46 protein-coding genes, 1 tRNA gene and 1 pseudogene (1 of these 48 running past the window's edge) are annotated in these 57,671 nt (G+C 62.9%); 27 read left to right on the top strand and 21 right to left on the bottom strand.

Going from position 1 to position 57,671, the window contains the following annotated elements; all coding sequences use genetic code 11:
• From CCR96_RS13475 to CCR96_RS13450, 6 genes are all read right to left on the bottom strand, one after another.
• Positions 1–828, bottom strand: partial view of a glycosyltransferase family 4 protein gene (locus tag CCR96_RS13475; RefSeq protein WP_201220639.1) — the 5' portion only. 519 nt of this gene lie to the left of the window's left edge; only the first 828 of its 1,347 coding nucleotides appear in the window; the start codon lies at positions 826–828; the stop codon falls past the left edge of the window.
• Positions 829–916: 88 nt separating this feature from the next.
• Complete coding sequence (locus tag CCR96_RS13470; protein WP_201220638.1) at positions 917–1,459, bottom strand: cellulose synthase operon protein YhjQ/BcsQ; 543 nt, start codon at positions 1,457–1,459, stop codon at positions 917–919.
• 223 nt (positions 1,460–1,682) lie between these two features.
• Entirely contained in the window at positions 1,683–3,296 is a 1,614-nt protein-coding gene (locus CCR96_RS13465) for an ArnT family glycosyltransferase (RefSeq protein ID WP_201220637.1), read from the bottom strand.
• Positions 3,297–3,679: 383 nt separating this feature from the next.
• A complete protein-coding gene (locus tag CCR96_RS13460; protein ID WP_201220636.1) occupies positions 3,680–4,696 on the bottom strand; it encodes a polysaccharide deacetylase family protein in 1,017 nt (338 codons plus the stop codon).
• Between the two features lie 7 nt (positions 4,697–4,703).
• Positions 4,704–6,098 (bottom strand): right-handed parallel beta-helix repeat-containing protein, encoded by a 1,395-nt coding sequence (locus CCR96_RS13455; RefSeq protein WP_201220635.1) that lies wholly within the window; start codon positions 6,096–6,098, stop codon positions 4,704–4,706.
• A 180-nt stretch (positions 6,099–6,278) separates the two neighbouring features.
• Positions 6,279–10,331: a CheR family methyltransferase gene (locus CCR96_RS13450; RefSeq protein ID WP_201220634.1), complete on the bottom strand. Its 4,053-nt coding sequence runs from the start codon at positions 10,329–10,331 to the stop codon at positions 6,279–6,281.
• 570 nt (positions 10,332–10,901) lie between these two features.
• Here CCR96_RS13450 and CCR96_RS13445 point away from each other — a divergent pair.
• From CCR96_RS13445 to CCR96_RS13435, 3 genes are all read left to right on the top strand, one after another.
• On the top strand, positions 10,902–11,534 hold the full coding sequence (locus CCR96_RS13445) for a response regulator transcription factor (RefSeq protein WP_242519080.1): 633 nt from the start codon (positions 10,902–10,904) through the stop codon (positions 11,532–11,534).
• Positions 11,535–11,737: 203 nt separating this feature from the next.
• On the top strand, positions 11,738–12,772 hold the full coding sequence (locus tag CCR96_RS13440; protein WP_201220632.1) for a PAS domain-containing sensor histidine kinase: 1,035 nt from the start codon (positions 11,738–11,740) through the stop codon (positions 12,770–12,772).
• Between the two features lie 142 nt (positions 12,773–12,914).
• Positions 12,915–15,443 carry a PAS domain-containing protein gene (locus CCR96_RS13435; RefSeq protein WP_201220631.1) on the top strand — a complete coding sequence of 843 codons (2,529 nt, stop codon included), beginning with the start codon at positions 12,915–12,917 and terminating at the stop codon, positions 15,441–15,443.
• Between the two features lie 30 nt (positions 15,444–15,473).
• Here CCR96_RS13435 and CCR96_RS13430 read toward each other — a convergent pair whose 3' ends face one another.
• Complete coding sequence (locus CCR96_RS13430) at positions 15,474–15,644, bottom strand: hypothetical protein (protein ID WP_201220630.1); 171 nt, start codon at positions 15,642–15,644, stop codon at positions 15,474–15,476.
• A 354-nt stretch (positions 15,645–15,998) separates the two neighbouring features.
• Here CCR96_RS13430 and CCR96_RS13425 point away from each other — a divergent pair, with 354 nt between their 5' ends.
• On the top strand, positions 15,999–17,801 hold the full coding sequence (locus CCR96_RS13425) for an OmpA family protein (RefSeq protein WP_201220629.1): 1,803 nt from the start codon (positions 15,999–16,001) through the stop codon (positions 17,799–17,801).
• A gap of 119 nt (positions 17,802–17,920) precedes the next feature.
• On the opposite strand, the gene CCR96_RS13420 is transcribed toward CCR96_RS13425, so the two are convergent.
• Positions 17,921–19,789 carry an Hsp70 family protein gene (locus CCR96_RS13420; RefSeq protein WP_201220628.1) on the bottom strand — a complete coding sequence of 623 codons (1,869 nt, stop codon included), beginning with the start codon at positions 19,787–19,789 and terminating at the stop codon, positions 17,921–17,923.
• Positions 19,786–20,487, bottom strand: coding sequence for a DUF2760 domain-containing protein (locus CCR96_RS13415; protein ID WP_242519079.1), 702 nt, complete (start codon positions 20,485–20,487; stop codon positions 19,786–19,788). Before CCR96_RS13415 ends, CCR96_RS13420 begins: the two co-directional genes overlap by 4 nt.
• 169 nt (positions 20,488–20,656) lie before the next feature.
• Here CCR96_RS13415 and CCR96_RS13410 point away from each other — a divergent pair, with 169 nt between their 5' ends.
• The 5 genes from CCR96_RS13410 (at position 20,657) to CCR96_RS13390 (ending at position 24,763) form a co-directional block, all read left to right on the top strand.
• Positions 20,657–20,917 carry a DUF2934 domain-containing protein gene (locus CCR96_RS13410; protein ID WP_201220627.1) on the top strand — a complete coding sequence of 87 codons (261 nt, stop codon included), beginning with the start codon at positions 20,657–20,659 and terminating at the stop codon, positions 20,915–20,917.
• A gap of 232 nt (positions 20,918–21,149) precedes the next feature.
• The gene (locus CCR96_RS13405; RefSeq protein ID WP_201220626.1) at positions 21,150–21,722 is read left to right on the top strand and encodes a NapC/NirT family cytochrome c; all 573 of its coding nucleotides are present in this window, start codon (positions 21,150–21,152) and stop codon (positions 21,720–21,722) included.
• A gap of 50 nt (positions 21,723–21,772) precedes the next feature.
• Positions 21,773–22,717 (top strand): ankyrin repeat domain-containing protein, encoded by a 945-nt coding sequence (locus CCR96_RS13400; protein ID WP_201220625.1) that lies wholly within the window; start codon positions 21,773–21,775, stop codon positions 22,715–22,717.
• A 123-nt stretch (positions 22,718–22,840) separates the two neighbouring features.
• Positions 22,841–23,461: a c-type cytochrome gene (locus CCR96_RS13395; protein WP_201220624.1), complete on the top strand. Its 621-nt coding sequence runs from the start codon at positions 22,841–22,843 to the stop codon at positions 23,459–23,461.
• 6 nt (positions 23,462–23,467) lie between these two features.
• A complete protein-coding gene (locus CCR96_RS13390; protein ID WP_201220623.1) occupies positions 23,468–24,763 on the top strand; it encodes an FCSD flavin-binding domain-containing protein in 1,296 nt (431 codons plus the stop codon).
• A gap of 123 nt (positions 24,764–24,886) precedes the next feature.
• Here the strand turns inward: CCR96_RS13390 and CCR96_RS13385 are convergent, their stop codons facing one another.
• Complete coding sequence (locus CCR96_RS13385; protein WP_201220622.1) at positions 24,887–25,999, bottom strand: DUF2333 family protein; 1,113 nt, start codon at positions 25,997–25,999, stop codon at positions 24,887–24,889.
• 196 nt (positions 26,000–26,195) lie between these two features.
• On the opposite strand from CCR96_RS13385, the gene CCR96_RS13380 reads away from it, so the two are divergent.
• The 12 genes from CCR96_RS13380 (at position 26,196) to CCR96_RS13320 (ending at position 40,725) form a co-directional block, all read left to right on the top strand.
• Complete coding sequence (locus CCR96_RS13380; RefSeq protein ID WP_201220621.1) at positions 26,196–26,726, top strand: Na+/H+ antiporter subunit E; 531 nt, start codon at positions 26,196–26,198, stop codon at positions 26,724–26,726.
• Positions 26,723–26,992: an MrpF/PhaF family protein gene (locus tag CCR96_RS13375; protein WP_338035881.1), complete on the top strand. Its 270-nt coding sequence runs from the start codon at positions 26,723–26,725 to the stop codon at positions 26,990–26,992. The genes CCR96_RS13380 and CCR96_RS13375 overlap by 4 nt, the downstream gene beginning before the upstream one ends.
• 7 nt (positions 26,993–26,999) lie before the next feature.
• Positions 27,000–27,311, top strand: a complete 312-nt coding sequence (locus CCR96_RS13370; RefSeq protein ID WP_201220620.1) for a monovalent cation/H(+) antiporter subunit G — start codon at positions 27,000–27,002, stop codon at positions 27,309–27,311.
• Positions 27,312–27,313: 2 nt separating this feature from the next.
• Positions 27,314–27,631, top strand: a complete 318-nt coding sequence (locus CCR96_RS13365) for a DUF4040 domain-containing protein (RefSeq protein WP_201220619.1) — start codon at positions 27,314–27,316, stop codon at positions 27,629–27,631.
• Positions 27,628–28,323, top strand: coding sequence for a Na(+)/H(+) antiporter subunit B (locus CCR96_RS13360; RefSeq protein WP_201220618.1), 696 nt, complete (start codon positions 27,628–27,630; stop codon positions 28,321–28,323). The genes CCR96_RS13365 and CCR96_RS13360 overlap by 4 nt, the downstream gene beginning before the upstream one ends.
• A complete protein-coding gene (locus CCR96_RS13355; RefSeq protein WP_201220617.1) occupies positions 28,320–28,715 on the top strand; it encodes a cation:proton antiporter subunit C in 396 nt (131 codons plus the stop codon). Before CCR96_RS13360 ends, CCR96_RS13355 begins: the two co-directional genes overlap by 4 nt.
• The gene (locus CCR96_RS13350; protein ID WP_201220646.1) at positions 28,715–30,163 is read left to right on the top strand and encodes a complex I subunit 5 family protein; all 1,449 of its coding nucleotides are present in this window, start codon (positions 28,715–28,717) and stop codon (positions 30,161–30,163) included. The genes CCR96_RS13355 and CCR96_RS13350 overlap by 1 nt, the downstream gene beginning before the upstream one ends.
• Positions 30,160–31,671 (top strand): complex I subunit 5 family protein, encoded by a 1,512-nt coding sequence (locus CCR96_RS13345; protein WP_242519078.1) that lies wholly within the window; start codon positions 30,160–30,162, stop codon positions 31,669–31,671. The genes CCR96_RS13350 and CCR96_RS13345 overlap by 4 nt, the downstream gene beginning before the upstream one ends.
• Before the next feature lie 9 nt (positions 31,672–31,680).
• Positions 31,681–33,465, top strand: a complete 1,785-nt coding sequence (locus tag CCR96_RS13340; RefSeq protein ID WP_201220616.1) for a complex I subunit 5 family protein — start codon at positions 31,681–31,683, stop codon at positions 33,463–33,465.
• Positions 33,466–33,591: 126 nt separating this feature from the next.
• Positions 33,592–35,448 (top strand): complex I subunit 5 family protein, encoded by a 1,857-nt coding sequence (locus tag CCR96_RS13335; protein ID WP_201220615.1) that lies wholly within the window; start codon positions 33,592–33,594, stop codon positions 35,446–35,448.
• Between the two features lie 263 nt (positions 35,449–35,711).
• Positions 35,712–37,718 (top strand): AMP-dependent synthetase/ligase, encoded by a 2,007-nt coding sequence (locus tag CCR96_RS13330; RefSeq protein ID WP_420827271.1) that lies wholly within the window; start codon positions 35,712–35,714, stop codon positions 37,716–37,718.
• A complete protein-coding gene (locus CCR96_RS13320; protein WP_242519077.1) occupies positions 37,696–40,725 on the top strand; it encodes an AMP-binding protein in 3,030 nt (1,009 codons plus the stop codon). The genes CCR96_RS13330 and CCR96_RS13320 overlap by 23 nt, the downstream gene beginning before the upstream one ends.
• 50 nt (positions 40,726–40,775) lie before the next feature.
• On the opposite strand, the gene rlmB is transcribed toward CCR96_RS13320, so the two are convergent.
• Both rlmB and rnr read right to left on the bottom strand, forming a co-directional pair.
• Positions 40,776–41,531, bottom strand: a complete 756-nt coding sequence (rlmB, locus tag CCR96_RS13315; RefSeq protein WP_201220614.1) for a 23S rRNA (guanosine(2251)-2'-O)-methyltransferase RlmB — start codon at positions 41,529–41,531, stop codon at positions 40,776–40,778.
• A 37-nt stretch (positions 41,532–41,568) separates the two neighbouring features.
• On the bottom strand, positions 41,569–43,821 hold the full coding sequence (gene rnr, locus CCR96_RS13310) for a ribonuclease R (RefSeq protein ID WP_201220613.1): 2,253 nt from the start codon (positions 43,819–43,821) through the stop codon (positions 41,569–41,571).
• 109 nt (positions 43,822–43,930) lie between these two features.
• Here rnr and CCR96_RS13305 point away from each other — a divergent pair.
• A tRNA-Leu gene (locus tag CCR96_RS13305) sits at positions 43,931–44,017 on the top strand.
• 170 nt (positions 44,018–44,187) lie between these two features.
• Here CCR96_RS13305 and CCR96_RS13300 read toward each other — a convergent pair.
• The 4 genes from CCR96_RS13300 to CCR96_RS13285 all read right to left on the bottom strand — a co-directional run bounded on the left by CCR96_RS13300 (position 44,188) and on the right by CCR96_RS13285 (position 47,630).
• Entirely contained in the window at positions 44,188–44,856 is a 669-nt protein-coding gene (locus CCR96_RS13300) for a phosphoribosyltransferase (RefSeq protein WP_201220612.1), read from the bottom strand.
• Positions 44,857–45,027: 171 nt separating this feature from the next.
• The gene (locus CCR96_RS13295) at positions 45,028–45,687 is read right to left on the bottom strand and encodes a dienelactone hydrolase family protein (protein ID WP_201220611.1); all 660 of its coding nucleotides are present in this window, start codon (positions 45,685–45,687) and stop codon (positions 45,028–45,030) included.
• Positions 45,688–45,806: 119 nt separating this feature from the next.
• Positions 45,807–46,055 carry a host attachment protein gene (locus tag CCR96_RS13290; RefSeq protein WP_201220610.1) on the bottom strand — a complete coding sequence of 83 codons (249 nt, stop codon included), beginning with the start codon at positions 46,053–46,055 and terminating at the stop codon, positions 45,807–45,809.
• Between the two features lie 12 nt (positions 46,056–46,067).
• Complete coding sequence (locus CCR96_RS13285; protein ID WP_201220609.1) at positions 46,068–47,630, bottom strand: ATP-binding protein; 1,563 nt, start codon at positions 47,628–47,630, stop codon at positions 46,068–46,070.
• A 353-nt stretch (positions 47,631–47,983) separates the two neighbouring features.
• Here CCR96_RS13285 and CCR96_RS13280 point away from each other — a divergent pair, with 353 nt between their 5' ends.
• Entirely contained in the window at positions 47,984–49,060 is a 1,077-nt protein-coding gene (locus CCR96_RS13280) for an endonuclease/exonuclease/phosphatase family protein (protein ID WP_201220608.1), read from the top strand.
• On the opposite strand, the gene CCR96_RS13275 is transcribed toward CCR96_RS13280, so the two are convergent.
• From CCR96_RS13275 to CCR96_RS13270, 3 genes and pseudogenes are all read right to left on the bottom strand, one after another.
• A complete protein-coding gene (locus CCR96_RS13275) occupies positions 48,997–49,170 on the bottom strand; it encodes a helix-turn-helix domain-containing protein (protein ID WP_338035880.1) in 174 nt (57 codons plus the stop codon). The genes CCR96_RS13280 and CCR96_RS13275 overlap by 64 nt on opposite strands.
• Positions 49,151–49,255 (bottom strand): annotated as a pseudogene (locus tag CCR96_RS25740) (hypothetical protein); the annotation flags it as partial. The pseudogene CCR96_RS25740 and the gene CCR96_RS13275, both read right to left, overlap by 20 nt.
• A 219-nt stretch (positions 49,256–49,474) precedes the next feature.
• Positions 49,475–50,203 (bottom strand): histidine kinase, encoded by a 729-nt coding sequence (locus tag CCR96_RS13270; RefSeq protein ID WP_201220607.1) that lies wholly within the window; start codon positions 50,201–50,203, stop codon positions 49,475–49,477.
• Between the two features lie 511 nt (positions 50,204–50,714).
• Here CCR96_RS13270 and CCR96_RS13265 point away from each other — a divergent pair.
• The 4 genes from CCR96_RS13265 to CCR96_RS13250 are packed head-to-tail and all read left to right on the top strand — an operon-like array spanning position 50,715 to position 55,128.
• Positions 50,715–51,989, top strand: a complete 1,275-nt coding sequence (locus CCR96_RS13265; RefSeq protein WP_201220606.1) for an ABC transporter substrate-binding protein — start codon at positions 50,715–50,717, stop codon at positions 51,987–51,989.
• Positions 51,986–52,978, top strand: coding sequence for a carbohydrate ABC transporter permease (locus tag CCR96_RS13260; protein WP_201220605.1), 993 nt, complete (start codon positions 51,986–51,988; stop codon positions 52,976–52,978). The genes CCR96_RS13265 and CCR96_RS13260 overlap by 4 nt, the downstream gene beginning before the upstream one ends.
• A 2-nt stretch (positions 52,979–52,980) precedes the next feature.
• Positions 52,981–53,817 (top strand): carbohydrate ABC transporter permease, encoded by an 837-nt coding sequence (locus tag CCR96_RS13255; RefSeq protein WP_201220604.1) that lies wholly within the window; start codon positions 52,981–52,983, stop codon positions 53,815–53,817.
• A 27-nt stretch (positions 53,818–53,844) separates the two neighbouring features.
• Positions 53,845–55,128 carry an ABC transporter ATP-binding protein gene (locus tag CCR96_RS13250; protein ID WP_201220603.1) on the top strand — a complete coding sequence of 428 codons (1,284 nt, stop codon included), beginning with the start codon at positions 53,845–53,847 and terminating at the stop codon, positions 55,126–55,128.
• Positions 55,129–55,229: 101 nt separating this feature from the next.
• On the opposite strand, the gene mgtE is transcribed toward CCR96_RS13250, so the two are convergent.
• Both mgtE and CCR96_RS13240 read right to left on the bottom strand, forming a co-directional pair.
• Complete coding sequence (gene mgtE, locus CCR96_RS13245) at positions 55,230–56,672, bottom strand: magnesium transporter (protein WP_201220602.1); 1,443 nt, start codon at positions 56,670–56,672, stop codon at positions 55,230–55,232.
• 174 nt (positions 56,673–56,846) lie between these two features.
• A complete protein-coding gene (locus CCR96_RS13240; RefSeq protein WP_201220601.1) occupies positions 56,847–57,578 on the bottom strand; it encodes a hypothetical protein in 732 nt (243 codons plus the stop codon).
• Between the last annotated feature and the right edge of the window lie 93 nt (positions 57,579–57,671).

Here is a 57,671-nt window from a genome sequence, read left to right as displayed (position 1 = left end):
CTGAGCAGAGAGTCCAAAGTCGCTGATGATCGATTCCAGGCGCCGCAGATAGCTCGGATCGGCCTTGCCATAGAGATGGAGCTTGACGCCAGGATGACTGGCCCGAATCCGCGGCAACGCCTCCAGTAGCCGGTGCAGGCCAAAGCGCTCGGCGATGGTGCCGTGGTAGATCAAGTGCAGATCCTCGCCGATTGGCAAGAACTGGCGCTCCCGGTCGAGCCAGAACAACATCGGATCAGCCGCATTGAAGACCAGACTGATCTTCGTCTCCGGATGGCCGCGCTGCAGCAGCCGCTCATGGAACCCCCAAGAGGTCGTGATCAGGTGATCGGCGAAACGGCAGGCGAGGCGCTCCTGTAGCGCAACCAATCTGAGAAGACGCCGCTTGGCGCCGTTGAGCTTGGCCGCGAACAGCTCGACCGAGAGGTCGTGCAGGTCAAGGATGATGGGCTTACGCTGCCATTTCGCGATCACACAGGCGAACACCAGAAAGTCCGGCATCGTGTGTGCTTGATAGAGTGCATAGCGCCCTGAACGCGCCTTGGCGCTGATCGCAAACAGTGCCCGTAGCGTGAAGCGCAGCGTGTGCAGGAGATAACGAGCCAGCGTCTCCTTGCTGCGCGGGGCATCCAAGATCCGATAGACAGTGACGCCCTCGCACTCTTCAGTCCGACGCTCCCCCGGCTGTCGCAGGCAGTAGACGTCCACCTCGATACCGCAGCGCTGCAAGGCCGCGGCCTCGCGACGCACCCGAGGATCACTCGGATAGCCACTGAATACCACCATACACATCCGCCACCTGGTATCCGGCTCCCTTGCGTTGCTCATGATTCGACTCCTCGCGCCAGCGACTGTTGATCCGCCAAGTTGATCCGCCAAGTTGATCCGCCACCTCTGGGAAGCCCCGAGAAGCGGCCTAAAGGATGTGGTAGAGCCAATCCGGTATGTGATGGCGGCGCCGATTGAGCACCGAACCCAGCACCCGGCCACCGCCGCGCAACAGGGCGCGCTGCGCCTGCGCCACCACATCGGCCCGCGTCCACTCGGCCTGCACCACCAGGATCACCCCGTCGGCGATGCGTCCAATCGCGCCTGCGTCCGGATACACACCCACCGGCGGCATATCCAACAATACCCACCGGTAACGCTGACGCAGTTGCTGTACACAGCGTTGCAGCGCACCAGAGGCGAGCATCGCCGAGGCATTAGGCGTGCCGCTGCCCGATGGCATCAGGTGCAACTGTCTGGGCACATCGACGTCGATCACCGAATCAAAGGGTGCGTCATTGAGCAGTACTTCAGTCAATCCTGGACGTCTGCCAGGTGAGGACACCGGCAGCCCCCAACCCGCGCGCAGATTGGTATCGACGACGATCGCATCGCCAAGCTGCCCACAGAGCCCCTGACCAAGACGACGCGTCACCGTGCTCACGCCTTCGCCATGCGTGGCAGAGGTCACTGCTAGGACTCGGCCGCCCTCGAGCGACGCGCTGTTGCCAGCGGGTGCGTCGTCTGTCAGCGTTGGCTGCGCCATCATAAGATTCGATTCAGCGTCGTATTTCACGGTCCACCTTAATGTCCACTTTAATCATCGAGAAGGATCGACTCGCCACCCGAGAGCCTGGGGCTCAGCAGCGCAGGAGACTCAGCAACGCAGGACTCAGCAGCGCGAGACCAATCGATTACAGCTCCGGGCTCGCTACCTCGGCACCGGCCCGCTGTCTCGCCTCTGACAGCGAGACGATGGCCGCGGAGCGATCGGCCTTGACCGGCTCCTCGGTCGCTGCAGCAAGGTCGCTCGACTTCGCCTCGCTCAGTAACAACAGCTTTGCCCCCTGGTCTTCACCAACCAGGGCCCACTCAAAGGCACCCGTCAGTGACCCGATCACATGATCTTGAGAGGCGATCACCAGTGAACCGGATCTCGGCGCAAGCCAGTCGCCAAGCGTTACGTCGTGCCCCCGGTCGGCGAGCACCTGGGCGTAGAAGGCTTGATGCGCCGCGTAGCCGTCGTACAGCACCTCGGCTCCGCGCAGATCACGCTCACCGTCCACCGCCTCCTTGAGCAACAGGCTAATCGCGTAATAGTTGTCTTCTTCACCGCTATAGATGCGCGATTCCGGAAACAGGGTTTTGTGCAAGATCATCCCGTAGGGCATTGCAATCATCGCGGTAATCACCGCAGTGGGAAGAGTGGAACGTACGAGCTGAGGCGCAGCCTCCAGACGCCGTTCAAGGACTTGCAAGCAGCCATAGAGGAACATCGCGACCAATAACGCCATAAACGGATAAGCCGGAGCGCTATACCAGGGCAGCTTGGTGCCCGCGGTCGAAATCAATAGAAAGAGCGATGCCAGCATCAACAGCGAGAACAGCGTCAAGCGCCGAATGCGTGGATCATTGGCGACAAGACCGAAGAGCGTGGCCAGTGGCAGGAAACCAAGCCAGTAGGTGTAATCGACCTTGATCATCCGTTTCAGGTAGGTCAGAAGGTCGCCTTGATGCGTCTCGATCACCTCGAAATAGCGGCCGAATAGCTCGTTCTCCAACACGGCGTCGAGATAGCCCGGATGATGCATCTCACGCGCGAGATAATAGGATGAGACCACAGCGATGAAGCCCAGCATGCCAAGATAAAGGCTGGGGCGAAGCAGCAGTGTCAAGACCTGCTTTCGCAGCAGCGCATACAGGGCCAGACCGGGCACCAGAAACAGACCTGAAACGCTTTTGGTCATGACCGCCAGCGTCAGGGCAATGAAAAACGCCAGTAGATAACGGTCACGACCAGTCTCGCAGAAGGCAAAGAACGCTAGCGCACTCGCCGTGGTAAAGAGCACCAAGAGCGCGTCATAGTCACCGGTACGCGTCACATGGATATCGACATAGCCCCAGGTCGTGACCAAGACCATCATTGCGATCAGGCTCGGCGTTAGCTGGCCGAGATAACGCATACAGAAGATCAGCAGCAGCGCCGCCGTCGCCGTGCCAGCGATGGCCGATGGCAGACGAACCGCCCATTCGCTCGGCCCGATCAGGTGCATGAACGCGGCTTGCAGCCAGATCAGCATTGGCGGCTTCGTATTCCAGAGGTCCGGCGCGCCCGCGAACGAGGTCACAAGCCAATCACCGTTGCTGTACATCTCATAGGCATTGATTGCCAACCGCGACTCATCCCAGACCTGAATCGGAATCGCGCCGAGATTAATAAACAAGGGAACCAGGGCCAGCAAGAACAAAGACGCGATCAGCAGCCGCTCGCGGTGATTCGAGATCGCAGTGAAAAAACGCTCATGCATCTAACCAGCCCCTCCAAAAAAGACCGACACCCGAGAGAACCAGAATCGCGCTTAACGATGCGCCAAAGTTCACAGCCAATCGGCGCATCTGATGGCGAAGGCTGTTGTCTGGCGTCAATTGTAGGCTCGAAAGACGGTCTGACAACCAGACCCAGGGCGTAATCAGTGTTTCCCCGAGAGGCTGGTCATAGAATGCGGAAATGCGGAATGCGGAATGCGGAAAGGCCGACAAAAAAGACCGTTGCGCAAACGCGAACGGCTAACCAAACGGATTCAGCCAAAGGGATTCAGCCAAAGGGATTCAGCTAAGCGGATTCAGCCGCAGGGATTCAGCATCAATACGGCGCGATGGATGTGATCGCGACCGCAAACACCATCACCCGCTAACGCCGCTCGGCGCGATTGGCGAGCGCGGACAGTTCGCTCATGGTGATGCTCCGCAGCCGGCCCGCGGCAATCTGTTCCGCGGCAAGGCCAAGCAGGTAATCCAGCTTGTCTTCATCCGCCGGCGTGCGCAGCTCCCAAGGATGCGCCCACAGATGCACAATGCCGCCACTGCGAGCGGCATGATCGATCGCCTTGGCGATACCGCGCAGCCGCAAACGCTGCAGTCCAACGCGGTCTAGACGCCGTTCCAGACCGCGCGGAAAGTCGAACAGGTGGGCGCTCGACGGCACACGCATGAGCCCCTGCTCGCGGCGCAGCTCATCAGGTCGATAGACGCGAGGCGTGCTGAGCGCGAGCAGATCATCGGCCGACTTGAGCGCCGACCCAAAGCGGCGCAGATGCCAACGCGGGGTTTGGTCAGGGGCGCGAAAGCAGCGAAAACCCGCATCCGCAAACACCGGCAAATGACCGACGCGGTTGCGCGGAAAGACAATGCTTTCGGGCTTGACGCCGAATCGCCCCGCAACCGCAAGCCAGGCCTGCACCTCGCTTTGGGCGGCATCAGCATCCATCTGATGGAAAGGACGGTGGCTAAAGCCATGGAACGCAAGCTCGTGGCGATCACTCGCAGCGAGCAGGAGATCGCGAACATCCGGCGCGTACCACTGAGGATGGGCGGCTTTCGGACGCGGACGCGGACGCGCAGCGTCGCCAGGGTCGTAAACCTCGCGAAAGCCGCGGTGGTCGTCTCGCCAGGCCGCTACCGGACAGGGCGAACAGCCTTCACATTGAGAAAAGAACAAATGGCCGACCATCGCCCAAGTGGCGCGGATACCCCGATCGTCACAAAGAGCAAGCATCCGTTCGATCGAACGCCGCTCGCGGCTGCCGTCTGCTGAAAACAGCCGCTCACGCGCGTCATCATCGTCGTAGTAGCCCCAGACCAGCTCGGTATCCAGCGAGAGAACCAGATAGCCATGTCCGCGCATCTGCTTCAAGGAGACGTTAGACACTCCAGGATCACCTCCAGAACAGCCGCTTGTTGAGACTCGACTGGAGCTCAATCTGCAGGTCACTCGGCGTTTCCGGTGGCTCCTCGGCTGAAGCCGCCTCGATCGCCCCCCGATCCGGCGCACTCCCGCGCGGCACCGGCTCGCCTTCCAGATCGCGCTCGAAGCCGAGACGGGTCCCAGAATCGATGGCCGGCGAGCCCGCCGCCAGACTCATGTCGCCACGCCCCGCATCGACGAAGCGCGGATCAGCAAACAGGCCATTGGCCTCATTACCCGTCGCACTGCGGTAGTCATCTAAACCACGATACTCGCGGCCCCGCCAGACGAAGATCGGCGAATCCGTGCGATTGGAAAAGAACAGGTTGTAGTCGACATTCTGGCCGCCGGTGTTCTCCATGTGCTGAAACGCGGAGCCACGGCTGGCGTTATGGACACAGATATTGTTGACGAAGGCGCTGAAATCCGGCGTGCCCTGCGACGACTCATTCGAGAAACAGGTCGACCAGCCATCACCGCTGGTGACGATCGTATTGTTGGCAAAGACACCACCGATCGATCCGCGACTGCAGCCGGCATCGGCACCGTCGCAGCCGTTGTAGATGCCTGGCATCGCCCCGTAGAACAGGTTGTGATGCGCCAGCAAGCCGTCTGTGCCGATATTGTTCAACCCACCATAGCCGCAGTCGTGCAGACGGTTGTAGCGCAAGGTGACGTTCGTCAGTCGATTCTTGCCGTTGGAATTGAACTGCACGCACATGTCCCGATTACCGTAGATGTCGTTTTCTTCGATCACGACATCATTGATACCCAAGGTTCCGTCCAAATAGATCCCGTGCTGCTGCTCGGCATTGCGGATGGTATTGCCACGAATACGCAGACCGTCAATCCCCGTCAGATAGATATTCCAGGTCTGCGCATTCTCGAGCAGCGAGTCCTCGAGCAGGATGTCGCGCGAGTCCGCCGCCTCATTCCAAACCGCGAGTGCGCCACGCGTGCCGCCGCTCGGTTGACCACAATCCTTCAGGTGCAGGTTCCGAAACACCAGGTGGCTGCGTGTCGTTGACCATTCGATACAATGATCATTCGGCGCGCCGCTGATGATCGGCCGCGCACCGCCGCCGAAGTCAGCGTAAGTGATGGGATTGCCAGGCGCCCCAGACGCGTTTGGGTGCAGCGTCTCCGGCCAACGGTCGCCGCGCCGGAACAACACCCGATCGCCAGGCTCCAACGCGGCCTGATTCACCTTGGCGATGCTGCGCCAAGGTGCCTCCAGGCTGCCCGGATTGTCGTCAGACCCGGCCGAGGAAACAAAATAATCGGCCGCACTCAGCGGCATTGCCAGCAGCAAAGCCAAGCCACCGGAAACGGGGCTCAACGAGCGAAGATAGCGCTGATGCTTCATGGGCTTCGGCCTCTCAGTTCTCAGGAGTGGCGCTCGCCGCAAACACTCAGGTGGCGAGCAGAGTAAGGTCGTTCCGCCAGACCAAACCGCGCAAGCGGAAGACCGCGAGTCGTAAACCGCGAGTCGTAAACCGCGAGTCGTAAACCGCGAACCGAGCAGCCGCCAGCGCATGGCATCGCACTAGTCGCTCTTGGGTTTGCGCCCCTCGGGCAACGGGATCTCGCAACGCATCAGCGTTCCGCCCGTATCGAGTGGGCGAACACTGAGGCGGCCGCCCAAGATTCCGGCACGGTAGCCCATGATGTGGAGGCCCAAGCCGCCCAAGCCGCCGGTACCGCGCTTGTGTGCGCCGCTCCAAGTGCCGTCATCGCGCACCGAGAGCAGGATCTTCCTGTCGCGGACCTCGAGCCTGAGGTCGATCCGTTTCGGCTTGCCATGCCGCGAGGCATTGTTGACGGCCTCTTGGGCGATGCGATAGACATGCGAGGCGATCACAGCGTCTTCGATCGCCTCCGCGCCCTCGCAGTGCAGCCTGCACTTGATGCCGCTGCTGTGCTGAACCTGCCGCGCCAGTGTGCTCAAGGCGTCGACCAGATCCTCCGGCGACACGCCCACCGGAGCCAGCCCCTGGGTCAGGGCCCTAGACTCCGACAAGGTGCGCTCGAGTTGCTGCGCCAGCCCGCGCGCCTCGACCCCTTCCCTGCGGCCGGCCGTTTCCAGCTTGCCCGCCAAGGCCGCCGCCAGCAGCGTCACCGCGGTCAGCTGTTGGCCAAGACTGTCGTGGATCTCCCGACCGATGCGCTCCTGCTCGCGCGTGCTGATCTCGATCACCTGCTTCTCGAGCTCGCGACGCCGACTGACATCGCGCACCAGGATCACGAAGAGATCGAGATGATCGACCTGCCCGACACTCAGCTCAGCAGGAAACAGCGTGCCATCCTCACACACACCGTCGCAGAGCGATGGCCCTTGAGCATCGGCATGCGCGGCCTCGCGCACGACTTGCATGATGTCATCCAGATGCTGGCCGGCCGGACCCGGTAGTAACACCGACGCCAGCGGCTCACCGATCAGCGTCTCGTGCGAGCGGCCGAAGAGCCGTTCGGCCGCCAGGTTGACCTGATTGATGCGCCCGTCGGCATCCACCCCAATGAGCCCGTCGACAACCGTATGCAGGATCGCCGACAGGCGCCTCTCGCGATCAGCCAGTGCCAGCTCGATCCGCTTTCGCGCCGTGATGTCGATCACCGCCATCAACACCCGGTCAAGATGCTCCAAATGCCCGGGCAGAGGCACCGCGTGAGCGAGCACGGGGATGCGCCCGCCGGAACCGGTTCGCACTTCCAGCTCGAAGGCGGCAGCGCGGCCCATCAACAACTCGCCGAGCAAGGCCAAATAGCCCTCAGCCGGCTCCAACGGGAAGAACTGCTCAGCCATCGGCAAATCAACCGCACTCGGGTCGGAGACCCCCGCCAGTTGCCGGGCCGAGGCATTCGCGGCGCTGACCCGCAGTTTGCCCCGGCAGGCAAGCGCCTGCTCTGGATGCGCACAGACCCAATCCGCCAGCGCGTCCCCAGTCGCCCCCCCACTGCAGGACAACAGACAATCACGCACCTGAGACCAGTCCTGCTCCAGCAAACACATCGGCGAGCGCTCGAACAGCAGCCGAAAGCGCGCCTCACTAGCGCGCAAGGCCTGCTCAGCTTGAGCGCGCGCGCTAATGTCGACGAAGGTCAGCACAACCCCCGCGATGCGGTTGTCCTGCGTCCGGTAGGGCTGGATACGACGCAGGTAGCGGCTATGGTCGTTCGCGACGACATCGCGCTCGATCGGCACCAAGCGCTCGAGCACAAGCTGCGCGTCCGGCAGCAGTTCGTCATCCGAGACGTTCGACGAGAGGTCGCCCAACGGCCGTCCAATATCGATCGGCCGCAGATTGAGCAACCTGGCGGCACGCGGCGTGAACCGCTTCACCTGCATCTCGGCATCGAGGAACACGGTTGCGATCTCGGTGCTCGAGAGCAGGTTACTGATGTCATTGTTGCTCTGCTCAAGCTCGTGCACCTTGTCCTCGAGCTGGCTATTGACCGTGCTCAGCTCCTCGTTCAGAGACTGCAGCTCTTCCTTCGAGACCTCCAGCTCCTCGTTCGCCGTCTGCAGCTCCTCGTTCATCGACATGGCCTCCTCATTGGAGGCCTTGAGCTCCTCGTTCGCGCTTTCCATCTCCTCAACCGTGGTCTGCAGGTCTTCCCGCGTCGCCCGCAGCTCATTCTCGAGCTGCTCGATCAAGGCCGGCGCCTGGCTCGAGTCCGGGCTCTGGACCTGCTCGGCGAGTGCCAGGGGTGCAACCGCCGTCCCTGCCTCAGCGCTCACGGCGTCGACAAAGCTGAGCAGCAGCAGGGTCTCTGTCTGCCCGGGGTCATGCAAAGGTGTCACCCGCACCCGTACCGGCACATAGCGACCAGAGCGTTGGACCTGAGCGTCATCGACCAGCACCGTTGTCTGCGCTTCGAACGCCTTATGGCAGGCCGCGCGCACTCGCGTCCGGAGCCCGCGGCGCAGCATCGAGGTCAGCTTGAGCGCCGGGCGGCCAACCGGAAGCTCCATGTAGTTGGTGGTCGGACCGAACAGATGCAGGATGTCGTAGCGACGATTCACCAGCACCGCGGCCGGACCATACTCTTCCAGCAGCACCCGCTGTGCGACCCCAACCATGTCCACATGCACGCGGGGCATTGCCGTGGTGAGCGATGACATCAACGGCTGCAAACGCACCATCGACGGCAGCCGCGACAGGTCCGGACGCGTCCCGCTGCTGCGCTGAAAGAGTCGCCACCGCTTAGAGGTCGTCTCATACAGCTCGGCCCGCAGCCCAACACTTTCCGATGGCCCGAGCAGCAGGTAGCCACCCGGATTGAGCGCAAAGTGGAACAGACTCACGATGCGCTCCTGCACCTCCTGCTCGAGATAGATCAGCAGATTGCGGCAGCTGATCAGATCCAGCTTCGAGAACGGCGCATCGGTGATCAGGTTCTGTGGAGCAAACACGACCGCGTCGCGCAACGGCTCGCAGACCCGGTAGCGATCATCGCCATCCTTGACGAAAAAGCGACGTAAGCGCTGCTCAGAGACGTCCGCAGCGATACTCAGCGGATAGGCGCCGTAACGCGCGAAGTCGAGTGCCTTATCATCGATATCGGTTGCAAACACCTGCAGGTTTGGCGGTTGCTCATGTCGAGAAAAGAGTTCGAACAACAGCATCGCGATGCTATAAGGCTCCTCTCCGGTGGCGCAGCCAGGCACCCAAACACGAACCGGCTGGTCTGCCTTGGCGCCGCCCGTCGAGTGTTCCTGCACCAAGGGCTCCAAGACCCGCTGCACCAACACCTCAAACGCCTGCGGATCGCGGAAGAAGCTGGTCACACCGATGAGCAGATCCTTGAACAATTCACTGAGTTCGTCGGGCTCTTTGCGCAAGCGCGCCAAATACTCAGGCACGCTATCGAGATTGCACAGGCTCATGCGCCGTTTCACGCGACGCAATAGCATGTTCTTGCGATAGAAACGAAAGTCATAGCGGGTGCGGGCCCGCAACAGCGCCAGCACACCGGAAAGCTGCTGCACTTCGCCGCCCTGATCCGGCTCGCGCGAGATCACCAAGGGGGTGTTCGAGACGCGCCGTGCCCAAGCGGCAACCTGGTCTGCTAGCGCCCGCGGCGACAGCACCCGATCGGCGACGCCAGCGGCGATCGCGCTGCGCGGCATGGAGTCGTATTGAGCCGTCGCCGGCTCCTGCACCAAGGCCAATCCGCCCTGGTCTTTGATGTCGCGCAGTCCGAGCGTGCCCTGTGTCCCCGTGCCGGAGAGCACGATCCCGATCGCACGATGCTGCTGGTCTGCGGCCAGCGCGCGCAGAAACAGATCGAGCGTCGCCTCGCGATCCAGAGCGCGCCCGTCCGGGTGCGCCAGGTGCAACACCCCGCCCCTGAGCGTCAACTGAAAACCGGGCGGTATCAGATAGACCTGATTCGCCCGCGGACGCATGCCATCCTCGATCTCGTGCACCGGCATCTTGGTGTGCTCCGCCAAGAGCTGGCCCATCAGGCTGCGGTGGCTCGGATCGAGATGAGGAACGATGACGAAGGCCAGACCCGTGTTCGGCGGCACGCGATCGAGAAAGGCTTGCAATGGCGCGAGACCGCCCGCCGAAGCCACCATACCAACGATACCCATGCGATTATCGTCATTGGCTTCCGACTCAGGCCTCGATGCCTGATGATCCCGAGCCTGATCAGCAGCATCTACAGACTGCTCAGCGCCCTGCCCCGATGGCGTCTGCACTGCATCAGTCGCATCATCCGACACCGCGCCGGATTTAGGGTCTTCAGTCGGTTGTCTTGAAGTCACGGATGGGTTCCCGGCCGCAGCAGTGATCGGATCGGATCGGATCGGATCGGATCGGGTCGGCTCGGGCTGAGTCCAACCTCGAGCAACAGCCTAGCATGCCGCAACGGGACGACTGCTGCTGTCAAGAATCGCGTCACTCATGCGTACTCCGCTGGTTGCAGACACCGAAAAAATGCAGATGAGACGACGACCTGCGAAAAACAGTATTCCACGAGACCGCTCAGCGAATAGATCAGGAAATCCCTGATGGCATCGTCCGCAGTCCGCAGACACACTCTATAAGCACAACTACTGTGTGTCCGATCGGGCCTCGGCCCGAAAACCAGGGGAAACCGTCATCTGTTTTGCCAGATGCGATCCAGGAGGTGGCAGCTGAACGCCAGAAAACGAACCGTCTTGATCGTTGATGATCACCCACTCGTGCGCGAGGGGCTCAAAGGCGTGATCAGCGAGGCAGCTGATCTCACCGTCTGCGGCGAAACCGGGAAGATTCGTGAAGCCCAGGATCTCGCCCGCGAACTCAACCCAGACATCGCCATCATCGATCTGTCACTCGAAGACGGAAACGGTCTCGAGCTGATTCGTCGGCTCAAGAGCCGGTATCCGGAACTGCGCATGCTGGTCTGCTCGATGCGCGATGAATCGCTGTTTGCCGAGCGCGCCATCAACTCCGGCGCCCACGGCTACATCAATAAGCACGAGGTGGCCGGCCATGTCATCGACGCCTTGCGCCAGGTGCTGGCCGGCAAGATCTATCTCAGCCCCGATGTCGTCGAGCGCATCATCACCGGCTTTGCGCACCAGAAACAACCAACGGCTGGCTCATCGATCGACGAGCTCAGCAACCGGGAACTCGAGGTCTTCTGGCTCATCGGCCAAGGCCGCTCCACCACCGAGATCGCCAAGCAACTCAGTCTGAGCGTGAAGACGGTCGAGACACACCGCGAGAAGATTAAGCGAAAACTCGGCCTCACCTCGGCCGGCCAGTTGATGCGGCACGCGGTGCAGTGGGATCTCGAGCAACGCTAGGCTGCAAGCACCCTACGGCGCGGCAGTCGCCCGCCGTCAGGTCGCTCAGCACGCCCAAAGGTCCTGATCCGCGATACGCGCTATATCAAGCGCCAACCACAAACGCTGAGCAACAACGGACGGAAGCTTCGGCGATCAAGCAGAGATGCCAACCATCAATATCGCTCAACGCGCGCGCCGCACCCGGCGCGCGATCTCCATCGATGACCGCTAAGCGCACGCTTGAGCGCGAACAGCTGCGCGCGATCATCAATGCAGTCGCTGATGCCCTGATTACGGTCGATGGCGCCGGTCGCATCCTCGACTTCAATCCCGCCGCAGAGGTCCTGTTTGCATGCTGCAGCACAGCCGTCATCGGACAACCGCTGGAGTTGCTCTTCTCGACCCTCTCTACACAATTGCTACAGGATCATCTCTGCGCTGAGGCGGCGGACACAGCCCTCGGCGAGCAGGATCTATTGATCGAAGGACGCCGCCCAGACGATGACATCTTCTTGGCTGAGGTCGCGGTTCGCCCGGCGGCCGACCAGGATCTGTTCGTATTCGTCGTCCGCGACCTCAGCGAGCGCCGGCGCCTCGAGCACCAGCTCATCGAACTCAACACGCGCCAGCAGCAGCAGGTCAGCCGCGAGATTCACGACGACATCGCGCAACAGCTCAGCGCTATCCTGATGCTCGCCTCCACGATCGAGCGAAAGCTAGCGCTCTCAGTCAAAGACTCGAAGCTCGAGCAAGACTTCGAACAGCTGCAGGGCCACATCAAACGAACCCTCAACAGCGCCCGTCAGTTATCCAAGCGGCTCGCCCCAGCCGACCTCGCAAGCGATAGCCTCCCGGCCGCGCTGCGTGAACTGGCGGCACGCGTGCAACACAACTTCGGACTCGACTGCCGCTTCCACGACAAGAGTGGACTAAGCATCAGCGACCATACCCAGACCTTGCACCTGTTTCGGATCGCGCAGGAGGCCGTCAACAACGCCATCCACCTCGGGCAGGCGACCTGCATCGAGATCCACCTGCAAAACACTGATGACCGGATTCGCCTGAGCATCCGTGACAATGGTCGCAGCCTCAGGGGAGCAGCCGACGCAGACAGCGGTCTTGGCCTGCGCCTGATGCGCAGCCGCGCCAACATCCTTGGAGGGCAGTGTCGGTTCATCTCCCCGCCGGACGGCGGCACCCTACTGCAATGCGATATTCCAGACTGGTCATCAGCAACCAGCGCCAACCCCGAATGACTCAGGAGGCTCAGGATGAGGATGATTCAGGACGGCTCAGGACGGCTCAGGACGGCTCAGGACGGCTCAGGACGGCTCAGGACGAGGCTAGCTGGATTCGGCGAAGACTGCCAACAACAATCGCCAAGGGAGTCGTGAACCGATGTTGACCATGAAACTCGACGAGCTGAACACAGGGCTCATCCTGCTTGCTGCTGTCTGCGGCTGCCTGAGCCTCCTGCTGGTGGCGATGCTCATCCTGGGCCGTCACTGGCGGCATACTCTGCAGCAACGGCTCGGCGTCTATACCTCGATGATGGACAGCTCGCCCGATGCGTTAGCGCTGATCGGGCCAGACTACCGCTACCAAATCATCAACCAGGCGTTCGCGCAGCGCGCCGGTCGACCGCGCGAGGCGGTCATCGGGCGATTGGTTCCCGAGGTGATCGGCAAACAGGTCTTCAACGACCTGATCAAACCGAAGCTCGACCAGGCCCTTGACGGCAATCTCGTGCGCTACAACGCCTGGTTCGATTGGCCCGCTGAAGGCCGACGCTTTGTGCTGGTGACCTATGCCCCCTATCGTCAGCCCCCGGGCCGAGCTGATGTCGATGGTATCTTGCTGTGCGCCCATGACATCACCGATCACGAGCGGATCGAGCAAGCACAGTTCACCACCAAGTACGCCCTGCAGGCCATGCTCGACAACAGCCCGATGATGGCCTGCGTCAAAGACCCTGAGCTGCGCATTCTGAGCTTGAACAAGCGCGGCGAGGAGCTACTCGGCGTCTGCGCGGACGAGGTCATCGGTCAGCGCACTGAGGATGTCTTTCCAGCTCCGGCCGCAGCCAAGATCGCCGAGCATGATCGGCGAATACTGCAGACGAAAGCGCCTCAGACCACCGAGGATCGGTTGCCGACGCCCAACGGCGAGCGCCTGATGATGTCCACGCGCTTTCCATGGCTCGACAGCAATCACGACATCAGCGCCCTCTGCACCCTCTCGCTCGACGTGACCGAGCTAGAGGCTGGCCGCGAGGCCCAACGACAAGCGACAGCGCTGCGCGAAAGCGAGCGGCGTTTTCGCGTGATGGCCGATAGCTTGCCGACGATGACCTGGCTGGTCGATGCCGAGGGCCAAATTGAGTACGTCAACCGTGCTTTCACCGAGTATTTCGGCGTCACCACGGCTCAGATGGCCACCACCGGCTGCTGTGCGCTGGTGCATCCGGGGGATTTTTCACGTGTGCAGGCGCGCATGGCGAGCGCACTCAAAGATCGGCAAGCCTTCCATCTCGAGCTTCGTGCACGGCGTGCCGATCAGCGCTGGCGTTGGCTCTCATGCTCAGCACGGCCACTGTTCGAAGACGATGGCCGCTTCGTCGGCTTCGTTGGCTCCGGGCGCGACATCGAACGGCGCAAACAGGCCGACAAGGCCTTGCACCGGTCGCGCAAGCAGCTCAAGGAACACGCCTACCAGCTCAGCCTGCTCGCACAGGAACTCACACGCGCTGAGCAACGCGAACGCATGCGCCTAGCGCAGGTGCTGCACGACCATCTGCAACAGCTGCTGGTCGGCGCAACAATGGCCACTGCGCGCCTCGATTGGCACTTGCAGGACAGCTGCGCACAGGAGTTGGCCAAGCTCAAGATGCTACTCAATGAGGCGATTGGGATCTCGCGAAACCTGACGTCTGATCTCTGGCCACAGGTCCTCCACAACAGCAGTTTTTCTGATGCCCTGAATTGGCTCGCGCAAAGCATGCGGAAACGCTACGAGCTTGAGGTCAGCCTCGCTCTAGAGCCGTCGCTATCACCCGAGGATGACATGCTGCGAGGACTGCTGTTCGACTGTGTGCGCGAGGCCCTCTTCAACGTGATCAAGCACGCGGGGGTGATGGAGGCACGGATCGAGCTGCGCAAGCGGGGCGAGCGCGCCTTGCGGATCATGATCAGCGACCGCGGCAAGGGCCTCGCCGCTAGCGAAGGCGAGCACTCCCCGAGCAGTGGCTGCCATCTTGGGCTGACCTCAATGCGCGAGCGCATGCGGTTGCTGGGCGGCTCGGCAACAGTGACCGACAATCCAGACGGCGGCACCCTGGTCATCTTGGACGCACCCTTGGAGACTCCGCAGCAGCCGCAGCAAGTTCGATCCGCGCCAGCGGTGTTCGAGCTGGTTGAATCGGCGCCCATAACCCCGGCCTGCCGCTTACTCCAAGCTCCGCGACCCATAAAGCCGGTGACCGTACTGCTCGTCGACGACCATGTCGTCCTGCGCGATGCCCTCTCATCACTGCTGAGCGAAGAGAGACACTGGCTGCTGGTGATCGGCGAGGCCTCGAACGGCCGCGAGGCGATCGAGAAGGTCAGGCAACTGCAGCCAGACATGGTGTTGATGGACTTTGCCATGCCCGAGATGAACGGCCTCGAGGCCACTCGCATCATCCATCACCGCTGGCCATCGATTCGCGTGATTGGCCTCTCGCTGCATCAAGAAACCGACCGCGCCGGGGCGATGATCGAAGCCGGCGCGGTCGACTATATCAGCAAGACCAGCGTCACCTATGAACTGATCGACAAGCTCCGCCTGCACGCCGGCATCGACTCGAACCCGCCTCTCGTGCAGCCAAGCGGCGGCATCGACTCGAGTCCGTTCGACCAGCACAAGATGCCAAGCTCGATGAAGCATTGATCAAGCTGATCGCAGGGCGCGGATGGACTGTTAACCCGCGTCAACGTCCTTGCTCGAGGGCAAGGCGGCAGGGTATCCATCGGGCGGCTGCAAGACGACAGAACCCACTTCGATCTGCTCCTCCCGAAAGGCCACGGGGATGCGCACCCAATCGACGATCTGGACCAGGATCGGCAGATCGCTGTGCTCAATCTCGAACAATGCAATATCACTGCTACACCAATTGATGAAATACGAACTTACTAAATTAAAAAACATGCCAAACAGCGAAACTCACATGAAACATGCAAGCAACTTATAACAAATACTTGACTCGGATCAAAATAAGGCTATATTACATCCCTGTGACGGGCCGGCGGTCGAAAACCCCATTAGAAAAAAAACCGCTTTCCGCCCTCACTCGCGAGACGGACCCAGCGCGACTGAACGATGACGGCATTCGCGATCACCCGAATTCGCCTGAATCCTGTATCACATTCGAATAACGGTTATCCAGACCGAAGAGGCTTGCAGCGCGATGCGCCGCGACAGAGGAGATGAGCTGCGCCATAGTCAATGGTGGCGATCACAGTCACCATCCAGCAAAATCAAGATGAGAGCGCGACTGCGCAGGCACCTGAGTCTGAGTCTGAGTCCGTCGACGAGTCCGTACCTGCACAGCTCACAGAATCCGCCCCTGGAACGGCAACTGCGCAAGCACTCGAGTCCGTCGCTGAACCAGCGACTGATTCGCAAACGGCTGCGAGCAACCTTGGGCGCGGTAGCGATGCGGATCATCGGGCCGCAGTGGCCGCCGCCACCGCCGCAGTGGCAGCGGCCAATGCGCGACTCGACCAGGAGCGCACCGCGCTGCAACAACAGCTCGAGGTCGTGCGTGAGCAGCGACGCCAAGCGCAGGCAATCGCTGAGTCCAGGATCGATGCCAAGCAGCATCGGGCTAAGCTCGATGCCGCCGAGACACGTATCCGTGCTGCGCGTGCCAAGCTCGAGCAGCAACGCCATGCACTGCAGCAGCAGTTAGCCTTGGTCCGGAATCAGCGCGATATGGCACAGGCCCAGGCCGAAGGACGCATCCAGGAGCTGCATGCGCTGCATGAGAAAGCACTCGCCGAACAGGGTCAGCAGGTCAGCGCACTCGAGACCCGATTGGAACAAAACCTCGTCGCCCTGAATCAGCAGCTCGAGGTCGTCCGTTCGCAGCGCGATGGCGCCACCGAGATCGCCATGGCGCGGGTCGACGAGATCACTGATGAGCACGAAGACAGGCTCACCGCCAAGCGGCAGCGGATCGCGGCCCTACAGGTTCGGCTGGATCAAAATCGCCACGCCCTCGAACAACAGCTCGCCGTGGTGCGCACACAGCGGGATGCAGCGGTAGCACAAGCCGAGCAGCAGATCGCGGCCTTGATGGACGAGAATGAAGACCTGCTCGAGTTGAAACAACAGCGACTCGGCGCAATGCAGGCGCGATTGGATCAAAACCGTCATGCCCTCAATCAGCAGCTTGAAGTCGCGCGCAGCCGTGGCGCTGAGGAGGACGCGAGCGCACGCCTGATCGAACTCGAGGAGGCCTACGAACAGCAGCTCACCGAGCTGAAGCAGCAGATCGAACAGACCGAGCAGCGCGTCGCCGACGCACATGATCCCCTGCAAAGGCAGCTGGCGATCGCTCTCGAAGAGCGTGATGCCCTGGTCTTAGAGACCGAAGCCAAGATCGGCAAGCTCAATGAGGCCTTGGCCGCTGAGCGAGCATCCTTAGCACAGATGCGCGATCAGCAAGATGCCGAGGTCGCGGCCCTGAGGCAGCAGCTCGCGCAAGCCGATGACGAACTCGAGCAATTACGCTCACAACTCGCCCAAGAGACGACGGATCATGCCGAGGCGTTGGCCGAGGCCAAGGGCTCGGTCACGCGGATACGGCTGCAGCCACAAGACGCTGAAGAGATCGGCGGGCGCCTCACCGACGACGGCATCCTGGTCAATCTCGGCAGCGATGAGCTGCGCTTTGCCAGCGGCAGCGCGACACTACCGACACAGCAGCTGCCGACGCTCGATCGCACGGCCGCGCTGCTTGCCGCCCGGCCAGAGCTATCAGCCCGGATCGAGGGCCATACCGATAGCGTTGGTAGCGCTGCGATCAACCAGGCACTCTCGCAGCAGCGGGCCGAGGCCGTGCGCCAGGCGCTGATCGAACGTGGAATCGACCCGCAGCGGCTCGCTGCCCGCGGTGCCGGTCCAGACCAACCGATTGCCGACAACACCACGCCGGAAGGCCGCCGACAGAATCGGCGGGTCGAGATCTTCGTGACCGCCGAGAGCGACCCGTCGACGGCCGACGACTCGAGTGACTCTGGTTAACCTAAATCTCACGCGATGCCTGTTCCAGGGCGCCGCTGCGCCCTGAAGCCTTAGGCGCGCGCACTGGCGCTCCGCAATGCGCGCATGCCATCAAGCCTGTGGCGCCGCGCCCTGAAGCCTTAGGCGCCCTCAACCTCGCTGCTAGAACCCCGCGTATTGAAGGAGACCTTCCAGTCCGACGCCCCGACGTCGGACTTGGCCTGGGTCGGGATGGCGGTCAGCTCCAAGGTCCCGACCTCAGACACCGCGGCCCGCAGCCGCACCGGAACCACCTCACTGCGCTTGAGCTTGTCGGCAGGCAGGTTGGTCTGGATCTCTTCCATCTCCTCCAACTCATCGTCCGACCATTCCTCGAGCAGATCGCCGACCTGATCTTCGCGGCGGACGCTCGAGCCGAAGAACCGAAACCGGACCGGCTCACCCACCACCAGCCCAAACTCCTGCGGCGGCATCACCGGCTCGCTACCCTCTTCCAATCCGAAAGGCACCACGCAGAGCGCATGCAGCTCCGGCTCCATGCCGGGGATGGCGGGCATGCTGCGCTCGATACCCACATAGTAGGAGTGTGAGGTGCCACCCCGGATACGCACGCCGCCATGATTGCGCGCGTAGGCATAGAAGGCCGCACCACGCGCCACCGCCAGATCCATATCGTGCGCCTCCAGCAGCCGCGCCGGTGGCGCGTCCTCGGCCGCTAGCCACTGATTGAGCACCTGCAGCACGCGATCGCGCAAGACTTGGGCGTTGAAGACACCACCATTGAATAGCACCGCGGTGGGATGCAGAAAGCTCGCCCAGTGCGGATGCTCGACAAAGCCCTCGAGGTCTTCGGTCGCGCCCGCCTGCTTGCTCAAGAAGGCGGCCAGATGTCGCGTTACGGCTGGGTCTTGGGCGAATGGCAATCCGACCTTGGTCAAGGCACCACGCGCCCGCTGGGCGGGCCGCTCATCGACCGAGACCTCGGGGAAGAAGCCGTTGATCAGAGTCGTCGCGACCTCGTCTCGGGTCAATTCGGTGCGAATCGAGCCACCGATCAGCTTTGCACCGCGACTGGGCACCACGATCGGCACCGAGGCCAGCTCGGCATCGGCCAGCAGGGCCTCCTTGGCCACGCGGCAGCCGTGGGTCAGGGCCTGCAGCTGCCAGCGGTCGAGCTCGACCCCGCTCTGCTTGAGCTTCTGCCTGACGACATGGGCCAGGGTGAGGTCCATGTTGTCGCCGCCGAGCAGGATATGCTCGCCGACCGCAACGCGAGTCAGCTCCAGCGCCCCATCCTGCTCGGTCACCGCGATCAGCGAGAAGTCCGAGGTACCGCCACCGAGATCCATCACGAGGATGATATCGCCGACCTTCACGTCGTGGCGCCAACGCCCGACGCTATCGTTGACCCAGCTATACAGCGCAGCCTGTGGCTCTTCAAGCAGCACCAGGTTCTCGATACCGACCGCCTTGGCGGCCTCGGCGGTGAGTTCGCGTGCTGCGGGGTCGAACGAGGCCGGTACGGTCACGGTGACATCTTGCTCGTTGAGCGGATCATAGGGATGCACCCCGTTCCAGGCCTCGCGCAGATGGCTCAGATAGAGCACGCTCGCCTCGAACGGCGAGATCTGGGGCACATCGGCCGGGACTTCGGGCGGCAAGATCGCCGCCTTGCGATCGACGTCCGGATGACAGAGCCAACTCTTGGCGCTAGACACCAGCCGGATCGGCGTCGTCAGCCCTTGGCGGCGCGCGTGTTCACCGATCAACCGGGTCGGATCGCCTCCCCAGGGTAAGGTCAGGTCGCCAGGCTTGTGCTCGTCCGGATGCGGCAGGTAGAGGAAAGACGGCAGCAGCGGGCGGTCTTCGACCGAGCCAGCCGCGGTCAGCTGCGGGATTCTGAGGATGCTCTGATCGACCTCCTCACCCTCGCATTTCGCCGTCTCGACATAGGACAGCGCCGAGTGGGTGGTCCCGAGATCGATCCCGATGGCATAGCGTGCACTCACAGCTCCACCTCCGCAGGTGCCAGGATTCTCACGTCATGACTACTTGCTACCTGCGGCAGACGCACCTCAACGGCACGCCAGCCGCGATGGACCAAGGCACCGGTGAACGGCGGCTCGCCAATCACCTGGCCCGTCGGCCGCTCGGCAGCAGGATCAAAACCCTTGTTCAGAGTCACCGTGCTGCCCTCGGCCTCAGGACGCACCGGGGCGATGCTAAGGTGATCGTTGAGGACGCGTTGGCACCCTTCGTGCACTACCCGCGCCGCAGCGCCCACCTCGTGATCCCCGTAGCTCGAGACCTCCTCTTGCAGGAAGTCGAGGAACCGACCCTCCTTCTGCAACAGCGAAAGCAGCACCAGCGCTGAATCCGGGCCCGCCTCCTGCAACACGGCCGCCGGCAGTGGCGCGGGCGTCGGCTGCTTCGCGGCGGCAGCAGCGGGAAGGCTCGATGCACGATCGATGTACAGATCGGTGAGTCGCTGTGCGTAATTGGCATCGGCCATGGCCCGAGCAAAGCTGTAGGACGCAATCGGCAACCGCTTCAGCACAATCCAGGTCTCGCGCGCGGCAATACCAAACCAGTGGCGCGCCAAGGCCCAGCCCTTTATAGACAATCGCTTGGCTTGCTGCATCAGCGGTTTTAGCCGCTGCGACAGTGGTTGCAGCCGCTGCAACAGCGACGGCTTCTGATCGGTCATCTGAACGGTCCTCTTCTCGGGCGATTAAGATCAATCATCGTCAAAACGCCATAGTACCGCGCCAGCTTGATGTACATCATCCGTGATTGCCCGATGCGGCTCTTTAGACTGGCATAATCCGGCCTCAAACTCCCATCTTCCGCAGCTGTACCTGGGAGCGCAGCGCCAGATGATCGACCACAGACAAGATCAGGTGCCGATGGTCGCAACCGCCGACGAGCGCAGCGAGATGGTCGCGGTCGCCGCCTACTATCTCGCCGAACATCGCGGATTCGTGGCTGGCAACGCAACCGACGATTGGCTCAAGGCCGAACAGCAGATCGACCACATGCTCGAGACGGTTCGACGTCAAGGTATCTCGCGCTCACAGTTTGAGCGTACCGGACTGCGCAACGCGCTCAGACTCTGGCATTCGCCACAATCAAAATAGACCGATGCGTGAGCCATGACGCTCCGGAGCCAGGAAGGAAGGCCCGATCGAGGCTGACGCAACCACTTGGCAATACTCGGGGCGTTACCGTAGTATCCGCCTTCAGAAAAGCAACGATAACGGACTCGGCTCTTCACGAGACCGGCTCCACGGGCCTAAACACGCTAGCTGATCCGGGCTGACTCAGCCTGGCTCTTCAGGCCATACGATTACCATTGTCGCGAGGGTTGTCATGCCTACCTCCAAAGGGCAGAACGCTGAAAGCCCCCCAAAGCGCGGTCAGCGCGTGGGAATTCTGCTCGTCAGCGTCCTCTTTATTGCCGGCATCGGCTTTGCTGGACTGTTCAATGCCGGCATCGCCTATACCAACGAAACGGAGTTTTGCGTCTCCTGCCACTCCCTGCAGATCCCCTACGAAGAATATAAAGAGAGTCTGCACTTCAAGAATCAATCGGGCGTCCAGACCAGCTGCGCCGACTGCCACGTGCCGAAACCCTTCGTGCCGAAGATGATCGCGAAGGTTGTCGCGATGAAGGATGTCTATCACGAACTCGCCGGCACCATCGATACCCCGGAAAAGTACGAAGCACATCGCTGGGACATGGCCTCTCGAGTCTGGGCGAAGATGGAGCGAACGGACTCCCGCGAGTGCCGCAGCTGCCATGACTACGAGGACATGGACCTCTCTGAACAAGGTCGCTCGGCGCGCAGCCGCCATGCGAGCGCCGAGGAGCGTGGCAAGACGTGCATCGATTGCCACAAAGGCATCGCCCACTACGAGCCACTACCACCCCGGGATGACTGATCCATGGACAGTCATCGAGTGCACGGTCATCCGCAGCGAGGCATCCGACGATGAACACTCAGCGCTCGTTTCTACTGGCCTTCGTTAGCCTGTTGATCCTGGCCGCGCCAGCCTTGGCCGGCGCTGCCGATCTCGATCGCGAGATGCGGCTGGCCGCGATGATCGGCGATACCGAATCCGTAGCCGCACTCCTCGACCAGGGTGCCGATGTCAACTCCAGTAGTACCTTCGGCAAGACCGCACTGATGGATGCGGTCGAGGGTGGCAACCTGGAGACCGTCGCGCTGCTGCTATCGCGCGGCGCTGATGTCAATGCCCGCACGGTCGCCGGCTGCAGCGCGCTCACCTTCGCCGCCGAGAATGGCCATTATGGCATCAGCGCCTTGCTCATCGAGCGTGGCGCCCATGTCCACGATCGCACCCGCGCTGGCTGGGATGCGCTGATGATCAGCGCCCGCTATGGCCTGCGCGAGATCGTCGAGCAACTGCTGTTTCGCGGCGCCGACCCCAAGGCCGCCGACAAGGACGGGCGCACCGCGTTGATGCAAGCCGCCGCCAAGGGCTACCCCGAGGTCGTCGCCCTGCTGGCGCAGCATGGCGCCGCGATCGATGCGCGTGACCATGAGGGCGCGACGGCGCTGATCATCGCCGCCGACAACGGCCATCCCGAGGTGGTGAAGACGCTGATCGGGCTCGGTGCCGATCTGAACGCCCGCGACGAGTTGGGCGCCACCGCCCTGATGTGGTCGGTCAGCCACGGCTTCAGCGAGATCACCAACACGCTGTTGGCGCAGGGCGCCGATCCAAATCTGCAAGACAACGACGGCACTTCGGCGCTGATGGAGGCCGTCAGCAGCCATCACAACGCGATGATTCGCCCGCTGCTCGAGCATCAGGCCAACCCAGCGCTGACCAATGCGCAGGGTCACACCGCCGCCGACCTCGCGCGTGCCAGCGACAACACAGAGGCAATCGATTTCATGAGGCAGCCATGACCGCACAACCGGCTCGCCTCGAACCCCATGCGCATGACGCGGCGACCAGGGGCCGCGTTTGTGCATACCGGGACGGGGGACCTTGCTCCGTACCCAAGCTCGCAAATCCCCATAGGAGGAAGCATGGCCAAGAAATCACTCAAGCTGGCTCTTGCAGGCGGGGCGCTTGCCCTCGGCCTGTCGTCCGGTGCCTTTGCCGCAGAGATCGCCAGTGGCAAGATGCTGGTCGACACTTGCGCTGGCTGCCACGGCACCAACGGCAATAGCGTCGGCCCCGCCTCGCCCAGTATCGCCGGCATGGACCCACTGGTGTTCGTCGACATGATGCTCGCATTCCAGAGCGGCGACACCTACTCGACCATCATGGGCCGGATCGCGCGCGGCTACACCGAAGACGAGTTCATCGAGATGGGCGAGTATCTCAAGGAACAGCCATTTGTACCCGTTAAGCAAGACTTTGACGAAGCCCTCGTCGCCGACGGCGAGGCCTACCACGAGAAGTTCTGCTCTAACTGCCACGAAGAAGGCGGCAAGGCGCTCGCCGATGTCGAGGATTACATCATCCTGGCCGGCCAATGGACCCCCTACCTCCAGTACGCGATGGAAGACTTCATGGAAGAGCGCCGGATGCTGCCGAAGAAGATGGGCCGCAAGCTTGAGCAGATGATCGAAGAGCAGGGTGACAAGTCACTGGATGCCCTCTACGCCTACTACGCCAGCCAGCAAGACTATAAGCAGGAGTGAGTGCAGATGACCATGAATAGACGAGATTTCGTCAAGACCACTGGCGCTGTCGCGGCGGTCAGTGCGTTCGGATTTCCGCATATCGCCCGTGCTCAGGGGAAGAAGGTGGTCATCGTTGGTGGTGGCACCGGTGGCGCCACCGCAGCCCGTTACCTCAAGCTGGCCGACGAGAGCATCGAGGTCACCATCGTCGAGCCGAACGAAACCTATTACACCTGCTACATGAGCAACGAGGTCATCAGCGGCGCGCGCAAGATCGAGTCGATCCAGGTCGGCTACGATGCCATCAAAGCGCTCGGCATCAATGTCGTCTTCGACAAGGCGACTGCCATCGATCCCGAAAAGAAGGTGGTCAAGACCGCAGGTGGCCAGGAGCTTGCCTACGACCGCGCAATCGTTGCCCCTGGCGTTTCGATGCTCTACGACAAGATCGAGGGCTACAGCGCCGAGGTCGCCGAGAAGCTGCCGCACGCCTGGAAGGCCGGCGAGCAGACCCGCATCCTGCGCAGCCAGCTCGAGGCCATGGACGATGGCGGCGTGGTGCTCATCTCAGCACCCGCGAACCCCTTCCGCTGCCCGCCAGGCCCATATGAGCGCGCGAGTCAGATCGCGATGTACCTGAAGGAGAACAAGCCGAAGTCGAAGGTCATGATCCTCGACACCAAACAGGTCTTTTCAAAGCAGGGCCTGTTCACCCAGGGTTGGGAGAAACTCTATGGCTATGGCACCGAGAACGCGATGATCGAATGGCTGGCCGGCCCCGACTCTGCCGTGGTCGCCGTCGATGCCGACGCGATGACGGTTGAAACCAGCTTCGGCGACGAGATCGAAGGCGCGGTCATCAATATCATTCCCCCTCAGGCTGCAGGCCAGATCGCACTCGATGCCGGCCTAGCGGATGACAGCGGCTGGTGCCCGGTCGACATGAAGACCTTCGAGTCGACCCTGCACGAGGGCATCCATGTGATCGGTGATGCCTGCATCGCGACCAAGATGCCAAAATCGGGTTACTCCGCGAACAGCCAAGCCAAGGTTGCCGCGGCCGCGGTGATCGCACTGCTCAACGACAAGGAGCCCGGCATCCCGGCCTACGTCAACACCTGCTACTCGATCATCGGCAAGGACTATGGCATCTCGGTGGCCGCCGTCTATCGGCTCAGCGAGGATGGCTCGGTCATCGATAGTGTCGAGGGTTCCGGTGGTCTGACACCTTCGGATGCGCCTGATTTCGCCCTCAAGCGCGAGGTCCAGTACGCCTACAGCTGGTACAACAACATCGTCGCCGATTCATTCGGGACCTGAACGCGGCGCGAAAGGATTCGGCTGAGCCAATCCATCCCTGACACTCACTGAAGACGCAAACAAGGGGCCAGAGGCCCCTTGTTTGCTCAGGCCACCCTCGACCCTGTGGGTTTCGAGGATGGATCAGCCGCGCTCCAGGAGCGTCCGCAGATCAATGATTGCCGCATTGGCACGCCCCATATAGGACGCCAGAATGAGTGAGTGATTGGCGAGCACGCCAAAGCCGTGGCCGTTCAGTACCATGGGGCTGTATTTGCGCACCGTCGCTTTCTCGAGCTCACGAATGATCTGTTGCATCGAGACCTCGGCATTCTTGTCTTCCAATACCTTGCGGAACTCGATCTCGATCGCTTGCATCATGTGCAGCAAAGCCCAGCTATAACCGCGTGCCTGGTAGAAGACATCGTCGATCTGGGTCCAGGGTGTGCGGTCGAGCACGACCGGTGCCACAACGCCACTCTGGGGTGCGTTCATGTTACCGGCCATTTCAGCTTCCTTGCCCTCGAGGGTTGAGGCCAGCGCGGGATCGGCAACGCTCGCCGCCAACTGTTGGCCAAAGCTACCAAGCCGTTTCTCGATAACCATCAGGTAAGCACGCAGATTGTCGGCGCGCGCGAAGAAGCCCGCGTTGCTATCTTTTTTCATGAGGGCGGCGAGATAGCCCTCCAGCTGCTTGGCGCCATCACGATACATCTCCTCGGAGGAGGGCAAGATCCAGGCATTGGAGCTGAAGGCGAAGTCAGAGTCTGCGTTCTTTAGATAGTCGCTCTCGATCGACTGGCTCTGCGAGCGGCTGAAATCATTGCGCAACGCGCGGACGGTGTCCCGCAGTTCGGTCAACACGCCATACTCCCAGTTAGGCATGTTGTCCATCAAGATCCCTGGGGGCAGCACATCGTTCCTGGTAAAGCCGCCTGGCTTTTTCAGAAGGGTCTCAGCCACCCTAATCGCGGTCGACACATAGACGTCACCCGAAAGCTTGGCGAGGGCTTCGCGGCCGCTGCCGGTGACCGCATCCTCACCCGCGCGCTCCTTGGCGTTCGCAATCACGTCAAAGGGTTTCGGCTGCACCGACCAGTACATGCCAAGCCCGGTGATGACGAGCAGGATAACGACACCCCCAACGAGTAGGAGATGAATGGGACTGCGCCCAGATTTCGACGCCGACGCAGCCGGCGCCTCCCGTGCGGTTGAGGACGCCGAATCAGGCGTCTCGGAAGTCTTGTTGCTATTCATACGTAGAAGTACCTAGACCTGAGGGGTGTGAAAAGAAACGGGGACTGTGCTCATGTCTTACCGAAGACCAAGATTGAAAACGAGCACGAAAATGCTTACTGTTCCCCGTAGCAATGCCCTTGAAAAACCCAACCCGGTAGACCAACCTTGCAAGCACAGTGGATAGGGTACCATCGAGTAGTGGGAAGAAACCAAGATGAGTAGGCACCTCGCGTGGCTGCGGCCGATCCGCATCTTCCTCACGCTCGCGGTGCTGTGGCTGGTCATCGCGGGTCCTGAGCTAAGCAGCTGGATCATCGGGGTGCCGGCACTGCTGTTCGCGACTTGGAGCACGATGACCCTGACGGGCGATCGCCATGCTGCTGACCGCACCCCGTATCGATCGCGTCTCAGGCTGGGCGGATTGCTCCGTTTTCTCCCCTTCTTCGCGATCGAGTCGGTTCGTGGAGGCCTTGATGTGGCCTCCCGTGTGATGCGGCCTCGGCTGCGCATTGATCCAGGGTTCCAATCTTACCAGATGCACCTGTCCAATCCGATTGCCCGTGTCGTCTTCCTCGACAGCATCAGCCTGCTTCCTGGAACCCTGAGCGCCGATCTCGTCAATGACCAGATCGAAGTCCATGCGCTGGACGCCAGCCACGATCTGTCGCCGAGCCTGCAACGTCTCGAGCGGGTGGTCGCTCAGCTCTTCGTTGAGGCTGAGCCAGGGAAGCTGACGGCCTCATGAACATGTCGGCAGTCTTCCTCGGCCTCGCACTGCTGCTGCTAGTGACCATGGCGGCAGGTCTGCTGCGGATCATCATTGGCCCGAGCCCGGCCGATCGCATGATGGCCGCTCAGCTCCTCGGTACCTCTGGTATCGGCGTGCTGGTCCTGCTGTCGTCGGCGCTCGATATGCCAGCGCTGATCGATGTCGGCCTGATCTTCGCTTTGTTGGCAGCCGTTTCGGTCACCGCTTTTACGCGGCGTCGGATCGATCAAGACCCCTCCTGAGCCCAAGATGGATAGCCTAACCCTTGATCTGGTGATCTCCGTCTATTCGATCCTGTTTGGGTTTGCGGGGGCCTTTTTCTTTATCGCGGGGACTGTCGGCGTACTACGACTGCCCGATATCTTCACCCGCCTGCACGCGCTCACCAAGGCTGATAACCTTGGCCTTGGCCTGATCTTGCTCGCGCTGCTACCGCATGCCCCAAACCTCTTCTACGGTATCAAGCTCTTGCTACTCTGGTGGCTGGTGCTGCTCGCGGGCGCGACGGGCGCTCATCTTATCGCGCAGTGTGCCCTGCGTGGTAACAGCCAGGACAGGTGATCATGTCCCTCCTACTCTTCGTCTTTGATAGCATCCTGCTGTTGACCTTACTGGGCCTTGCAACCGCGGCCGTGCTCAGCCCAGAGCCGCGTAATGCGGTGATGCTCTTCATCGCCTTTGGTCTTTGGCTCTCGTTGGTCTGGGCGCGCCTGGGCGCGCCTGATGTGGCCCTGGCCGAAGCCGCCATCGGCGCTGGGATTGGCGGCGCCCTGATGCTCGCAGCCGCGCGTCGGAGCGCGCGTCGCGATAACCGTCGCGATAACCGTCGCGATAACCGTCGCGATAACCGTCGCGATGTCAGTTGTCAGGATGCGCAATGAACCGTGATCTCTCCCTGCTCATCGGCATCCTGGTGTCGCTGTTAGCACTGCTGTTGATCTGGATCTTCTACACAACCTTAGCGGCTGATCCAGGCCCTAGGCTGGCGCCCCTGGCCCTTGAGCAGTTACCCAATAGCGGTGTCAGTCACCCTGTTACCGCCGTGCTGCTGAACTACCGCGCTTACGACACCCTGCTTGAGCTGGCTGTTTTGTTGGCCGCGATTCTCGGCATCTGGTCACTGGGCCCGGCCCCCTCGGGCTTCCAGCCTGCGGGTCCGGCATTGACGGTCTTGGCCAACTGGATCGTGCCCCTAGCGATCATCACCGGTGGTTACCTGCTCTGGGTCGGCGGCCATGCCCCCGGTGGCGCCTTTCAAGCCGGAGCCTTGCTTGGCTCAGCGGGCGTCATCTTGCGCCTCGCCGGCCATGAGCGCGCCGGCTTGCCGAACGAGGCGGCCCAGCGCTGGCTTGTCGTCGCAGGGGTTGGCCTGTTCCTGTTGGTGGGACTGCTCTTGGCCGTCTTCGGAGCGGGGTTCCTGACCTATCCCAAGGCAAGCGCTAAGTGGCTAATCCTGCTGATTGAGACGGCTGCAACCATCGCCATTGGTAGCACCCTTGCCGCGGCCTATGTTGGCGGTCGCCCGCCCTTGGCGCAGTCAACCTCTGCCGCTTCCAAGGACTTAGGCGCATGACGGCAGCCTTTCTCTACGGGGCCGCGGGCCTGCTGTTATTTGCACTCGGCCTCTGGTCATTGCTAGTGCATGAGCCTTTGCTGCGCAAGCTGATCGCGTTCAACATCATGGGCAGCGGCGTCTTCCATCTGTTCATTGCCGTCGCCCACCGCAGCGATGGCTCATCGCCTGATCCGGTGCCGCATGCCTTGGTGCTGACCGGGATCGTCGTCGCTGTCAGCGCAACCGCCCTCGCCTTGGCGCTGAATAGCCGCCTTGAAGAGGCGGACGCTAAGGCGTCTTCCAGCAAGACGACACCATCCGGCGCGCCTGAGCCCAACACGACAGCGCGAACCGGCCTGCCTAAACCCTCATCCAACGGCGCCAACCGCCTGCGCTGGCCAAGCCGATGATCAGCAACAGTCTCGTCCTGCCGATCGCCCTGCCCCTGTTGGGTGCACTCCTGGTCGTCGCGCTGCCACGCAAGATGCCGATTCTGGGCGCGCTTGCTGCCCTCGCCACCACCGGCAGTGGACTTTGGGTAACCGCGCAGACCTGGCTGCAGGCTGACCTCGGCGTCGTCCTTGGTGGCTGGGGTCTTCCGCTCGGCATCGGTCTCGCCGCCGACGGCCTCTCAGCCGCCTTCCTGGCCATGAGCAGCCTGGTCGGGCTCGGCACCAGCATCTATGCCATCGGCTATTTCGCCGGCAGTGAGCGGTGCAACCATTTCTGGCCGTTGTGGTTCCTCCTCTGGGCCTCGCTGAACGGTGTCTTCCTGGCCGCAGACCTCTTCAATCTCTACGTGATGTTGGAGCTGCTCGGCCTCAGCGCGGCGGCCCTCGGCGCGCTCACCGGCAGTCGCGCGGCGGTGGAAGCAAATCTGCGTTATCTCCTGGTCGGCCTGCTCGGCTCGATCACCTACCTGCTCGGGGTCGCGCTGCTCTACGCCGGTTATGGCACGCTCGATATCGGCCTGCTCAGCGAACGCATCCAGCCCTCACCGCTGGCCGCAGGCGCCTTGGTGCTGATGGTCGTAGGGCTGGCGCTCAAGGCGGCGCTGTTTCCGATGCACTTCTGGCTGCCACCGGCCCATGCCAACGCCCCGGCCCCGGTCAGCGCCGTGCTCTCGGCATTGGTGGTGAAGACCGCCTTCTATCTGATCCTCCGGCTTTGGCTGGATCTCTTTCCCGCCGAGCTCAGCAATGCCGCCGCCGCCTTTGTGCTGGGTGTCCTCGGTGCCGGCGCTGTGCTTTGGGGCTCTTGGCGGGCGCTGCGCGCTGAGCGCCTCAAGTTGCTCGCCGCCTATTCCACGGTTGCCCAGATCGGCTACCTATTCCTGTTTTTCCCGCTGATTCAGGCGACCCCAGCGGGAATCGCGCGCGATGATCTCATCGCCGCCTGCGTGTTGATGGCGCTGACGCACGGCTTCGCCAAGGCCGGGTTCTTCCTCGCCGCCGGCCTGGTGCAGCAGAAGGCCGGACATGACCGCATCGACGCGCTTGGCGGGACAGCACAAAGCATGCCCGCCACCACCTTCAGCATCGCGCTCGCCGGATCGGCCCTGATCGGCTTGCCACCAAGCGGTAGCTTCATCGCCAAATGGGTGATGATGCGCGGCGCCTTCGAGGCTGGCCAATGGTGGTGGCTGATCATCATCAGCACCGGCACCTTGCTTGCGGCCGCTTATATCTTTCGCGTCCTGAGCCGTGCCTTCGGCCAAGAGCCGACACCACAGTGTTTCTTGACCGATGCCCGCGCCGAGATCCCCGCGCTGCTGCTGGCCTTCGCCTCGGTCGCCCTGCTCGGGCTCGCCGCGGGTCCCGTCTGGTCGCTGCTCGGCTTCCAAGGAGCGCCAGCATGAGTCAATTACTGAGTTGGACCGCCTTGCTGCCCGGCGCCATCCTCTTGAGTTCTCTGATTCCCGGCGCGCTGATCTTCTTGCTCAAGGAAGAAAGCCACATCCTGCGCAGCCTGCTCAACATGGCCGGCGCCATCATCAAGCTGATCTTGGTGGCGGTGCTGATCTGGGGTGTCTACCTCGGCGGCGTCTTTGAGACGCGCATCACCATCGCGCCAGGGCTGGATCTGGTGCTCCACGCCGATGCGCTCTCGGTGCTCTTCGTCACCCTCTCCACGGTGCTCTGGCTGGTGACGACCATCTACGCCATCGGCTATCTGGAGCATTCACCGAACCGCAGCCGGTTCTTCGGCTTCTTCAGCCTCTGCGTCTCCGCGACCGTCGGTATTGCGCTAGCCGGGAACCTGCTGACCTTCGTCATCTTCTACGAGATCCTCACCTTGGCGACCTATCCGCTGGTGGCGCATCGCGGCACGCCCGATGCGACGCGTGGCGCCAAGATCTATCTCGCCTATACCATGGCCGGCGGGGTTGCGTTGCTGATCGGCGCCGTCTGGCTGCGCTCGCTGACCGGGCCCGTTGACTTTGTCGAACGCGGCGTATTGAGCGCGATGCCCGCATCACTGCATCCGCAATTGATCGCGATCTTCCTGTTTCTGCTGGTGGGCCTAGGAGTCAAGGCGGCACTCTTTCCATTGCACGGATGGCTGCCACAGTCGATGGTGGCACCGGCACCGGTGAGTTCATTGCTGCATGCGGTCGCGGTGGTCAAGGCCGGCGCCTTTGGCATCGTGCGCGTCGTCTATGACGTCTACGGGGTCGAATTTGCCTCCGAGCTTGGGCTCTTGACCATCCTCGGTGTCATGGCCTCGATTACCATTGTCTATGGCTCGGTGATGGCGCTGACCCAGGATGGCCTCAAGAAACGGCTCGCCTACTCGACCGTCAGCCAGGTCTCGTACATCGCCCTCGGCGCCTCGATCCTCGGCCCCATCGCCACCATCGGTGGCATGGTGCACCTGGTCCACCAAGGCATCATGAAGATCACGCTGTTCTTCTGCGCCGGTAACTATGCCGAGACCCTTGGCGTGCACAAGGTCAGCCAGATGGATGGCGTCGGCCGGCGGATGCCCTGGACCACCATGGCCTTCACCGTCGGCGCGCTCGGCATGATCGGCATCCCGCCCATCGCGGGCTTTGTCAGCAAGTGGTATCTCGGACTCGGCGCCGTAGACGCCGGGCAATACTGGGTGTTGGTGATCCTGGCCGCGAGCACGCTGCTCAATGCGGGCTATTTTCTCCCCATTCTGTACAAGGCCTGGTTCCGCGATCCGCCCGATGAGTGGCCGAAGGAGCACCTCTTCGGTGGCCGCTTCGAGACCATGGGCGCATTGCTCTGGCCGCCGGTGATCACCGCGGCACTCTGCCTGATCGCCGGACTGCTGGCCGCCGCCCCCTTTAGCCCGCTCGAATGGGCGACACTGATCGCTCGACGCGAATATGCGCCCTGAGGCGGCCCGATGATGAACTGGCTTCTGCTCGCCTGGATCTGGCCGCTGCTGCTGGCACTCAGCTATCTGCCGGCGCTCATGCGCCCGGATAGTCAAAGCTGGGCGCAACTGCCCGCGCGCGCGGCCTTGCCCACCTGGCGCGCGAACCTGGTGGTGCTTGGCGCGTTGCCGGCGCTGGCCGCGGCCTTATGGGTTCCGGTCGGGACCGAGCTCAGCCTGCCCTGGCTGTTCCTGGGCACCCAGCTCGGCCTTGACGACATCGGCCGCGTCTTCCTCTTGGTGACCGCGATCCTCTGGCTGGCCGCCGGCCTCTATGCCGCTCAGAGCATCCGCGAGCCCGAGCGTGCGCGCCGCTTTCATGCCCTTTATCTGCTGGCGATGGCAGGCAATCTCTGGCTCATCCTGGGCCAGGATCTGTTCAGCTTCTATGCCGGATTCGCGCTGATGGGGCTAGCCTGCTATGGGCTGATCATCCATGACGCCCGCACCCAAGCGCTGCAGGCTGGCCGCGTCTACCTGGTGATGACCCTGATCGGCGAGGTTTGCCTATTCGTCGCCATCATCCTGATCGCACAGCAGACCGGCACCGAGGTTCCAAAGGCGGCGGATCTCGCGCGACTCGACACCGTTGCGGTAGCCTTCATCATCCTTGGCCTGGGGGTCAAGGCCGGCTTGGTTCCGCTGCATCTGTGGCTGCCGACCGCCTACGCCGCCGCGCCGACACCAGCCAGTGCGGTGCTCGGTGGCGCGATGATCAAGGTGGCATTGCTGGGCTGGCTGCGGTTTCTGCCGCTCGGCACCTCCGCCCTGCCCGAGGCGGGCACGGTGATCGCGGTGCTAGGACTGATCTCGCTGTTCTACGCGCTGCCGATCGGACTGCTGCAGTCCGATCCCAAGGCGCTGCTCGGCTACTCCAGCATCAGTAAGATGGGGCTGGCAGTGCTGTTGCTGGGCTTGATGCTGATCGAGCCCGAGCTCGCACCCGCGGGGATCATCGCCCTGACCCTGTTTGCCGCCCATCATGCACTGGTCAAGGGCGGACTCTTCCTCGGTGTCGGCCTGCGCCAAGATGGCGAGCGCCAGACCTGGCTCGCGGTCGGCATCCTGATCGGACTGGGGTTACTGGGCCTAGCGCTCGCCAGCGCTCCATTCACCAGCGGCGCCGTCACCAAGTATCTGATGAAGCCGGTGCTCGCCGCCGCGCCCTGGCCCTGGCTGCCGGCGGCGCTCGCCGTTGCGGCAGTAGCGACCACACTGCTGATGGTACGCTTGCTGTGGATCTTGGTCCTAGCGGACCCCCATCACCGAACCGCCGAGCCACGCGGCTGGGCGACGCTGGTCTGGGGTCTGATCGTCCTGCTGGTGCTGATCTTCCCATTTGCGCTCGGTGCGCCATCGAGTTGGCCAACCAACAGCTTGCCGGTTGCGATTGGCCTGGTCCTGGCTGCCTTGGTCGCGCTCGCCGCCTGGGCCAATCCGGATTGGCTGAAACCATTGATCGGTCTAATTCCCGCCGGCGACCTACTGGTCCTGGTGCGACCGGCTCAGGCATTGGTGGTGCGCATCGGCGCTGTCCTCAATCGGCCCTTGCTCGGCTTGCAAGAGCAGGTTCAGCAATGGGCGGTGACCCTTTTTGAACGCTTCTTTGGCACCGCTGCAGCCGATCCCGAACGTGGGCTCAGGGCCTGGCCTGTCGCCGGCGCACTCTGGATCGGCATCCTCGTTCTGCTGCTGAGCGCCATGCTGGCGGGATCAGCGGTGCTTGATGGCTCGAGCCCGGGGCCAACCGGATGAGGCCATGGCGCTTGCTCGTGGCTCGCGCTTGGGCTGGGCCCGTCGCCGAGGCGGCCTGTTGCCGCAGCCCTTCGCGGTGCTCGCAGACTCAGCGGCCTGTGGCCCTGCAGGCGCGAGGCTGACCTGATGACACCCTGGCTGCTACTCCTCGCTTGGGGCTGGCCGTTGCTCTTGGCATGGCCGACGGCATTTCAAGGTGGCCGCTGGCAGTCAGCCGGGCGCGTCAGCCGAAACAGCTCCCCATTGGCCACGCATCCAGACACCCACACGGGCAACCGCGCGGCCACTGCACGCTGGCGTTGGATCTTGCCGATGCTCGGCCCGCTGCCCGCCCTGGTCGCCGCCCTGACCCTGAGCGTTGGCACCCGGCTAGAGCTGCCCTGGTTATTCCTTGGCACCGCCCTCGGGCTGGATGCCACCGCGCAAGTCTACTTGCTGTTCACGGCCATCCTCTGGCTGGCCGCCGGGATCTACGCCGCCTTCGCCTTTCGCGGCACCCCGCACGTCGGGCGCTTTCACGCCCTGTTTCTGCTGACCATGGCCGGTAACTTCTGGCTCATCGTCGGCCAGGATCTGTTCAGCTTCTATGCCGGCTTTGCCATGATGGGCCTCGCCGCTTATGGGCTGGTGGTCCAGGATGGCAGCCCATTAGCGCTGCGCGCCGGCAAGGTCTACCTGGTGATGGCGCTGCTCGGTGAGGTGAGCCTGTTTGCTGCCCTGGTGATGATTGCGCAACAGACCGGCACAACCGAACCTTCGCCCGAGGATCTGACCCAGCTCACCGGCCTGCCCATCGCGCTCGCGCTGGTCGGGCTTGGCGTCAAGGCCGGGCTGGTGCCACTGCATCTCTGGCTGCCCCTGGCGCACCCAGCCGCCCCGGTGCCGGCGAGCGCGGTGCTCAGTGGCGCCATGATCAAGGTCGCGATCCTCGGCTGGCTGCGCTTCTTACCAGTCGGCGCCATCGCCTTGCCCGAGTGGGGTGGGCTGTTGGCTGCCGGCGGCGTGCTCACGCTGTTTTATGCGCTACCGATTGGCGTGGTGCAAGCAGACCCCAAGGCGATCCTGGCCTACTCCAGCGTCAGCAAGATGGGTCTGTTGATGCTCTCTCTGGGGCTGGTACTGATGGAGCCTAGCTTGGCGCCGGTCGGTGTCGCCGCCATCAGCCTCTACGCCGCCCAGCACGGACTCGCTAAAGGCGGCTTGTTTCTTGGCGTCGGGCTGCGCAAGCAGGCACCGGGGCAACCAGGCTTCATTCAGCCACTGGTGCTGGGCGGATTGATCATCCTTGCGCTGGCCTTGGCCGGGGCGCCCTTCACCAGTGGCGCGGTTGCAAAGTATGCCCTGAAGCCGGTATTGGCGGGCGCCGAATGGCCCTGGGTTGCTGCCGCGGTCACCGTCGCCACGCTGGGCACGACCTTACTCATGGCGCGCTTTCTCTGGGTGGTCGGCCTGCGTAGCAAGCGCTCTCCGCAGCCCGGCCTGCTCTGGCCTGGCATCGCCTGGTCGCTGCTGCTCGCGCTGGTGATCCTGTTCCCGTTCGCGCTCGGCAAGCCCGCAAGCTGGCTCAGCGATTGGCTGACCATCAGCCTGGGCATCAGCTTCGCGGGGCTGATCGCGCTCGGCGCCTGGCGCAATCCGACCTGGCTGTCGCCGGTGATCGGGCTGATCCCCGCCGGCGACCTGCTGGTGCTAGCGCGGCCAATCGGCCGTGTCGCAGCCAACCTGTGGCAGCAGCTCTGGCAACCCATCGACGCCCTACAGAACCGCATCAAGCAGGCCGCAATCAGCGGATTCGAACGGATCTTCAAGCGGCCTAACAGCGACGGAGAGAACGCACTGCGACGCTGGCCGATTGCCGGCGGACTCTGGATCGGCATCATCGCGCTCTTGTTGGTCGCACTCCTGGCGCGAAGCCCGCTATCGCAATCTGCCCCGAGCTCTGAGTCTAACGAGGTCAGGCCGCTACCGGCTCTAAGCAGTTGATCCGCACATCCTGGCATCGAAGCCTGCCCGCGTCGGCGGCGTTCGCGATCTGACAGCCGCGCAGGCCATGTTGCAGCTCGCTTGGAGTCTGCGATGGTGCCCATTGAGGCTGCCGCCGCAAGCGTCGGCCAGGGTCCTATACTGGAAGTGAGGATCGAGGTAAACGCGAACGGGTACTTCCGAGGGTTTCCGCCCTTGCTCTGAAACCGAGAGGTCTAGGCTACCCGATGCCGTCGCCTGTGCACGGTCCTCGGGAGGATCAGATGAACACAGCGATCGACCATGAGCGGGCCTCGTATCCAATGCCAACCGGGGCGCGAAGCAACTCGGGGGCGACCATGCCCAGCCAACAGGCGCCGGCTACCGCCGCACCCATCAGCGCGGATATCGCCGGCACGCTGGCCGGTCTATTCCGCTGCCGTGTGGCGCAAACCCCTTCGGCCATCGCCTATCGGCAGTACGAGCGGGGAGCTTGGCGCGATTACCGCTGGCAGGATGTCGCGAGTCTGGTGTTGCGCTGGCAGCATGGGCTGGCGGGTGAGGGCTTGCAGCCGGGCGAGCGCGTCGCATTAAGTCTGCCGAATGGCGTCGACTGGGTCTGTTTCGATCAGGCGGCCCTCAGCCTCGGGCTGGTGACAGTGCCGCTCTATACCACCGACAGCCCCGGTAATCTGGCGCATATCCTGTCCGACTCTGGTGCGCGTTTGCTGCTGTTAGACACTGATGCACAGTGGGCTGCGCTGCAGTCGCAGGGCGCCGAGCTGCCTGCCCTGCGGCGGGTACTCTGCCGGCAGATCACCCTGCGCCCGGCCAACAATTCAAGCGCGACGAGTGCGATCAAGGGCACAAGCACGACCACGCGTCCAACACGTCAGCGCCCAAGCCAAAGCCTACGCCGCCTCGCGGATTGGCTTCCAGACAGCGCGGACATCCCGGAGGCTCAGTCGCTTGCGCAGACGAAGACCAACCCGAATGCCCTTGCGACCCTGGTCTATACCTCCGGGACCACCGGGCCACCAAAGGGCGTGATGCTGACGCATCGCAATATCCTGTCCAATGCCGAGGCGATCCAGTCGCGGGTTCCGGCCTGGCCGAGCGATTGCTTTCTCTCCTTCCTGCCGCTGGCGCATGCCTTCGAGCGCACCGTCGGCTACTACCTGCCGATGATGGCCGGCGCGAGCGTTGCCTATGCGCGCTCCGTCGAACAGTTGCGCGAGGATCTGCTGCAGATTCGCCCGAGCGTGCTGCTGGCAGTGCCGCGGGTCTTCGACAAGGTCTATCTGGCCATCCAAGCCAAGCTCGGCGAGCAGGGCCTGAAGCGCCTGCTGTTTGACAGGACGGTAGCACTGGGCTGGCATCGGTTTCAGGCAGCGCAGGGGCAGCGTTCGCCGCCAGGCATCATCGATCGTCTGCTGTGGCGGCTGTTGCGGTACAGCGTCGCGCGGCCGGTGCTGGAACGCTTCGGCGGTCGAATGCGGGTCGCGGTGAGCGGAGGGGCGCCCTTGTCGCCGACCGTCGCACGCCTGTTCGTGGGGCTCGATCTCCCCCTGACCGAGGGCTATGGACTGACCGAGGCCGCGCCAGTGGTCTCCAATAGTACCCCCGATGCGTTCATCCCCGGCTGGGTGGGCAAACCGCTGCCGGGCATTGAGGTTCGCCTGGGGCCTAAGGACGAGCTCTGTGTCCGCGGACCCAACGTCGGCCTCGGCTATTGGCAGCAGCCGCAGGCAACCACTCAGGCCATCGACGCCGAGGGCTGGCTGCATACCGGCGATGTCGCCGAGCTGCGTGACGGCGCTATCGGCATCCGCGGTCGGCTCAAGGAGATCCTGGTCACCTCGACGGGCCAGAAGGTACCGCCAGCGGACATGGAGAATGCCCTGACCATGGACCCACTCTTGGACCAAGCGATGCTGGTCGGTGAAGGGCGCCCCTACCTGGCGGCCGTGCTGGTGCTCGCGCGCGCGCCCTGGCAGCAGCTCGCCAGCGGGCTTGGCCTGGATGCCAATGACCCAACCAGCCTGACTGATCCGCGTGCCATCGCCGCGGTGCAGGCCCGGGTTGAGGCGCGCTTAGCCAGCTTCCCTGGCTACGCCCGCGTCCGTGCGCTGCATCTGACCCTGGATGCCTGGACGATTGCAGACGGAGACCTGACGCCGACCATGAAGCTCAAGCGCCCCGCACTGCAGCGGCGCTTCGCCGCGGCCATCGAGGCCCTGTACCAACCGTCGCCCTCGGTCGCATCCGATGCCAGCTCAAAGACCAACTGAAACGGAGCTCAACGGATCGGCACTCCGGCAGCCACCAGGCCGTGGTGACCTGGACGACGCCAGCGGCGCGGCGGCTGCCGATCTTGCCGCTCGCTTGCTCGATATCCTGCGCGATTTCGCTCGGGATAACGGCATCGATCAAGCGCTCGACAGGATCGGCCTCGACAGCCGGCTCGAGGCTGATCTCGGGCTGGATAGCCTGGGCCGCTCGGAGCTGATCGCTCGGCTGGAGCGCGGTCTTGGCTGTCGTTTATCGGACGAGGCGCTGCTGGCGGCAACCGCCGCTGATCTCTTGACGCTGGCCCGCGCCGACTCGGCGAGTGCCGCGCCTGCTAACACCCATGCCGCCGCTGCGATGTCCTCTAGCCATGAGGCTGGGGCCGCGATGCCTGCCGAAATCCCTGTTGGGGACAGGGCTGCGGTGTCGGCCAAAGCCCATGCCCATGCCCATGCCAAGGCCGAGGCGTCTGCCGAGAGCGAGACGGCATGGCCAACTGCGAGGTTGCCTACCCATGCCGAGACCTTGCTTGAGATGCTGGACTGGCATCTCGAGCGACAGCCATCAAAGACGCATATCCTGCTCTACGAGAGCGAGGATCAGCCACGTCCAATCAGCTACGCAGACCTCGCCGAGGGCGCAGCCCGGATGGCCGGCGGGCTGCGCGCGGCCGGCCTCCAGCCGCAGCAGACCGTTGCCCTGATGTTGCCCACGGGGGCCGATTATTTTCAGGGCTTTTTCGGCGTCCTGCAGGCCGGCGGCATTCCGGTCCCGATCTATCCGCCGGCGCGCCCAGAGCAGATCGAGGAGCACTTGCGCCGGCATGTCGGAATCCTCACCAATGCCGGCGCCCGCGTCTTGATCACGCTGCCCGAGGCACTGCGGGTGGCGCGCTTGCTGCGGGCCTGGGTGCCTTCGCTGCAGGCAGTGCTGACGCCCCAGTCATTCGCCGACGTGACACCGGCCGCTCTGACTGCACATCCTCAGCCCGACGACATCGCGCTACTGCAATACACCTCGGGCAGCACCGGCGCCCCCAAGGGCGTGGTGCTGAGCCATGCCGATCTGCTCGCCAACATCCGCGCCATGGGTAGCGCGGTCGCGGCACGCCCGGATGACTGCTTCGTCAGCTGGCTGCCGCTCTATCACGACATGGGGCTGATCGGGGCTTGGCTCGGCAGCCTCTGTTTCGGTATTCCGCTCGTCTCCATGTCGCCGCTATCCTTCCTGGCGCGGCCTCTGCGTTGGCTGAAGGCGATTGATACCCATCGTGGCAGCCTCTCCGCCGCGCCCAATTTCGCCTATGAGCTCTGCCTCAAGCGTATCCAAGATGAGGATCTCGACGACCTGGATCTGAGCTGCTGGCGGCGCGCACTCAACGGCGCCGAGCCGGTCGGGTCCGAGACCCTGCGCCGCTTCGCCGAGCGCTTCGGTCGCTGCGGCTTGCGTGCTGAGGCCCTAGCGCCGGTATACGGTCTGGCCGAGGCCGCGGTGGGGCTGACCTTTCCGCCAGCAACCCGTGGTCCGGTGGTCGACTGCATCGATCGCGAGCGCTTCGCGGTCTCCGGCGAGGCACTCAGGATGCCCTGCCAGGATACGCATGCGATGCAGGTCGTGAGCTGCGGGCGGCCTCTGTCTGGCTATCGCCTGCGCATCCTGGATCAGGACGGACAGCCACGCCCCGAGCGGCTTGAGGGGCGGCTCTACTTTCAAGGTCCGTCGGCGACACGCGGCTATTATCGGAATCCGCAGGCCACCGCGGCGCTGATTCAAGACGGCTGGCACGACACCGGCGACCGCGGCTATCTCGCCGCCGGCGAGCTCTACCTGACCGGCCGCATCAAGGATCTGATCATTCGCGGTGGCCGGAACCTTTACCCTTACGAGGTCGAGCAGGCGGTCGGCGAGCTGAGCGGCGTGCGCAAGGGCTGCGTGGTGGCCTTCGCCGCGGCCGATGAGGCCCACGGCAGCGAGCGGCTGGTGCTGGTCGCCGAGACCCGCGAGCGCGATCCGACGCGCCGCACCGCGCTCTTACAACGGGTTCGAGCGCGCGCGACCGAGGTGCTCGGCTCGCCGCCCGACGAGATCCTCCTGGTTCCGCCCCGATCGGTGCTCAAGACCTCCAGTGGCAAGCTGCGCCGAGGCGCGACACGCGAGCGGTGGTCCGCCGGCCGCTTGACCCATGCGCCCCCCGCCCCGTTCTGGCAACTGCTCAGACTCGGCGTGGCCGGGCTGCTGGCCAGCTCGGCGCGCTCGCTACAGCATCTGCCGGCACAGCTCTATGCCGGCTATGCTTGGCTGTTGTTTGGCCTCATCGCGCCTTGGGTCTGGTTAGGCATCATGACGCTGCCGCGGCTGCGTTGGCGCTGGCGGCTGGTGCGCGCCGGCGTTGGCCTGTTGCGGCGGCTGGCCTTTGTCTCCTTGACAGTGCGCGGGGCCGAGCGGATACCCGCTCCGAACCAACCCTTCGTCATCGCCAGCAATCATCAGAGCTATCTCGATGTGGCGGCGCTGGTCGAGGCCATCGATCGACCCCTCGCCTTTGTCGCCAAGCAAGGTCTCAAGACAAACCCCTTGGTCCGCTGGCCTCTGGAACGCCTCGGCACCCTCTTCGTCGATCGCTTCGATCTACTGCGCGGCCCCGAGGAAGCGCGCCGATTTGCCGCGGCACTGGCGCGGGGTCAAACCCTGGGGTTCTTCCCGGAAGGCACCTTCCTCGAGCGTCCCGGACTGCTGCCATTTCGGATGGGCGCCTTTCTGGCCGCCACCGCCGCCGGCGTGCCGCTGCTGCCGGTCGCCTTACGCGGCACCCGCGAGCTGATGCGCGGCACCCGCTTCTTTCCGCATCCGGGCCGCGCCCTGATCGAGATCGGCGAGCCGATCTGGCCTGAAGACGAGAGCTGGCGCTCAGCCGTTCAGCTGCGCGATCAAGCACGCGCCTTCATCGAGCCGAGGTGCGAACAGTCTGCTGCCGATTCAGATTCAAGCAGCTCTATTTGTACAGAGTAAAACGTTAGCGGTGATCTGCGGGATGTCATCAGAGAGCAATGAACAGCGGCCTAAGGTGTCGCCCGTCGCCTGAGAACCTCGTAGAGGCAGATGCCGGCGGCGACCGAGACGTTAAGGCTCTCGACACGACCGCGCATGGGTAGGGACGCCAAGAGATCGCAGCGTTCTTGGGTAAGGCGGCGCAGACCCGTGCCCTCGCTGCCCAGCACCAATGCGGTCGGACCGGAGAGATCGGTCTCGAAGAGGGTCGCTGGGGCCGCATCCGCAAGCCCAATCAACCAGATGCCGCGCGCCTTGAGCGCCTCCAGCGTGCGCGACAAGTTGGTGACCTGAACAAAAGGGATCGAGTCAGCCGCACCGCTAGCGACCTTGACCGCCACCGGGGTCAACCCAACCGCCTTGTCCTTGGGCGCGATCACGGCGGTCGCGCCAGCACCATCGGCGCTGCGCAGACAGGCACCAAGGTTGTGTGGATCTGTCACCCCGTCCAGCACCAACAGCAGCGGTGGCTGCTCGGCGGCATCGAGGAGGCGCTCAAGGTCATGCTCGGTCAGCGCCGCCGGCATTCGCACCCAGGCGAGCGCGCCTTGGTGATTACCGCCTTGCGCGGCTTGATCGAGCGCATCGCGATCCAACTGTCTCACCGCGACACCGGCCGCGCGGGCCAACGCCGCCAACTCCGCCAATCGGCGGTCGCGACGACTTCGGTCCAGCCATAATTCGGCAACGCCAGCAGGGCCAAACTTGAGCGCGCTGCGGACGCTGTTGATCCCCAGTGTCGCGGCGGTGTTCGCCGCACGGCTCATCGGCCCGGCCTCAGCGCGGCCATCAGCGCGAACCTGTTCAAGCCGCTGGCTTCTTACGCCGCCGCGAGCGCGAACGCCGCTTCGGCGTCGCTTTGGCGACGATTGGCGCAGCCAACACGAAGTCGATCTTACGATCCTGCAGATTGACCGCCGCCACCTTGACGCGCAAACGGTCGCCGAGGCGATAGACCTGACCCGTGCGCTCGCCGGTCAGCCGATGCCCGACCGGATCGAAGTGGTAGTAATCATTGTCGAGCGCGGTGATATGCACCAGGCCGTCGACATAGACCCCATCTAGCTCGACGAAGAGGCCGAAACCTTGCACGCTGGTGATGGTGCCGTCGAACTCCTCGCCCAGCTTGTCGCGCATGAACTCGCATTTGAGCCAGTGCTCGACATCGCGGGTGGCCTCGTCGGCACGCCGCTCGGTGCCCGAGCAATGCTCGCCGACCTGCTGCAGCTCCGGTTTCGAGTAGTCGAGATCGGCCGCAGTGCCGCCGGCGAGGATGTGCTTGATGATGCGATGGACGATCAGGTCCGGATAGCGGCGGATCGGCGAGGTGAAATGGGTATAGGCATCGTAGGCCAAGCCAAAGTGACCGACATTGTCCGAGCTGTACATGGCCTGCTGCATCGAGCGCAGCAGCACGGTCTGGATCAGATGGAAATCCGGTCGGCCGCGCACTGCATCCAGCAGAGTGCCGTAATCCTTCGCCGTCGGCTTGTTGCCACCGGGTAGGTTCAGGCCCAGCTCGGCTAAGAATTCGCGCAGATCGGAGAGCTTCTCCTCCTTCGGCGTCTCGTGGATGCGATAGAGCGCCGGCATCTTCTTGCGCTGGAACAGCCGCGCCGCGGCGACGTTCGCGGCCAGCATGCACTCCTCGATGATGCGATGGGCATCGTTGCGCACCGTCGGCTCAATGCTCGAGATGCGTCCACCCTCATCGATGACGAACTTGGTCTCGACGGTATCGAAGTCGATCGCGCCGCGCGTGGCACGGGCGTCGATCAGCGCCTGATACATCGCATAGAGTTCATGCAGATGTGGCAGTAGATCGGCATATTGTTCGCTCAGATCGACATCGTCCTCGACCAACATGGCCGCAACCTGGTCGTAGGTTAGGCGTGCATGCGAGCGCATCACGGCTTCAAAAAACCGCGTCCGCGTGACCTTGCCCTCGCGGTTGACGTACAGCTCGCAGGCCATACAGAGCCGGTCGACCTTTGGGTTCAGCGAGCAGAGTCCATTCGACAACACCTCGGGCAACATCGGGATCACGCGATCTGGGAAGTAGACCGAGTTGCCGCGGCCGAAGCCTTCCTGATCCAATGCGCTGTTCGGCGTCACATAGGCGGAGACATCGGCGATACAGACCAGCAGCTTCCAGCCCTTCGGCTTGCGCTCACAGAAGACGGCGTCATCGAAGTCGCGCGCATCGGCACCATCGATGGTGACCAAGGGCAGATTGCGCAGATCGGTGCGGCCGATCTTTGCCGCCTCCGGCACCTGCTCGCCGAAGGCCGTGATCGCCTGCTCCACCTCCGGCGGCCAGTGCACCGGCAGGTCATGCGCGCGGATCGAGATATCGGTCTCCATGCCCGCCGCCATGTGCTCGCCCAGCACCTCGGCGACGCGGCCGATCGGCTGGGTACGCTTGGTCGGCTGATCGGTGATCTCGGCAACCACGATTTGACCCTGCTCGGCACCACCGAGGCGATCGCTCGGGATGATGACATCATGGGTCAGCCGTTTGTTGTCCGGCACCACAAAACCCACGCCGCTCTCTGAATACAGCCGGCCGACCACACTCTTGGTGCTGCGCTCCAAGATCTCGACCACCGCGCCTTCGAGCCGCCCGCGGCGATCCTTTCCGGTCACCCGCGCAACGATGCGGTCACCGTGAAAAACCGCCCGCATCTCCTTCGGATAGAGATAGAGATCGTCACCGCCATCATCTGGCTTGACGAAGCCGAACCCATCGGGATGCCCGATCACTCGGCCGGCGATCAAGTCCCGCTTGTTGACCAGGCAGAAGGCCTCACGGCGGTTACGCAACAGTTGCCCATCGCGCACCATCGCGCCGAGCCGCCGCCCGAGTGCTACCAGATCCTCCTCGGCCGTTAGCCCGAGCAGTGAGGCAACCTCATCGAAACCGATTGGCGCGCCGTGCTCAGTGAGCTTTTCGAGGATGAACTCACGACTGGGGATCGGATTGTCGTACTTCTTCGCCTCCCGCTGCCGATGTGGATCTTGGTCTCTGGCGGATTGGGCTTTTTTTCTTCGTGCCACGCTGGTCTCTTGCTGCGTCGAATGATTTCCCTAGTCTACCGTTGACAAGGCTCCGTTGTCTCACTAAGCTTGCGGGCTTGTCGTGGTCGCAGCCGCGACATCCCACCTAGCCGAGGTGGCGGAATTGGTAGACGCGCATGGTTCAGGTCCATGTCTGGGAAACCAGGTGGAGGTTCAAGTCCTCTCCTCGGCACCATCATCGGTCTTGTTTTTCAATCGCTGCTGCGCGAGGACGTTGCGCCGCACCGAGTTATTGAGGCTCGATACAGCGACTCCGGCGGTGAATACCACCAGTGGTGGCTGTTTTGAGCCACTCCCCACCCGCTTGACAATATCCGGCAAGGCCAATAGAAAGACGCTGGGCGATCAACGCGGCCTGTGCTCAGGCTGCCAGGCTTGTTCGAGCAGCGCTCGGACTTCAGCATCAGTCGTCTGCGTGAAGGCCTGATACCACCGTCCGACGCCGATGAAAGGCTCCGGGGTGGCAAGGGCAACTACCTGAACCTGGTTGGCCTGCTCGCTAACCAGCTGCACCGCCTCGAGTGAAGCCACCGGAACCGCGACCACTAGCTCCGCTGGCCCCTGCGCCGCGGCGGCTTGCACGGCGACTCGCATGCTCGCGCCGGTGGCCAAGCCGTCGTCGACCAAGATGACGCAGCGCCCGCTCAGCTCCCGCGGCGGACGCCGGCCCCGATACAACTGCTCACGGCGCTCGAACTCAAGCCGCTCCACCTCGGTGATGCGATCGAGCTGCTGCTGCGTGATCGACAAGGCCCGAATGATCTCGGGATTCAGTACCCGCGCGCCGCCGGTTGCGATCGCACCCATCGCGAGCTCGGGTTGTATCGGCACGCCAAGCTTGCGCACCAGCATCAGATCGAGCGGCGCCTCCAGCAGGCGCGCCACCTCGGCGGCGACCGGCACGCCACCGCGCGGTAGCGCAAGCACGAGGAGGTCCATGCGTCCGCGGTAATCCAGGAGGGCCTCGCCGAGCAGACGCCCGGCTTCGGTGCGATCGGCGAAGGGTAGCGGCATGGTCGTGGTCCTCAATCGTCTGCGTGTCGGCTGCATGTGCTAGGCAAGACATGGACCAATGGTCAGTGATTCCTTGGGCTTTGACTGAAAACGATCCGCTCTGATCTGATCTGATCTGATCTGATCTGATCTGATCTGATGAAATCGTCGATGACAGCCCACTCACGCTGTCTAAGACAGCTCAAAATGCTCCAAGAACCAATCCCGGGCGAGCATCGACACGCTCTCCAGCTTGCCCGCCTCCTCAAACAAGTGACTGGCGCCGGAAACGATCTCCAGCCGTGGCTCGGTGCCCATCCTCCTTGCAGCATCGCGGTTCACCTCGAGCACGACGGGGTCGAGACTGCCAACGATCAATAGTGTCGGCTGCTCGACCCGCGGCAGATCCTCATCGGCAAGGTCCGGGCGCCCACCGCGCGAGACCACCACTCGGACCCACCGCGGCCGCCGGACCGCGGCACCCAGCGCTGCCGCCGCGCCCGTACTCGCGCCGAAGAGCCCGATCGGCACACCCGCGGTGCGCTGATCGGCAACCGCCCAATCGATGGCAGCCACCAGCCGTTCGATGAGCAGCGGTATGTCGAAGCGAAGCTCGGCCGTGCGTTGGTCGATCTCGTGCTCGCCGGGGGTCAGTAGGTCGAACAATAGGGTCGCCATGCGTCCTCGGTAGAGCACCTCTGCAACCGCCTGATTGCGACGGCTAAAGCGGCTGCTGCCGCTCCCATGCGCGAACAGCACGAGGCCAGCTGGATGCCGCGGAAGATGCAAAAAGCCAGGCAGGTTGCCGCCTTCGATCGGCACCTCAACATCGATTGTCTCGCGGGGTGACATTATCGATTACCTCTCAGATCGTCGTCTTCTTGCCGCACAAATCCCAACGCAACGCATTGAGCGGTCCAGACCAGTCCGCCCCAGCTCGCTCTAGACCAACGGCCAAAGCTAACCACGTCTCAAGCGGAAACGCGGCGCTGGGCCTCGACCTCACCCGGCTCGGTATGCGGCTCCAACGCATGCCGACCCTCCCCGCTCGAGTCGAACGCGCGTCCCGGTCGATCGGTCACCAGATCCCGATCCGGCAGCCGGTTCGCCGCGTCGATAAAGTCTTGCACCTCGCTCAGCGGCCCCTTTGGCGTATCAGCCGCATGGAGCGCGGCACGCGCCTCGTCGGCCACCAGCAGCCACATCGTTGCTTCAGACATCACCTCTCCTCCTCAGCTATCCAACCCTGGTTTTCTGCCTTCGCTCGACAACAACGCGCCTAATGCATCGCGACCAGCCGGTTTCAGTAGATGCGCGTCGAATAAGGCCGCCGCATCCCCGAGCGTCCCAGGCGCATAACCAGACATCGCGACCAACTTGAGCGAAGCCCTCGCTGCCATCGCCGACAGACGCCGCGCGACCTCGATGCCATCCATCTCGGGCAGACCGATATCGAGCAGCACCAGATCTGGCGGCGCCACGGCAATCGTTGCCAAGGCGTCTGAGCCATTGCTGACGCCATTGGCCTGGTAGCCCATCAGCGTCAGCAACTGGATCATCGACTTGACAACCTCGGCATTATCATCGACGACCAAGACACGCAATCCTGGTGCCGACCCTGTGTGGAGCGCTGCTATCGCGGCCGGCTGGCGTGGCTGTTTCGCCTGCTCCGACATCACTGGCAAGTAGACCTCGAACAGACTGCCACACTGCGGCCCGTCGCTGCGCGCCTCAACCTGGCCACCCTGTAGCTCCACGAGCTGCTTCACCAACGTCAGTCCAAGGCCAAGCCCGCCATCAGCCCGATGCAGCGCACGCGGGGCTTGGCGATAGGCATCAAACAGCCCAGTGATCGCGTCGGCCTCGATGCCGCATCCACTATCCTCGATCTGCAGGCGGGCGATGTCTTCATCCGACCTAAGCCGGACGCTGATGTGACCACCATCATCGGTGTACTTAACGGCGTTATCCAGAAGGTTACTGACCACCTGAACCAAGCGCGTCTCGTCGGCGCATACCATTACTGGCGCATCAGGCAGCTCGACCTGGACCTGGTGCCGATGCTCCCGAATGACCGCCTCCATGGCCTGCAACGACTCTTGCACCAGCTCACGCAGATCGCGCGGCGCCATGATCAACTCGATCGAGCCGCGCCTAATCCGTGCGACATCGAGCAAATCCCGCACCAGCCGCTCCATGTGTCGCAGTTGTCGATCGATCAGCCGCAGCGCACGCGCATGCGCCACCGGGTTGGCATCACCGAGCAACAGCCGGTCCAAGACATTGCGCACTGAGGTCAGCGGATTGCGCAGTTCATGGCCAATCCTCGACAGCAGCTCGTTCCTGTGCTGACCGGCCACCTCGAGACCCCGCGCTTGCTCACGCAGACTCGCCTCTGGGGTGAGATCAGTGATCAGCGCAAACAGCCCAATGGTGTCGCCATCTTGGCGTTGATCCGGAATGCACTCGATACGGCAATAGCGTCGACCGACAACAGACAATGGTAGCCAAGCATCAAATCGGACCACTTCGCCAGCCAGTGATTGCCGCAGGGGCTCGCGCAGGATCTCGAAGGCCGCCTCGCCCACCAGCTCGCGCACTGGCGTGCCCAGCAACACCTCGGGCTGAACTCCGAACCAGTTTGCGTAGGCGGCATTATTGAAACTGTAGCGCAGCACTGGCGTGATACGCGCGACCAGTACCGGCGTGGTATCGACTTGCGCCATCTCGGCTCCGCGTTGGCGCGCGGCCTCAGCGCGATCCTGTTGGCCCAATTCCAGCCCGTCGGTCGTCAAGCTGCCCCCCGATTCGGCATGCATTAAGAGAGCCCGGTACTCGCCACAGAGGTATCCTTGGCTCAGCCGATTAGACTCAGCCATGCAGCGCCCGGGATGGCCCAAGCATATTCAGCTCGAATCGGGCCGGTCTCCATCAGCAGAGCCACCCCATTGACATCGGATGATCCCGGATGCGCCGATGGGGGGAGGCTGTGGCCGCACCGATAGCGCAGCCCGAACCGAACGCCGCGATGAACGCTGACTTTGGATACTCTATGCATCCCGCGCCGCATCCCGCGCCGCATCCCGCGCCTCACCCGCTCAATCCGTGAGCAGATGCGGATAACCTTCACCATGTCCGCCGATCAACCATGAAGCTCATACAAAAGGCAGGCTCGATGCGCTCCTTCCAACACCCGTTCAGGCTGCTGCTCAGTGCACTCTGCCTGCTGGGTTCGATCAGCGGCGCCCGTGCCGCACCGCTGCCGCTGATGACTTGGAACATCGCAGGTGGCGAGATCACAGCCGCAGCCCTCGCCGCGCGTGTCGAGCAGGCGCTTGAGATCGTCGACCCGGTCGAGGTGTTGGTGCTGCAAGAGATCGTCTCGGAGGCCCAAGTAGAGGCGGCCGCCGACGCTGGCGGCTTCGATTATTGGGCGATCAGCGACTTCTCACCGCCGCTCAAGGTCACCAACGCCTGGCATAAGTCGCTTGAGGTCGCCGTGCTGTCTCGACGGCCGATCAGGTCGGCGGCCGAATGGGACACAACCGGGCGCAAGCGCAACGGCGACGGCCACCCGCCACGCACCTCTGTTCGCGGGGTACCGACGCGCGAGCTGCAAATCGACCTCAAGGCCAAGGCTGGCGATTATCCGCCCCCGCGCGGCTTCCTGCGCGTTGATCTAGCCGACGGCTGGACGCTGTACGCGGTGCACTGGAAATCGTCCCGCGGCAAACACTGCAGCGCTAGGGACCGTGCCAGCGCGCGCCTGCGCGAGCAACAGGCGGCGGGACTTGTCGCTGATGCAGTGGACGCCCTGGCGGCCGGACGCACGATCATTGTCGCCGGCGACTACAACATCCAGGCCCCGGGCCGGGTGCTGCGTGTCGGCACTCACCCGGACGTGGACTGTGCGCCAACCCAAGGCCGCTGCGAGGGCCTGTGCGGGCCCGGCGGACTCGATGGCTACGATGACAGCATCGCCATCCTGCTCGGGATGGACCCATCCGCGCGCCTGCTGTCCGGCGAGCTAGACGCAACCTATGTGCTCCGGCATTTCCCCGGTGGCGCGATCGACCACATCCTGGTCGCCGGACCAAAGGCTGACCGCTTCGCCACCGCGACGACGCCGACGGTCAGTGGAAAGCATTGGCTGGGGTCGGATCATCGGCCCGTCATCACGGACGCTGCCGAGACATCCACTAAGCCGTATTTCTGGATGCGATAGCGCAGTGTCTCCCAGGTGGTGCCGAGCGCACGCGCCGCAGCGGTGACGTTGTAGCCACTCGATCGGAAACACGCGATCCCGCGCCAGCAGTTCAGCGCGCTCGACGACATTGCGCAGCTCACGCACCTTACCCGGCCAATGGTAGCCCCCATCTGCCTTCGATACCGTACGATACCGTACCCGAGCATCGAGCACTGACGTTAGGCTGACAGCGATTCGCTGTCGATCACAGCCGCACAAGCGGTTGATATCAACCACAACTGGCTGAAAGACACCAATGCTTGCACAGATGTTCTTGCACAGATGCCGGATGTCCTACCGCACCAGCCCACTGTAGCCCAGGCTGCAACGCCACCACTGCAAGCGCTCGGCACAGGCGACACCGCTGCACCTCCCCTGCAACCGCGGACAGGCTCAGGACTGCGCCAATGGCAGCTCAAGGGTCGCGTGATCCTGGCTTAGCACCAATGCGCCGCCGCTCTCACGCACGACGCGCTCGACCGCTTTAAGCATCAGCCGATAATCAGCCCGCTCGGCCGGGATCGGAACGTCTGGCTCGCCTTCACTGACCAACCGCAGGCGCAGCCGCTGTCTCCGCTGATCCTGCTGGACGCTGAGCAACGGTTGTTGCGCGCACACCCCATTACAGGTATTGCCGATGCCGATCAGCCGTAACAGATGCACCAATGCTGCCTGCAAGCCTTGTTCGTCGGCTAGCACCACCGGCGCGTCCTCAGCCAGCCACGCCGCATCATCGAGATGCCTCGACGTACTCATATCGACACGACCGCCAAACGCCAAGACGACCTCTGCGGCGACCCTGGCAGCATCCAGCGGACGCTTGGGGCCGTCTGCAAACCGATTTGAGCGGACGCTCTGGGTCAGATTCGTCGACAGGGTCGAGACCGCATCGAGCACTCGTTGCAACCGCTCTGCGCGACCCCGCTCCTCCCCGAGTTCGATCTGCAGCGTCTCCAAGACTAATTCGATCACGCTCAGTGGCGAGCGCAGGCTATGCGCCTGCTCACGCGCTTGCTCCGCGAGCAGCGAACGGCGCTCTAGCTCGGTCAGGCGTTCGTGATTCGGATCGAGGGCTCCTGGCTCGACCTTAGCGATACTATTGGAACGGGACCTCGTGGTCATCAGCTTAGCTTCTCCGCGAACAAACGCTTGGCCAACTGCAGCAAGCGCATGAGCTTGCTGGCTTCTTGCTCTAGTCAGGGTTGAACAAGCATGGGTTGGGCCAATTCAACACCAACGTTGTTGTGTGCACTGTGGCAGGTCATCCTGCAATGAGGTTTGGACGAACGTCTCGGCAAGATCCGCTCTGGTCCGCTCTGGACGCGGCGAATCTGATTGCCGGGGTATTGCCGGACGCTCAAGCCATCTGCAAAAGCACAACGCCTTCAACCCCATGCAAGAGACCGCACAGGGGTCTGTAAGCATGATCGGTGCCGACACCTTGTCGCGGCACCCACGCTCAATACCGCCGACCCTCAACGCGCTGCATCCGCTGGTAAACTGATTCATGGTGCTGCGGCAGGCATGCAAACAGGTGCTGTGGCAGCCATGCAAACATCGGTGCACGCACACTAGTACGGCGTCTGCTCATCAATCAGTCAACCTCGTCGCCGTGCAGCAGGAGAATAGCGATATGCCCGATCGCACCGCTGAGCCTAGTCGCCGCCTGGCCGTGACCAGGGCCGTCGCCCTCTGCCTGCTGCTGTTGCTCCTGCTGAGCGGCTGCGATAACAAGACGCCGGCGGTGCCAACGCTTAACTGGTACGTCTTCGACGAGCCGTCCGGTGCCTTTGCTGAGGCGGCGCGGCGCTGCGCAGAGGGTTCCGACGGCGCCTATCGCATCAGGCTGCAGCCACTGCCAGCCGACGCCGACCGTCAGCGCGAACAGTTAGCGCGCCGGCTCGCGGCAGGCGATTCCGCAATCGATATCATTGGCATGGACGTGATCTGGACGCCGGAGTTTGCCGCCGCCGGCTGGATCATCCCCTGGCCCGAAGCACTCGCCCGGCGCGCGAGTGCTGATCGCATCGAGGCCACGATCGAGAGCGCGCGCTGGGCGAATCGCCTCTGGGCCGCGCCCTTCACGACCAACACCCAGCTCCTCTGGTATCGCAAAGATCGGGTCGAGACGCCGCCCGCGACCTGGGACGCGATGATCGAGCAGGCAGAGCGGATTGGCGAAGGTGGCCGCATCCAGGCTCAGGGCGCGCGCTATGAAGGGCTGACGGTGTTGTTCGTCTCGCTGCTGGCGTCAGCCGGCGGCGCCGTGCTCAGCGCCGACGGCCAGGGCACGGCATTGCCGCCGGGGCCGACCCATCGAGCGCTCGCGATCATGCAGCGACTGGCCCGCTCCCCGGCCACCGGTCCCGAGCTCGCTAACGCCCGCGAGGATCAGGCGCGACTCGCCTTCGAGGCCGGTGGCTCCGCGTTCATGCTCAACTACACCTACGTCTGGCCCAGCGCGCAAAACAATGCGCCACAAATCGCTCAGCACCTGGGCTGGGCACGCTGGCCAGCGGTTGACCCGGACCAGCCAAGCCGCGTCACAATCGGCGGCATCAACCTCGGCGTCAGCGCCTTCTCGCGCTACCCGGCACTGGCGCTGGACGCCGCCGCCTGTATCGCCAGCGCCGACAACCAGCGCATCGCCGCCGAACGCGGCGGACTGCCGCCGACCACCGCCGCCCTCTACGATGATCTGGTGGTGCGCGAGACCTTCCCCTTCGCCGACCTGCTGCGGGCAACGCTGCAGGATGCAGTGCAGCGTCCACGCTCCCCGCTTTACAATGACCTGTCGTTGGCTATCAGCCGCACGCTGCATCCGATGTCCGATATCGAGCCGGAGCGCGACCTCAGGCGGCTGCGGAATACGCTTGAGCGTGCACTGCACTCGCAAGGCCTGTTATGAGCGACGTTAAGAGCGATATTGAGAGCGACACAGAACGCCCTACTGGCAGCGACCTTGCCGGCAATACGGCGATCAATGCCCCAAGCGACGCCTCGAACAATGCCCCGAGCAATCCTGTCAGCCACCTGCGCAACCCCGCCGAGGAGCGCCTGGGCTGGCTGTTATGCACACCGGCGGTACTGGCGATGCTACTGGTGACCGCCTACCCGATCCTCTACGCGCTCTGGCTGTCGCTGTTCCGCTACGATCTGCGCTTCCCGGATCAGCGCGCCTTCGTTGGCCTCGCCAACTACGCGAGCGTACTGACCTCGCCGGTCTGGTGGCAGTCCTTGCTCAATACCCTAATCATCACCTTAGGCTCAGTGGCCTTGGAACTGGTGCTTGGCATGCTGCTGGCGCTCGTCATGCATCGGGTGCTGTTCCTGCGTCGAACCCTGCGCGCCTCGGTGCTGGTGCCCTATGCGACGATCACCGTGGTCGCCGCGCTGGCCTGGAAGTTCGCCTTCGATCCGGTGACCGGCTTCGTGAATCCCTGGCTTGGCCTTGAGCAGGCTTGGCTCGCGGAGCGCTGGTCCGCGTTCCTAGTGATCATTCTCACCGAGGTCTGGAAGACGACCCCCTTCATGGCGTTGCTGCTGCTCGCGGGCTTGACGCTGGTGCCGCAGGATCTGCTCGACGCGGCACGTGTGGACGGTGCCAACGCAGTCCAGCGCTTCGTGCGCGTCAGGCTGCCGCTGATGAAGAACGCCCTGTTGGTGGCGCTCCTGTTCCGCACCCTCGACGCCTTCCGCATCTTCGATACGGTCTATGTGCAGACCCGCGGCGCCCAGAACACCGAGACGGTCTCCATCCTCGGCTACCACAGCCTGGTGACGCGGCTGAACCTGGGCCTGGGCTCCGCGGTATCGGTGCTGATCTTCGGCTGCGTGGTCGCCATCGCGGTGCTATTCGTGCGCGGCTTCGGCACGAGTTTCGCGGCTGAGGATTGATCATGACGGCAGACAGAAGCTTGCTCGATAAACTCTTTTGGCGCGTCGGCAGCCTGCTGATCATCGCCTATGCCCTGCTGCCGATGGCCTGGATCTTATCGCTGTCGCTGAAGCCGGCGGCCGACCTCAACGATCAGCGTTTCCTGCCACGGCGCATCAGCCTGGAGCATTACCGGGCCATCTTCAGCGATGATCAGTTTCCGGCGGCGCTGTGGAACTCCATCGGCATTGCCAGCATCGCCACCCTGCTGTCGGTGCTGTGCGCGATGTTCGCCGCCTATGCCATCGTCCGGCTGCGCTTTCGCGGGCGGCAGCTGGTGCTGGCGGCGGCGCTGTCGATCGCCATGTTCCCGCCGGTGGCGATCATTGGCCCGCTGTTCGAGCTGTGGCGCGGGCTCGGCCTGTACGATAGCTGGCTAGGGCTGATCCTGCCTTACATGACCTTCACCCTGCCGCTGGCCATCTGGACCCTGGCCGCGTTCTTCCGCGAGATCCCCTGGGATTTGGACCAGGCCGCACGCGTGGATGGCGCGACAGCGTTGCAGGCGTTCCGTTATATCATCGTGCCGCTGGCCGCCCCCGGTGTGTTCACCGCCGCGATCCTGGTGTTCATCTTCGCCTGGAACGACTTTCTGTTCGCCGCCGCGCTCACCTCCACCAACGCCGCACGCACGGTGCCAGCGGCCATCGCCTTCTTTACCGGCAGCTCGCGCTTTGAGCTACCGACCGGCTCGATTGCCGCGGCATCGGTCGTGGTGACGGTGCCCGTGATGCTGCTGGTGGTGATCTTCCAGCGGCGCATCGTCGCCGGTCTGACCGCCGGCGCGGTGAAAGGCTGAGCGAGCGCCTTAACGACTGACTGAAGCATGTCCAGCATCAGCGTTGAAAACCTGACCAAGCGCTTTCCCGATGGCACCCTGGCGCTCAAGCCGACCAGCCTGACCATTGAAGACGGCGAGCTATTCGTGCTGGTGGGGCCGTCTGGCTGCGGCAAGTCCACCCTGCTGAAGTTGATCGTCGGACTCGAGCAGCCCAGCAGCGGCGAGATTCGCCTCGACGATGAGAGGGTCACGGGCCGTGATCCGAAAGACCGCAACATGGCCATGGTGTTCCAGAGCTACGCGCTCTATCCGCACATGAGCGTGCGCGACAACCTGGCCTTCCCGCTCAAGCTTGCCAAGCGCGATCGCGCCGAGATCGATCGGCGTGTCGAGCAGGCGGCGGCGCTGCTAGAGTTGGGGTCGATGTTGGATCGTAAGCCCGCGGCACTCTCCGGCGGACAACGCCAGCGCGTGGCCATGGGTCGCGCCATCGTCCGTGAGCCGGCCGCCTTCCTGCTCGATGAGCCGCTGTCGAACCTCGACGCCAAGCTCAGGGGGCAAATGCGCAACCAGCTCGCAGCGCTGCAACGGCGCCTTGGCACCACCACGGTCTACGTCACCCACGACCAGACCGAGGCCATGACCCTGGGTGATCGCATTGCCGTGCTGCGCGACGGCGAGATCCAACAGGTCGGCAGCCCGCAGGATCTCTATCGACGCCCGGCGAACCTGTTCGTCGCCGGCTTCATCGGCGCACCGGCGATGAACCTGCTGCCGGCGCGCATCGAGGGCGAGAAACTGCGGCTGCCAATGACTACGCTGCCGATCCCGGCTGGGTTACGCGATGCCTTGCCCGCCAACACTGAGGCAGTCATTGCCGGAATTCGCCCTGAGCATTTTCGCTCAGCCCAGCTCCGCCCAGAGTCCTTCCATCCAGAGCATTTACGTCCAGCAAATTTCCAGCGCGCCGAAGATGCCGAGGCGCATGCCAAAGACAATGAGCGACAAGAACGCGGGCGACAAAAAGGCGAGCCACTAGAAGGCGAGCCACTAGAAGGCGAGCTAAACGTCTGCGCCGATCTCGTCGAATGGCTCGGCGCCGATCTTTTCGTGCACTTCGATGTCGAGGCGGACTGCAACGCCGTGCCCGCGCTCCAACGCGAAACAACAGCGCAACAGAGCGGGGATTCGGCCGGCCCGCGGCGGTTGCGCGTCACCGCGCGCATCGCGGCCGACACCGAGGCAAGCGACGACGCCGAGATCGCACTCGCCATCGACCCCGCGCAGCTCCTGCTGTTCGACGCCAACAGTGGCAGGCGGCTCGGTTGATCTTAGACAGTGCAACTCGCACTGAACGAAATCCACCAGTCGCACTTCATGATGTTCATGATGGGTTCCGGACCCCAGCTGCCAGCCTAGCGCTCAAGGCTCTACAACAGAAACAGCGTTGCCAGCCCGAGGAAGATGAAGAACCCACCGGAGTCGGTCAGGGCCGTGATCATCACCGAGCTGCCGAGCGCGGGATCTCGACCCAACCGTTGGCGCAGCAGTGGGATCAGCACGCCCGCTGTTGCGGCAAGCAGCAGATTCAATGCCATCGCCGCGACCATGACCACCCCCAGTGGCAGATTCTGGTAGACCACCCCGGCAAAGACGCCGATCACACCGCCCCAGACCAGACCATTGATCAGCGCGACGCCCAGCTCTTTAACGATCAGCCGCCGCCAAGCCGAGGGCTGCACCTGCCCCATCGCGATCGCGCGCACGATCATGGTGATGGTCTGATTGCCAGCGTTCCCGCCGATGCCGGCGACGATCGGCATCAAAGCCGCCAGTGCGACCAACTGCGCGATCGAGTCCTCGAACAGATTGATCACGCGCGAGGCGATCACCGCGGTGACCAGATTGATCGCGAGCCAAGCCCAGCGATTCTTCACCGAACGCAAGATCGGCGCGAAGATGTCCTCCTCTTCCTCCAAACCGGCCTGGCTGAGGATCTCGGCCTCGTTCTCCTCTTGGATGTAGTCGACCACATCAGAGACGGTTAGCCTAGCGACCAGACGCCGCTGTTTGTCGACCACCGGCACCGATACGAGATCGTAGCGCTCGAAGGCATGGGATGCTTGGCGCGCCTCGTCCTCGGCGCGAAACAGGATCAGCTCACTGGCCTGCATCACAGCGCTGACGGGGGTCTCTGGCTCGTTGATGAGCAGCGCCTCAAGCGTGAGGATGCCACGCAAGCGCTCATCACGATCGACCACGAACAGCTTATCGGTATGATCGGGCAAGGCATCGAAACGACGTAGATAACGCGCCACCACCTCCAGCGTCACATCCTCGCGGACCTTGACCAGATCGAAGTCCATCAAGGCGCCGACCGTGCCCTCGGCATAGGACATCGCTTCGCGGACCTGCGCCTGCTCGCGCTGATCGAGTGCGGTCAAGACCTCTTGGGCGAGGTCCGCTGGGAGATCCGGGATCAGGTCGGCCAGCTCATCGGCATCCAGGGCCTCGGCCGCGGTCTTGATCTCGTCGCGGTCCATGGTCTCGAGCAGGCTTGGGCGCACCGCGTCTGAGACCTCGAGCAGGATGTCACCATCCTTGTCCGCCTTGACCAGATCCCAGAGGTAGAGCCGCTCATCCAACGGCAGCGACTCGAGGATGTACGCAATATCCGCCGGATGGAGACGATCGAGTTTGCGCTGCAGCCGCGCTAGATTTTGCCGATGGGTGATGTTCTCGACCAGTCGCTGATGCGGCATGCGCTGACGCCGCGTCACCTCCTCAACCAGTTGCTGTTTTGCCAGCAACTGCCGTACCTCGCGCAGATGCCGCTGGAGCAGGTCTTCATCGGGTCGCGGCAGGTCTGGCATCGGCATCAATCTCTAAGCAAAGGTCCAACCTGGGCGCCATCGCGCCGCCCATCATCGCTATCTAAATCAGAGCGCCTTCTTACAGAGGTCCCGTACTATGCCCTCAATGCTCATGTCATGCTTGAAATTTGGTGAGACGATTTTGTTGTATCTCTTAACCCTTAACCGTTCTATCTATTGCTGATTTTGGATTTCACGATTGACTATATCTAACATGTAATCATGCAACGTATATTCTGTGTTTCCCATAAAATGCTGAATGGCAATCGTCTGCCTGCTGAGAAGTAATAGTTTTAACGGAGTTACCCCATCTTCATGAAAATAGGAAGGGAACCTTTCCACTAAAGGAAGCGATTGTTTTTCTAACGTTTCAGGCGTTTTTCCTTGACTAAGATCAGCCTTTAATTGCTGAGCCGATTCTTCGGGGTTAATGGTTACCTCTTGATCAAAATAATCGGAAAAATCCATTGTGTGCTCAGCAAACGAAAATAGCTTGTTAATGACGCTAATCGAATCGACATGGGCCATATAGGGTTTGATGTAAGCATCAAAAAAAACGATGCCCTCAAGGGCTCTTTCAATCGATCGGATTTCTAGGTACATCTCATCGGCACTTTCGGAAAAAAAGGAACCAATAACAACGGGTCTCTGTTCCGCTGGAACGGCTGAATAAGAATACTTAAACGTGAGTTTTTTTGCTTCTTTCTGATAAAGCCAGACATATCTGTCACGACTAGCATCATAATCCATGCATTTCAGCTTGGAAAAGACTTTTTTTACCGCACGTTTGTCTTTTAGTCGATAGTAGAGTCTCACCGGCTGAACATATTCACCCGTGACCGTGGCTACCAATTTTCCATCTGCATTTGAAATAGACTTGTGACCAAATAATAATCGTTTTCTCATTGAAAAACATAGTTATTTTTGAGGTTGGCCAACCCTGCAACGACCAAGATCACCTGATCAGCCATGCGAGTAGCACGATTTCTGAACGTGTTG

The organism is Halochromatium roseum (genome assembly GCF_016653315.1).
Taxonomy (GTDB): Bacteria; Pseudomonadota; Gammaproteobacteria; order Chromatiales; family Chromatiaceae; genus Lamprobacter; species Lamprobacter roseus.
Note: the sequence above shows the minus strand (reverse complement) of the source record. Positions and strands in the feature narration are given on the sequence as shown.

What these genes read in the sequence shown, in the direction of transcription:
- CCR96_RS13465 (WP_201220637.1), bottom strand. Translation starts at nt 3,296, where the DNA reads ATGCATGAGCGTTTTTTCACTGCGATCTCGAATCACCGCGAGCGGCTG.
- CCR96_RS13455 (WP_201220635.1), bottom strand. Translation starts at nt 6,098, where the DNA reads ATGAAGCATCAGCGCTATCTTCGCTCGTTGAGCCCCGTTTCCGGTGGC.
- CCR96_RS13450 (WP_201220634.1), bottom strand. Translation starts at nt 10,331, where the DNA reads ATGGGTATCGTTGGTATGGTGGCTTCGGCGGGCGGTCTCGCGCCATTG.
- CCR96_RS13440 (WP_201220632.1), top strand. Translation starts at nt 11,738, where the DNA reads ATGACCGCTAAGCGCACGCTTGAGCGCGAACAGCTGCGCGCGATCATC.
- CCR96_RS13435 (WP_201220631.1), top strand. Translation starts at nt 12,915, where the DNA reads ATGTTGACCATGAAACTCGACGAGCTGAACACAGGGCTCATCCTGCTT.
- CCR96_RS13425 (WP_201220629.1), top strand. Translation starts at nt 15,999, where the DNA reads ATGGTGGCGATCACAGTCACCATCCAGCAAAATCAAGATGAGAGCGCG.
- CCR96_RS13415 (WP_242519079.1), bottom strand. Translation starts at nt 20,487, where the DNA reads ATGACCGATCAGAAGCCGTCGCTGTTGCAGCGGCTGCAACCACTGTCG.
- CCR96_RS13410 (WP_201220627.1), top strand. Translation starts at nt 20,657, where the DNA reads ATGATCGACCACAGACAAGATCAGGTGCCGATGGTCGCAACCGCCGAC.
- CCR96_RS13405 (WP_201220626.1), top strand. Translation starts at nt 21,150, where the DNA reads ATGCCTACCTCCAAAGGGCAGAACGCTGAAAGCCCCCCAAAGCGCGGT.
- CCR96_RS13400 (WP_201220625.1), top strand. Translation starts at nt 21,773, where the DNA reads ATGAACACTCAGCGCTCGTTTCTACTGGCCTTCGTTAGCCTGTTGATC.
- CCR96_RS13395 (WP_201220624.1), top strand. Translation starts at nt 22,841, where the DNA reads ATGGCCAAGAAATCACTCAAGCTGGCTCTTGCAGGCGGGGCGCTTGCC.
- CCR96_RS13390 (WP_201220623.1), top strand. Translation starts at nt 23,468, where the DNA reads ATGACCATGAATAGACGAGATTTCGTCAAGACCACTGGCGCTGTCGCG.
- CCR96_RS13385 (WP_201220622.1), bottom strand. Translation starts at nt 25,999, where the DNA reads ATGAATAGCAACAAGACTTCCGAGACGCCTGATTCGGCGTCCTCAACC.
- CCR96_RS13380 (WP_201220621.1), top strand. Translation starts at nt 26,196, where the DNA reads ATGAGTAGGCACCTCGCGTGGCTGCGGCCGATCCGCATCTTCCTCACG.
- CCR96_RS13375 (WP_338035881.1), top strand. Translation starts at nt 26,723, where the DNA reads ATGAACATGTCGGCAGTCTTCCTCGGCCTCGCACTGCTGCTGCTAGTG.
- CCR96_RS13370 (WP_201220620.1), top strand. Translation starts at nt 27,000, where the DNA reads ATGGATAGCCTAACCCTTGATCTGGTGATCTCCGTCTATTCGATCCTG.
- CCR96_RS13365 (WP_201220619.1), top strand. Translation starts at nt 27,314, where the DNA reads ATGTCCCTCCTACTCTTCGTCTTTGATAGCATCCTGCTGTTGACCTTA.
- CCR96_RS13360 (WP_201220618.1), top strand. Translation starts at nt 27,628, where the DNA reads ATGAACCGTGATCTCTCCCTGCTCATCGGCATCCTGGTGTCGCTGTTA.
- CCR96_RS13355 (WP_201220617.1), top strand. Translation starts at nt 28,320, where the DNA reads ATGACGGCAGCCTTTCTCTACGGGGCCGCGGGCCTGCTGTTATTTGCA.
- CCR96_RS13345 (WP_242519078.1), top strand. Translation starts at nt 30,160, where the DNA reads ATGAGTCAATTACTGAGTTGGACCGCCTTGCTGCCCGGCGCCATCCTC.
- CCR96_RS13340 (WP_201220616.1), top strand. Translation starts at nt 31,681, where the DNA reads ATGATGAACTGGCTTCTGCTCGCCTGGATCTGGCCGCTGCTGCTGGCA.
- CCR96_RS13335 (WP_201220615.1), top strand. Translation starts at nt 33,592, where the DNA reads ATGACACCCTGGCTGCTACTCCTCGCTTGGGGCTGGCCGTTGCTCTTG.
- CCR96_RS13330 (WP_420827271.1), top strand. Translation starts at nt 35,712, where the DNA reads ATGAACACAGCGATCGACCATGAGCGGGCCTCGTATCCAATGCCAACC.
- CCR96_RS13320 (WP_242519077.1), top strand. Translation starts at nt 37,696, where the DNA reads ATGCCAGCTCAAAGACCAACTGAAACGGAGCTCAACGGATCGGCACTC.
- rlmB (WP_201220614.1), bottom strand. Translation starts at nt 41,531, where the DNA reads ATGAGCCGTGCGGCGAACACCGCCGCGACACTGGGGATCAACAGCGTC.
- CCR96_RS13300 (WP_201220612.1), bottom strand. Translation starts at nt 44,856, where the DNA reads ATGCCGCTACCCTTCGCCGATCGCACCGAAGCCGGGCGTCTGCTCGGC.
- CCR96_RS13295 (WP_201220611.1), bottom strand. Translation starts at nt 45,687, where the DNA reads ATGTCACCCCGCGAGACAATCGATGTTGAGGTGCCGATCGAAGGCGGC.
- CCR96_RS13290 (WP_201220610.1), bottom strand. Translation starts at nt 46,055, where the DNA reads ATGTCTGAAGCAACGATGTGGCTGCTGGTGGCCGACGAGGCGCGTGCC.
- CCR96_RS13280 (WP_201220608.1), top strand. Translation starts at nt 47,984, where the DNA reads ATGAAGCTCATACAAAAGGCAGGCTCGATGCGCTCCTTCCAACACCCG.
- CCR96_RS13275 (WP_338035880.1), bottom strand. Translation starts at nt 49,170, where the DNA reads ATGTCGTCGAGCGCGCTGAACTGCTGGCGCGGGATCGCGTGTTTCCGA.
- CCR96_RS13270 (WP_201220607.1), bottom strand. Translation starts at nt 50,203, where the DNA reads ATGACCACGAGGTCCCGTTCCAATAGTATCGCTAAGGTCGAGCCAGGA.
- CCR96_RS13265 (WP_201220606.1), top strand. Translation starts at nt 50,715, where the DNA reads ATGCCCGATCGCACCGCTGAGCCTAGTCGCCGCCTGGCCGTGACCAGG.
- CCR96_RS13260 (WP_201220605.1), top strand. Translation starts at nt 51,986, where the DNA reads ATGAGCGACGTTAAGAGCGATATTGAGAGCGACACAGAACGCCCTACT.
- CCR96_RS13255 (WP_201220604.1), top strand. Translation starts at nt 52,981, where the DNA reads ATGACGGCAGACAGAAGCTTGCTCGATAAACTCTTTTGGCGCGTCGGC.
- CCR96_RS13250 (WP_201220603.1), top strand. Translation starts at nt 53,845, where the DNA reads ATGTCCAGCATCAGCGTTGAAAACCTGACCAAGCGCTTTCCCGATGGC.
- mgtE (WP_201220602.1), bottom strand. Translation starts at nt 56,672, where the DNA reads ATGCCAGACCTGCCGCGACCCGATGAAGACCTGCTCCAGCGGCATCTG.
- CCR96_RS13240 (WP_201220601.1), bottom strand. Translation starts at nt 57,578, where the DNA reads ATGAGAAAACGATTATTATTTGGTCACAAGTCTATTTCAAATGCAGAT.